At 73.3% G+C, this 56629-nt stretch carries 50 protein-coding genes, 1 pseudogene and 1 riboswitch (1 of these 52 cut by a window edge); of the genes and pseudogenes, 34 read left to right on the plus strand and 17 right to left on the minus strand.

All coding sequences use genetic code 11. The annotated features are described in order from the left end of the window. Positions 1-329: 329 nt before the first annotated feature. Together V5O46_RS24885 and V5O46_RS24890 are read right to left on the minus strand one after the other, a co-directional pair. Positions 330-1907 (minus strand): DUF5691 domain-containing protein, encoded by a 1578-nt coding sequence (locus V5O46_RS24885; RefSeq protein ID WP_332886918.1) that lies wholly within the window; start codon positions 1905-1907, stop codon positions 330-332. 17 nt (positions 1908-1924) lie between these two features. Beyond that, positions 1925-3271, minus strand: a complete 1347-nt coding sequence (locus V5O46_RS24890; RefSeq protein WP_332886919.1) for an SWIM zinc finger family protein — start codon at positions 3269-3271, stop codon at positions 1925-1927. Between the two features lie 132 nt (positions 3272-3403). Here V5O46_RS24890 and V5O46_RS24895 point away from each other — a divergent pair, with 132 nt between their 5' ends. The 7 genes from V5O46_RS24895 (at position 3404) to sucD (ending at position 13694) form a co-directional block, all read left to right on the plus strand. Beyond that, positions 3404-4546: an ATP-binding protein gene (locus V5O46_RS24895; protein WP_332886920.1), complete on the plus strand. Its 1143-nt coding sequence runs from the start codon at positions 3404-3406 to the stop codon at positions 4544-4546. Between the two features lie 105 nt (positions 4547-4651). Continuing rightward, positions 4652-7006, plus strand: a complete 2355-nt coding sequence (locus tag V5O46_RS24900; RefSeq protein WP_332886921.1) for a DUF5682 family protein — start codon at positions 4652-4654, stop codon at positions 7004-7006. Further along, complete coding sequence (locus V5O46_RS24905; RefSeq protein WP_332886922.1) at positions 7003-8166, plus strand: VWA domain-containing protein; 1164 nt, start codon at positions 7003-7005, stop codon at positions 8164-8166. Before V5O46_RS24900 ends, V5O46_RS24905 begins: the two co-directional genes overlap by 4 nt. Before the next feature lie 192 nt (positions 8167-8358). Beyond that, entirely contained in the window at positions 8359-9534 is a 1176-nt protein-coding gene (locus V5O46_RS24910; RefSeq protein WP_332886923.1) for a hypothetical protein, read from the plus strand. 156 nt (positions 9535-9690) lie between these two features. Beyond that, positions 9691-10896, plus strand: a complete 1206-nt coding sequence (locus tag V5O46_RS24915; RefSeq protein ID WP_332886924.1) for a hypothetical protein — start codon at positions 9691-9693, stop codon at positions 10894-10896. Positions 10897-11606: 710 nt separating this feature from the next. Beyond that, entirely contained in the window at positions 11607-12788 is a 1182-nt protein-coding gene (sucC, locus tag V5O46_RS24920; protein ID WP_332886925.1) for an ADP-forming succinate--CoA ligase subunit beta, read from the plus strand. 21 nt (positions 12789-12809) lie between these two features. Then, the gene (sucD, locus tag V5O46_RS24925; protein ID WP_332886926.1) at positions 12810-13694 is read left to right on the plus strand and encodes a succinate--CoA ligase subunit alpha; all 885 of its coding nucleotides are present in this window, start codon (positions 12810-12812) and stop codon (positions 13692-13694) included. Between the two features lie 259 nt (positions 13695-13953). On the opposite strand, the gene V5O46_RS24930 is transcribed toward sucD, so the two are convergent. Further along, a complete protein-coding gene (locus V5O46_RS24930) occupies positions 13954-15228 on the minus strand; it encodes a helix-turn-helix domain-containing protein (RefSeq protein ID WP_408649050.1) in 1275 nt (424 codons plus the stop codon). 141 nt (positions 15229-15369) lie between these two features. On the opposite strand from V5O46_RS24930, the gene V5O46_RS24935 reads away from it, so the two are divergent. Beyond that, on the plus strand, positions 15370-17211 hold the full coding sequence (locus V5O46_RS24935) for a cell division protein PerM (RefSeq protein WP_332886928.1): 1842 nt from the start codon (positions 15370-15372) through the stop codon (positions 17209-17211). A 491-nt stretch (positions 17212-17702) separates the two neighbouring features. Here the strand turns inward: V5O46_RS24935 and V5O46_RS24940 are convergent, their stop codons facing one another. Next, positions 17703-18518, minus strand: coding sequence for a hypothetical protein (locus V5O46_RS24940; protein WP_332886929.1), 816 nt, complete (start codon positions 18516-18518; stop codon positions 17703-17705). Between the two features lie 421 nt (positions 18519-18939). Here V5O46_RS24940 and purN point away from each other — a divergent pair, with 421 nt between their 5' ends. Both purN and purH read left to right on the plus strand, forming a co-directional pair. Continuing rightward, the gene (purN, locus tag V5O46_RS24945; RefSeq protein WP_332886930.1) at positions 18940-19578 is read left to right on the plus strand and encodes a phosphoribosylglycinamide formyltransferase; all 639 of its coding nucleotides are present in this window, start codon (positions 18940-18942) and stop codon (positions 19576-19578) included. Between the two features lie 2 nt (positions 19579-19580). Then, positions 19581-21140, plus strand: a complete 1560-nt coding sequence (gene purH / locus V5O46_RS24950) for a bifunctional phosphoribosylaminoimidazolecarboxamide formyltransferase/IMP cyclohydrolase (protein ID WP_332886931.1) — start codon at positions 19581-19583, stop codon at positions 21138-21140. Between the two features lie 87 nt (positions 21141-21227). Here the strand turns inward: purH and V5O46_RS24955 are convergent, their stop codons facing one another. From V5O46_RS24955 to V5O46_RS24970, 4 genes are all read right to left on the minus strand, one after another. Then, entirely contained in the window at positions 21228-21686 is a 459-nt protein-coding gene (locus V5O46_RS24955; RefSeq protein ID WP_332886932.1) for a hypothetical protein, read from the minus strand. A gap of 74 nt (positions 21687-21760) precedes the next feature. Continuing rightward, positions 21761-22693, minus strand: coding sequence for a hypothetical protein (locus tag V5O46_RS24960; RefSeq protein ID WP_332886933.1), 933 nt, complete (start codon positions 22691-22693; stop codon positions 21761-21763). Between the two features lie 93 nt (positions 22694-22786). After that, positions 22787-23179, minus strand: coding sequence for an ATP-binding protein (locus V5O46_RS24965; RefSeq protein ID WP_332886934.1), 393 nt, complete (start codon positions 23177-23179; stop codon positions 22787-22789). Further along, positions 23176-23394: a hypothetical protein gene (locus V5O46_RS24970; protein WP_332886935.1), complete on the minus strand. Its 219-nt coding sequence runs from the start codon at positions 23392-23394 to the stop codon at positions 23176-23178. The genes V5O46_RS24965 and V5O46_RS24970 overlap by 4 nt, the downstream gene beginning before the upstream one ends. A 115-nt stretch (positions 23395-23509) precedes the next feature. Here V5O46_RS24970 and V5O46_RS24975 point away from each other — a divergent pair, with 115 nt between their 5' ends. The 3 genes and pseudogenes from V5O46_RS24975 to V5O46_RS24985 all read left to right on the plus strand — a co-directional run. Further along, positions 23510-24364: a helix-turn-helix domain-containing protein gene (locus V5O46_RS24975; RefSeq protein WP_332886936.1), complete on the plus strand. Its 855-nt coding sequence runs from the start codon at positions 23510-23512 to the stop codon at positions 24362-24364. Beyond that, positions 24342-24545 carry a DUF397 domain-containing protein gene (locus V5O46_RS24980; RefSeq protein ID WP_332886937.1) on the plus strand — a complete coding sequence of 68 codons (204 nt, stop codon included), beginning with the start codon at positions 24342-24344 and terminating at the stop codon, positions 24543-24545. The genes V5O46_RS24975 and V5O46_RS24980 overlap by 23 nt, the downstream gene beginning before the upstream one ends. Before the next feature lie 49 nt (positions 24546-24594). After that, positions 24595-24724, plus strand: a pseudogene (locus tag V5O46_RS24985) (RNA-guided endonuclease TnpB family protein); the annotation flags it as partial. Positions 24725-25139: 415 nt separating this feature from the next. Here the strand turns inward: V5O46_RS24985 and V5O46_RS24990 are convergent. The 3 genes from V5O46_RS24990 to V5O46_RS25000 form a co-directional block, all read right to left on the minus strand. Continuing rightward, positions 25140-26609 (minus strand): serine/threonine-protein kinase, encoded by a 1470-nt coding sequence (locus V5O46_RS24990; RefSeq protein ID WP_332886938.1) that lies wholly within the window; start codon positions 26607-26609, stop codon positions 25140-25142. Continuing rightward, the gene (locus V5O46_RS24995; protein ID WP_332886939.1) at positions 26606-27391 is read right to left on the minus strand and encodes an FHA domain-containing protein; all 786 of its coding nucleotides are present in this window, start codon (positions 27389-27391) and stop codon (positions 26606-26608) included. Before V5O46_RS24995 ends, V5O46_RS24990 begins: the two co-directional genes overlap by 4 nt. 326 nt (positions 27392-27717) lie before the next feature. Further along, entirely contained in the window at positions 27718-28317 is a 600-nt protein-coding gene (locus V5O46_RS25000) for a hypothetical protein (protein WP_332886940.1), read from the minus strand. A 289-nt stretch (positions 28318-28606) separates the two neighbouring features. On the opposite strand from V5O46_RS25000, the gene V5O46_RS25005 reads away from it, so the two are divergent. The 4 genes from V5O46_RS25005 to V5O46_RS25020 all read left to right on the plus strand — a co-directional run bounded on the left by V5O46_RS25005 (position 28607) and on the right by V5O46_RS25020 (position 33046). Further along, complete coding sequence (locus V5O46_RS25005) at positions 28607-29461, plus strand: bifunctional methylenetetrahydrofolate dehydrogenase/methenyltetrahydrofolate cyclohydrolase (RefSeq protein WP_332886941.1); 855 nt, start codon at positions 28607-28609, stop codon at positions 29459-29461. A gap of 82 nt (positions 29462-29543) precedes the next feature. Then, positions 29544-30089, plus strand: coding sequence for a DUF3017 domain-containing protein (locus tag V5O46_RS25010; RefSeq protein ID WP_408649053.1), 546 nt, complete (start codon positions 29544-29546; stop codon positions 30087-30089). Positions 30090-30470: 381 nt separating this feature from the next. Further along, entirely contained in the window at positions 30471-31769 is a 1299-nt protein-coding gene (locus tag V5O46_RS25015) for a helix-turn-helix domain-containing protein (RefSeq protein WP_332886943.1), read from the plus strand. Positions 31770-32056: 287 nt separating this feature from the next. Then, positions 32057-33046: a malate dehydrogenase gene (locus V5O46_RS25020; RefSeq protein WP_332886944.1), complete on the plus strand. Its 990-nt coding sequence runs from the start codon at positions 32057-32059 to the stop codon at positions 33044-33046. A gap of 83 nt (positions 33047-33129) precedes the next feature. On the opposite strand, the gene V5O46_RS25025 is transcribed toward V5O46_RS25020, so the two are convergent. Continuing rightward, positions 33130-34053 carry a helix-turn-helix domain-containing GNAT family N-acetyltransferase gene (locus tag V5O46_RS25025; protein ID WP_332886945.1) on the minus strand — a complete coding sequence of 308 codons (924 nt, stop codon included), beginning with the start codon at positions 34051-34053 and terminating at the stop codon, positions 33130-33132. Between the two features lie 208 nt (positions 34054-34261). Between V5O46_RS25025 and V5O46_RS25030 the strand changes: the two genes are divergently transcribed. From V5O46_RS25030 to V5O46_RS25050, 5 genes are all read left to right on the plus strand, one after another. Next, a complete protein-coding gene (locus tag V5O46_RS25030) occupies positions 34262-35791 on the plus strand; it encodes an aldehyde dehydrogenase family protein (protein WP_332886946.1) in 1530 nt (509 codons plus the stop codon). A 93-nt stretch (positions 35792-35884) separates the two neighbouring features. Continuing rightward, complete coding sequence (locus tag V5O46_RS25035; RefSeq protein WP_332886947.1) at positions 35885-37417, plus strand: GMC family oxidoreductase; 1533 nt, start codon at positions 35885-35887, stop codon at positions 37415-37417. Between the two features lie 98 nt (positions 37418-37515). Beyond that, positions 37516-38571, plus strand: coding sequence for a quaternary amine ABC transporter ATP-binding protein (locus V5O46_RS25040; protein WP_332887005.1), 1056 nt, complete (start codon positions 37516-37518; stop codon positions 38569-38571). 64 nt (positions 38572-38635) lie between these two features. Then, on the plus strand, positions 38636-40654 hold the full coding sequence (locus tag V5O46_RS25045) for an ABC transporter permease (RefSeq protein WP_332886948.1): 2019 nt from the start codon (positions 38636-38638) through the stop codon (positions 40652-40654). 107 nt (positions 40655-40761) lie between these two features. After that, complete coding sequence (locus V5O46_RS25050) at positions 40762-41748, plus strand: ABC transporter substrate-binding protein (protein WP_332886949.1); 987 nt, start codon at positions 40762-40764, stop codon at positions 41746-41748. A gap of 13 nt (positions 41749-41761) precedes the next feature. Here V5O46_RS25050 and V5O46_RS25055 read toward each other — a convergent pair whose 3' ends face one another. Next, positions 41762-42478, minus strand: a complete 717-nt coding sequence (locus V5O46_RS25055; RefSeq protein WP_332886950.1) for an isocitrate lyase/PEP mutase family protein — start codon at positions 42476-42478, stop codon at positions 41762-41764. Continuing rightward, on the minus strand, positions 42475-42990 hold the full coding sequence (locus V5O46_RS25060; RefSeq protein WP_408649051.1) for a carboxymuconolactone decarboxylase family protein: 516 nt from the start codon (positions 42988-42990) through the stop codon (positions 42475-42477). Before V5O46_RS25060 ends, V5O46_RS25055 begins: the two co-directional genes overlap by 4 nt. 46 nt (positions 42991-43036) lie before the next feature. On the opposite strand from V5O46_RS25060, the gene pdxR reads away from it, so the two are divergent. The 6 genes from pdxR to V5O46_RS25090 all read left to right on the plus strand — a co-directional run bounded on the left by pdxR (position 43037) and on the right by V5O46_RS25090 (position 49510). Beyond that, positions 43037-44425 carry a MocR-like pyridoxine biosynthesis transcription factor PdxR gene (gene pdxR / locus V5O46_RS25065; RefSeq protein WP_332886951.1) on the plus strand — a complete coding sequence of 463 codons (1389 nt, stop codon included), beginning with the start codon at positions 43037-43039 and terminating at the stop codon, positions 44423-44425. Between the two features lie 53 nt (positions 44426-44478). Beyond that, positions 44479-44838 (plus strand): hypothetical protein, encoded by a 360-nt coding sequence (locus V5O46_RS25070; protein WP_332886952.1) that lies wholly within the window; start codon positions 44479-44481, stop codon positions 44836-44838. 2 nt (positions 44839-44840) lie between these two features. After that, the gene (locus V5O46_RS25075; RefSeq protein ID WP_332886953.1) at positions 44841-46025 is read left to right on the plus strand and encodes a glutathionylspermidine synthase family protein; all 1185 of its coding nucleotides are present in this window, start codon (positions 44841-44843) and stop codon (positions 46023-46025) included. A gap of 63 nt (positions 46026-46088) precedes the next feature. Continuing rightward, a riboswitch (ZMP/ZTP riboswitch) is annotated at positions 46089-46178 on the plus strand. A gap of 41 nt (positions 46179-46219) precedes the next feature. After that, the gene (locus tag V5O46_RS25080) at positions 46220-47671 is read left to right on the plus strand and encodes a glycine hydroxymethyltransferase (protein WP_332886954.1); all 1452 of its coding nucleotides are present in this window, start codon (positions 46220-46222) and stop codon (positions 47669-47671) included. Between the two features lie 97 nt (positions 47672-47768). Further along, the gene (gene trpS, locus V5O46_RS25085; RefSeq protein WP_332886955.1) at positions 47769-48782 is read left to right on the plus strand and encodes a tryptophan--tRNA ligase; all 1014 of its coding nucleotides are present in this window, start codon (positions 47769-47771) and stop codon (positions 48780-48782) included. Positions 48783-48931: 149 nt separating this feature from the next. After that, positions 48932-49510: a 2'-5' RNA ligase family protein gene (locus tag V5O46_RS25090; RefSeq protein ID WP_332886956.1), complete on the plus strand. Its 579-nt coding sequence runs from the start codon at positions 48932-48934 to the stop codon at positions 49508-49510. 18 nt (positions 49511-49528) lie between these two features. On the opposite strand, the gene V5O46_RS25095 is transcribed toward V5O46_RS25090, so the two are convergent. Then, positions 49529-50284, minus strand: a complete 756-nt coding sequence (locus V5O46_RS25095) for a decaprenylphospho-beta-D-erythro-pentofuranosid-2-ulose 2-reductase (protein WP_332886957.1) — start codon at positions 50282-50284, stop codon at positions 49529-49531. A gap of 102 nt (positions 50285-50386) precedes the next feature. Beyond that, positions 50387-51745 (minus strand): FAD-binding protein, encoded by a 1359-nt coding sequence (locus V5O46_RS25100; RefSeq protein WP_332886958.1) that lies wholly within the window; start codon positions 51743-51745, stop codon positions 50387-50389. Between the two features lie 154 nt (positions 51746-51899). Here V5O46_RS25100 and V5O46_RS25105 point away from each other — a divergent pair, with 154 nt between their 5' ends. Genes V5O46_RS25105 through V5O46_RS25120 form a run of 4 tightly spaced genes read left to right on the plus strand, consistent with a single transcriptional unit; the run spans position 51900 to position 54823 of the window. Beyond that, positions 51900-52424 carry a phosphatase PAP2 family protein gene (locus V5O46_RS25105; RefSeq protein WP_332886959.1) on the plus strand — a complete coding sequence of 175 codons (525 nt, stop codon included), beginning with the start codon at positions 51900-51902 and terminating at the stop codon, positions 52422-52424. Next, positions 52417-53364 carry a decaprenyl-phosphate phosphoribosyltransferase gene (locus tag V5O46_RS25110; RefSeq protein ID WP_332886960.1) on the plus strand — a complete coding sequence of 316 codons (948 nt, stop codon included), beginning with the start codon at positions 52417-52419 and terminating at the stop codon, positions 53362-53364. The genes V5O46_RS25105 and V5O46_RS25110 overlap by 8 nt, the downstream gene beginning before the upstream one ends. Next, entirely contained in the window at positions 53358-53828 is a 471-nt protein-coding gene (locus tag V5O46_RS25115; protein WP_332886961.1) for a GtrA family protein, read from the plus strand. The genes V5O46_RS25110 and V5O46_RS25115 overlap by 7 nt, the downstream gene beginning before the upstream one ends. Next, positions 53816-54823, plus strand: coding sequence for a YihY/virulence factor BrkB family protein (locus V5O46_RS25120; protein WP_332886962.1), 1008 nt, complete (start codon positions 53816-53818; stop codon positions 54821-54823). The genes V5O46_RS25115 and V5O46_RS25120 overlap by 13 nt, the downstream gene beginning before the upstream one ends. On the opposite strand, the gene V5O46_RS25125 is transcribed toward V5O46_RS25120, so the two are convergent. Next, positions 54771-56084 (minus strand): D-alanyl-D-alanine carboxypeptidase family protein, encoded by a 1314-nt coding sequence (locus V5O46_RS25125; protein ID WP_332886963.1) that lies wholly within the window; start codon positions 56082-56084, stop codon positions 54771-54773. The genes V5O46_RS25120 and V5O46_RS25125 overlap by 53 nt on opposite strands. A 172-nt stretch (positions 56085-56256) precedes the next feature. Between V5O46_RS25125 and V5O46_RS25130 the strand changes: the two genes are divergently transcribed. Then, positions 56257-56496, plus strand: coding sequence for an SCO4848 family membrane protein (locus V5O46_RS25130; protein WP_332886964.1), 240 nt, complete (start codon positions 56257-56259; stop codon positions 56494-56496). A gap of 60 nt (positions 56497-56556) precedes the next feature. Further along, a protein-coding gene (locus tag V5O46_RS25135) for a metallophosphoesterase (protein WP_332886965.1) crosses the window boundary here: on the plus strand, positions 56557-56629 show its beginning. It continues 1382 nt past the right edge of the window; only the first 73 of its 1455 coding nucleotides appear in the window; it begins with the start codon at positions 56557-56559; the stop codon falls past the right edge of the window.

Raw genomic sequence — 56629 nt, forward strand, 5'->3', positions numbered from 1 at the left:
TGCGGGCCCGCCCCTCGCCAGGCCCCGGGCGCCTGGCAACCGGCGCGCCGCCCACCCACCCGCGCGTGCGGCGGGCCCCGCCCAGCCGCGGGCAGTCGCGCCTCCCCCAGCCTGAACGGCCCGGGAGGTACCCCCAGGGGCGGCACGGGTAGGCGCGGGCGGCACCCCGACTACGCCGGGCCGCGCAACCCCACCCCCCACGGCCACCGCAGCGCCGGTTCCCGTCGCTCCGCGGGCTGGGGGTCGGTGTTCACCCCGAGCGGGCGGTGCTGGTGGGCCGGGAGCGTACGCCGGGAGGGGCACTCTCGTGCCGGGTGAACCGGCGATGGTCAGCGCAGCTCCTCCAGCATCGCCGCGCGCAGCCGCAGCGTCGTGACGAGGCGCTGGAACGCCTCCGCCCAGTAGCCGCCGGCGCCGGGTGACGCGTCGTCCCGTTCATCAGGTACCGCCAGCAGCGCGTCGAGGCGGCCCGCCTCGGAGGGGTCGAGGCAGCGCTCCGCCAGGCCCATCACCCCACTGAAACTCCAGGGATAACTACCCGCGTCACGCGCGATGTTGAGTGCGTCCACGACGGCTCGCCCGAGTGATGCCGTCCACGGCACCCTGCACACCCCGAGCAGTTGGAACGCCTCCGACAGGCCGTGTGTCTCGATGAATCCGGCTACCCATGCCGACCGTTCGTCCGGGTCGAGCGTGCCGAGCAGTCCGGCGCGTTCGGCCAGTGACACCGCTCCTGGACCGCCGGCCTCGGGCGCCCTCGGTGAGCCGAGCAGCGCCCTCGCCCACTCGGCGTTCCGCTGCCGCACGGCGGCCCGGCACCACGCCGCGTGCAGTTCGCCCTGCCAGTCGTCCGCCACCGGGAGGGCGACGATGCCGTCCGGTGTGTGCCCGCCGAGCCGCGCCGGCCAGGCGGAGAGCGGGGCGGCTTCCACCAACTGGCCCAGCCACCAGGACCGTTCGCCCCGGCCCGCGGGCGGCTTCGGCGCGACGCCGTCGCGTTCCATGGCGGCGTCACACTCGTGCGGCGCCTCCACGCTGATCGTCGGCGTGGCCCCGGTCCGGTCGACCGCGACGCAGGTGACGGCTCGCGCGGCCATCCGGGCGGCAAGGGACGAGCCGGGCAGGGCGGAGAGCAGCTCCGCGGCGGTCGTCCGTACGTTGCGGCTGCGGTCGGACAGGGCCTGTTCGAGGAAGGGCTCGTCCTGTGGGCCCAGGGCCGTGCGCAGGGAGTCGAGGAACATCAGGCGGTCCTCTGCCCGCTCCGACGTCCAGGTCGAGGAGAGCAGCTCACGGGCCGCCTCGGGGTCGTGGGAACGGAGGGAGGAGAGGAGGGCCACCCGCTCGGCGAACAGACCTTCCTGCCAGATGCGTCGCGTACGGGAGGGGTCCTCGGGGTCCGGGAGCCCGGAGCCGGGTGCGGTGCGCAGGGCGAAACGCCAGTCCGGGTTGAGGCGGGCCAGCCACAGCGCGCGCGGTCCGGCGAAGGCCAGCGCGGCCGGGCGCAGATCCGTCCGGCCCCGGGCCGCGTCCAGCAGGGCCGGCAGGGTCTCCGGAGGAGCCGCGTAGCCGCGGGTGTTCGCCGTCGCCAGCCACTGGGGGAGCAGTTCCCTCAGGTCCGGTGCCGTGCCTCGGCTGCCGGTGCCGGCGGATTGGTCGGCGAGCAGCATCGACAGTCTGCGGGCCGCGGCGGCGGGTAGGGGCGGGCGCGGGTCGGCGGGGGCAGGTGCCGGGCGGTCGGCCGGGTGGCCGGGACGCAGGCCGGACCGCCTGCGGACGGTCTCCACGGCCGCCGTGTCCAGCAGGGCCGCCGACACGGTTTCGCCGGCCGGCAGGCCAGGGGGAGTGCGCCGGTCCGTGCCCAGCAGGGCGGCGGTGACGAGGTCCTCCCAGGTGGCTGATGGGGGCATGCTGGTCCTTTCCGTGGTCAGCACAGCGGCACCGCGGGGCCGGGGCCGGTCGGCCAGGCCGTCAGCGGGGTGAAGCCGCGGTGTCCGCACTCGCCGAAGACCGTGACGGGCGCGCCTCCGGACAGGGCGACGAGACGCCACAGGCCGGGTCGGTTGCGGGCGGCTGGGGTCAGCGGCAGGGCTGTGTCCGCGTCGGCGTCCGCAAGTTGCCAGGAGTCGCCGTCCGGGGCAGGTATGACCCGGCCGAGGGTGACGGGCACCGAGTCCAACCACGGGTCGTCGCGGAGTGCCGTGCCGTAGCGGGTGACCGCCTGTGTGGTGGTCAGGCCCGGCGGGCGGACGTCTGCGGGCGTGGGCGCGGCGAAACGCCGTCCCAGCGAGGCCCGTTGTCCCGTGCCGGGGAGTATTTCGGAGTCCAGGGCCAGGCCCACCGGCAGGGCGAGCTCCGGGGCGCGGCCCGCGGCACCGTAAGAGAGGAGCAGCGCGGTGTGGTCCGCCTCGGGGCCGTACAGCCAGATGCGCCGGGTGGTCAGGCGCGCGTCCGCCGTGTCGTACTGGGCCAGGACCAACCAGTGGTCACGGACGGGCGGGCCGTCCGACGGGGCGGGCAGGCCGACCCGGGCGCGCACGGTGGCCGCCAGGCCGGCCGGCAGCCGCTCGTGGCGCAGCCAGCCCTGGTCGAGCAGGTGGAGCAGGGCGCACTCCTCCAGCAGCCGGGACGGCCAGCCGGGGCCGGACGACGGGATGGCACCCAGCTCCCGGACCCGCGCCGCCAGTCCGGAGGCCTGGGCGTCGACCATGCGGGCCGCCGTCTCCTCCCACAGCCCGTACCCGGACTGCTCCGCACCGGCCAGGCCGCTGCGGAGCAGATCCGCCAGGCGCTGCTCCAACTCGGTGGCGCCCGCCGTGATCCGCTCGGCGCGGCGCTCCGCCCGGCGCCGGGCCGCCTCCGGGTCGGCGGGGGCGGCGGAGCCGGAAGCGTCGGCCGACTGCTTCTGTTCCGTGCGCCTGCGGCGCGCCGTGATCCACTGGTCCGCCCAGTCCGGTGGCTGCTGTGCCACCGGGACCGCGGCGGGTCCTTCGGACCAGAGCAGCAGCAGCCCGAGCGCGTGTTTGCACGGGAACTTCCGGCTCGGGCAGGAGCACTTGTACGCGGGCCCCGCCACGTCCGCCACGTCGATGACCGTTTGATACGGCTTGCTGCCGCTGCCCCTGCACAGCCCCCACACCGTCCCTTCGTCGGAACTCCCCGTCTCGGACCACGGCCCGGCCGCGCCGAGTTTGCTTCCCGCTTTGCGTGACGCGGGGTCAGGTGCCAGTGCCAGCACCTGGTCCGCGGTCCAGCGCACCCCCTGCTGAGTCATGCCGTCGAAGGTAGGCCCACCCACTGACAATCGGCTTCGGGAAGGCATTTGTACAGGTCAGAGCGATTGTCAGTGGCGTGGTGCACGGTGGACACCAGATCCGAACCGGCCGAGCTGGAGGGGGACTCAGCCATGCCTGTGTCCGTTGAACCGACATCTGTCGACGCACACCAGAACGGGTCCGCGCCCGGGGCCGCGGAGGCGCTGCGGCCGCACGCCGAAGACGCCTTCGCCGCCGAACTCGCCGCGCTGGCCGCCCAGGACGACCGGCCGCGCCCGGCCCGCTGGAAGCTGTCGCCGTGGGCGGTCGCCCTGTACCTGCTCGGCGGCACCCTGTCCGACGGGACCGTGATCACACCGAAGTACGTGGGGCCGCGCCGCATCGTCGAGGTCGCCGTCACCACGCTGGCCACCGATCGCGCGCTGCTTCTGCTGGGCGTCCCCGGCACCGCGAAGACCTGGGTGTCCGAGCATCTGGCCGCGGCGGTCAGCGGCGACTCGACGCTGCTGGTGCAGGGCACTGCCGGTACGCCCGAGGAGGCCATCCGCTACGGCTGGAACTACGCGCAGCTGCTCGCGCACGGGCCGAGCCGGGACGCCCTCGTGCCCAGCCCGGTCATGCGGGCCATGGCGGAGGGGATGACCGCCCGGGTGGAGGAGCTGACCCGGATCCCGGCCGACGTACAGGACACGCTCATCACGATCCTGTCGGAGAAGACGCTGCCGATACCGGAGCTGGGCCAGGAGGTGCAGGCGGTCCGCGGGTTCAACGTGATCGCCACGGCCAACGACCGCGACCGGGGCGTCAACGACCTGTCCAGCGCGCTTCGCCGCCGCTTCAACACGGTGGTGCTGCCGCTGCCCGAGAGCCCCGACGCCGAGGTCGACATCGTCTCGCGCCGGGTCGACCAGCTCGGCCGCTCCCTCGACCTGCCGTCGGTGCCCGACGGGATCGACGAGATCCGCCGGGTCGTGACGGTCTTCCGCGAGCTGCGCGACGGGGTGACCACCGACGGGCGGACCAAGCTGAAGTCGCCCAGCGGCACGCTGTCCACGGCCGAGGCCATCTCCGTGGTGACCAACGGCCTGGCACTCGCCGCCCACTTCGGCGACGGCGTGCTGCGGCCCGGCGACGTCGCCGCCGGCATCCTCGGTGCCGTCGTCCGCGACCCGGCGGCCGACCGCGTGATCTGGCAGGAGTACCTGGAGACGGTCGTCCGCGAGCGCGACGGCTGGAAGGACTTCTACCGCGCCTGCCGGGAGGTGAGCGCATGACCGGCCGCGAGCGGCTTCCGGCCGTCGGCGCCGCGGGCGGACGGAGCGGGGACGACAAGGACGACTCGACGTGGACGCGCCGGGGAGCCAGGGGAAGGGGACGGTGTGACGGGCAGTGACCGCCGAGGCGGCGGAGGAGCCGCGGCGCCGCTGCTCCTCGGTGTGCGCCACCACGGGCCGGGGTCGGCGCGTGCGGTCCGGGCCGCCCTGGACGCGGCCCGGCCCCGGGTGGTGCTGATCGAGGGCCCGCCCGAGGCCGATGCCCTGGTGCCGCTGGCCGGCGACGCGGAGCTGCGCCCGCCGGTCGCCCTGCTCGCGCACGCCGTGGACGAGCCCGGCCGCTCGGCGTTCTGGCCGCTGGCCGAGTTCTCCCCGGAGTGGGTCGCCATCCGCTGGGCCCTGGAGCAGGGTGTGCCGGCCCGCTTCATCGACCTGCCGGCCGCACACACGCTGGCATGGGAGGCACCCTCCGTCCCGGACGAGCCGGAGACGGAGGGTGCGGCGGGGGAGCCGGGTCCGTCCGGAGTCCGGCTCGATCCGCTGGCAGCGCTCGCCGACGTCGCCGGGTACGACGACCCGGAGCGCTGGTGGGAGGACGTCGTCGAGCACCGCGGCGCGGGGAAGGGGGACCCGTTCGCGCCGTTCGCCGTGCTGGAGGAGGCGATGGCGGCGCTGCGCGAGACCTACGGCAGCGGGGGCCACGACCGGGATCTCGTCCGCGAGGCCCATATGCGGCTCCGGGTGCGGGCGGCGCAGCGGGAGTTCACCGACGGCGTCGCCGTGGTGTGCGGGGCGTGGCATGTGCCCGCGCTGCGCCGGAAGGCCGCCGTCGCCGCCGACCGGGCGCTGCTGAAGGGGCTGCCCAAGGTCAGGACCGACATGACCTGGGTGCCCTGGACGCACCGCAGGCTGTCCCGCGTCGGCGGCTACGGGGCGGGTATCGCCTCTCCGGGCTGGTACGGCCATCTGTTCGGCGCGCCGGACCGCCCCGTCGAGCGCTGGCTGACCAAGGTGGCGGGTCTGCTGCGGGAGGAGGACCGCGCCGTCTCCTCGGCGCATGTCATCGAGGCGGTGCGGCTGGCCGAGACGCTCGCCGCGATGCGCGGCCGGCCGCTCCCGGGCCTGAGCGAGACCACGGACGCCGTGCGGGCGGTGATGTGCGAGGGCTCGGACGTCCCGCTGGCGCTGGTGCACGACCGGCTGGTCGTCGGGGACGTGCTGGGCGAGGTGCCGTCGGCGGCGCCCGCGGTGCCGCTGCAGCGGGACCTGACCCGGCTCCAGCGGCGGCTGCGGCTCAAGCCGGAGGCGCTGGAGCGGGAGCTGGAGCTGGACCTGCGCAAGGAGACCGACGCGGGCCGCAGCAGACTGCTGCACCGACTGCGGCTGCTCGGCATCGACTGGGGCGAACCGTCCGCGTCCCGCGGCAGCACGGGCACCTTCCGGGAGACCTGGCGGCTGCGCTGGGAGCCGGAGCTGTCGGTCCGGGTCGCCGAGGCCGGGGTGTGGGGCACCACCGTGCTCGCCGCCGCGACCGCCAGGGCCGAGACGGACGCCGTCGCCACACCCGGCATCGTCGAGATCACCGCGCTCGCCGAGCACTGCCTGCTGGCCGAACTGACCGACGCACTGCCCACGGTGATGCGGATCCTCGCCGACCGGGCAGCGCTGGACAGCGACGTCGGCCACCTCGCCCAGGCCCTGCCGGCCCTCGTCCGCTCGCTGCGCTACGGCGACGTACGCGGCACGGACACGGCGGCGCTGACCGAGGTCGCCGCGGGCCTCGCCGAACGGGTCTTCGTCGGCCTACCCCCGGCCTGCGCCGCTCTGGACGCGGACGCGGCGGAGGAGATGCGGCGTCATGTGGACGCCGTGCACGGGGCGGTCGGGCTGCTGGGCGGCGCCCACCCACCCGACCGTGACGGCCTGCGCGGCCGCTGGCGTGCGGTGCTGCGGACGCTGTCCGCGCGGGACACCGTGCCCGGTGTCGTCCGGGGCCGCGCCGTGCGGCTGCTGCTGGACGACGGGGAGCTGGCGCCACCGGAAGCGGCGCGGCTGATGGGCCTGGTCCTCTCCCCGGGGACCCCTCCAGCGGACGCCGCCGCCTGGATCGAGGGTTTCGTCGGCGGCGGCTCCGGCGGCGGCCTGCTGCTCGTCCATGACGAGCGGCTGCTGGGCCTGGTCGACGCCTGGATGACGGGCGTCCCCGCGGAGGCGTTCACGGACGTCCTGCCGCTGCTGCGGCGCACCTTCTCGGCGTACGAGCCGGGGGTGCGCCGCAGCCTCGGCGAGCTGGTCCGTCGCGGACCGGGGGCGGTGGGCAGGGCGGCCGATGCCGGGACCGGTGTGCCCGGCTTCGCCGCGGAGCCCGACACGGAGCGGGCGGACGCCGTGCTGCCCGTGGTCCGGCTGCTGCTCGGACTGGACACCGACGACAACGAACTTGTGGGGGCGGGGACATGACGGTCGGGTCGATGGACGCAGCGCAGGAGCGGCTGCGGCGGTGGCGGCTCGTGCTCGGCGGCGAGCCCGCCGACGGCACCGGTTGCGCGCTGTCCGGGCAGGACGCCGCGATGGACGGGGCGCTCACCGCGCTCTACGGCAAGGGGGACAGACCGCGGACGTCGCGCGATCGTTCGGCAGGGCTGGGCGCCTCCGCGCCCTCCGTGGCGCGCTGGCTGGGGGACGTCCGCACCTACTTCCCGTCCTCGGTAGTCCGGATCATGCAGCGGGACGCCATCGACCGGCTCGGCCTCGCCGCCCTGCTGCTGGAACCGGAGATGCTCGAGGCGGTCGAGGCAGACGTGCATCTCGTCGGCACCCTGCTGTCGCTCAACAAGGCGATGCCGGAGACCACCAAGGAGACGGCACGGGCGGTCGTGCGCAAGGTCGTCGAGGACCTGGAGAAGCGGCTCGCCACCCGCACCCGGGCCACTCTCACCGGAGCCCTCGACCGCAGCGCCCGGGTCAGCCGGCCCCGGCACCACGACATCGACTGGAACCGCACCATCGCGGCCAACCTCAAGCACTATCTGCCGGAGTACCGGACGGTCGTGCCCGAGCGGCTCATCGGATACGGGCGGGCGTCGCAGTCGGTGAAGAAGGAGGTGATCCTCTGCATCGACCAGTCCGGGTCGATGGCGGCGTCGGTGGTGTACGCGTCGGTGTTCGGGGCGGTGCTGGCCTCCATGCGGTCGATCAGCACCCGGCTCGTCGTCTTCGACACGGCGGTGGTCGACCTCACCGACCAGCTCGACGACCCGGTGGACGTGCTGTTCGGCACCCAGCTGGGCGGCGGCACGGACATCAACCGGGCGCTGGCGTACTGCCAGTCGCAGATCACCCGGCCCACGGAGACCGTGGTGGTGCTGATCAGCGACCTCTACGAAGGGGGGATACGGAACGAGATGCTGAAGCGGGTCGCGGCGATGAAGGCGTCGGGAGTCCAGTTCGTGACGCTGCTGGCGCTGTCCGACGAAGGCGCACCTGCCTACGACCGGGAACACGCCGCCGCGCTCGCCGGTCTGGGCGCACCGGCCTTCGCCTGCACCCCCGATCACTTCCCCGAGGTGATGGCGGCGGCGATAGAGAAGCGCCCGCTTCCGGTACCGGACACGGCATGACGGCCGGGCGCGCGATGCGTGACGACATGTCGATGCCTCGTCGCCCGGCTCCTCCCGGAAAAACGGATATGACTACCCATCGGTAACCGGGGGCTTGCGCAACATCGGGCGTCCCGTGCAAGGATCGGCGACCGTCGGCGGTTTGCCGCCCCAATGCAGCCTCGCTCCACCACCCGGGAGGAACTCCCCCTCGTGACCTGGTCAGCCGCTCTGCCCGATGCCGCTGTGCGCGTGCTGCGCACAGCGGCCGGGCGGCGTGCGCTCCAGTTCGTGCTGCTGGTGGGTGCGGTTGTCGCGCTCGGCCTGTGCTGCGCAGAGCGGGCAGAGGCGGCCGACGGTCGGGCCACCGGGGCCACCGGGGCCACCGGGGTGGCCTCGGTGACGTCGTCGACGGGGGCGACCGTGGCCGAGCAGGCCGTTCGCATCCTGAGCGGCTCCCACTCCGTGAGCGGCTCCGATTCCGTCGGCCGCTCCTCCCGGGGCGGCGAGGAGCGCACCCGGGCACGTGAGCGCTGGGCGCGGCCGGTCGTTGACCCGGCGGAGCCGCTGCGCGAGGCGGCGGTCGCTCCGCTGGGGCAGCCGGTACCCGCTGCGGGGCTTGACCGTTCCGACGGGGCCGGCCGTTCCGACGGCGTCGGCCGTTCCGACCGGGTGACCAGGCCCGACGCGCCTTCCGCCGCGGCCCTTCCCGGGCTGCAGGACATCCTCGCGCTGTCCGAACCGGCCAAGCGGGTCGGCGAGTCCGGTGTCCTGCCCGGTTCGTCGGGCGGTGACGCGCTGCTGCCCGGGGCGGGCGAGCACCCGCACCCGCTGCTTCCGAGGCTCCCGGATCTCCCGACTCTCCCGGGTTTCCCGGACCTCCCGGCACTGCCCGACGCCGAGCGGATCCCCGCGGTGCCGCTGCCCGCGCCGGCCGGCCCGACAGCCCCGACACCGGAGCCGGTGACCTCGCCGGCCACAGGCGACGAGGGCTCCGACGTCGCCCGTATCGCCGCCGACGGCGACCGCGCCCCGGGCTCCACCCCCCAGACCGCCGGCAGACAGGCGGCCGGGGCGGGCGGTGCCGTATACGGGCCGCGGTTCGCCGGCCACGGGCGCCACGGCGACCAGCGCGGCGACGGCGGCCACAGCACCGACGGTCGCGGCCTCACCCACCCCGCTCCGGTCCGGCATGCGCCGTCCGGCGATCCGGACGGCGAGCTGGGCCACCGCTCCGCGGCCGACAACGGCACGCCGCGGCACGGCGACGCACACGCCGTCACGCTCCACCACCGGGTTCCGCTGCTCCTCGTGCCCGGCGCCGTCGTGCGTGCCGACGCGGCCGAGACCAAGGACCGGTACCGGGACATTCCCGTTTCCCCCGCCTAGGGCTCGGACCCCTACCCCCGCCGCAGACCTGCCGCGCGGGGGCGGAAGAGGTCTGCCCTCCCGTCCGGAGCCCTTCCCTTCTCCGGGCGGTGGCCGCCGGAGCCGTACCCGGCCCGGCGCGGAAATGTCCCCCATCTCGAGGATCCTGACGTACTCATGAACAAGAACATCCGCCGGTCCATCGTCATAGCCGCTGGTGTCACCGGGGCCTGGGCGCTGGGCTCCAGCGTGGCGAGCGCCGACGAGCAGCCCGCCGTCCCCGCCCCCGTCTCCGTCCCGGACGCGACGACGGACCAGGCACAGCAGACCCGGCAGCAGGCCGACGAGGCCACCCGGACCGCGATCGACACCACCACGGAGATCGACACCACCACAGAAGCCGAGTCGCGCGTCACCTCCGCCGTCGGAGACACCGCCGACGCCGCCGGGCAGGTGGCCGGCCAGGCCGCCGACGCCGCCTCCATGACGGCCGACGACGAGATCGACTACCTCTTCGGTCCCCTCTCCGCGTTCGCGCCGGAGGCGGAGCGTGCCTCGACGGCGGCGCAGGACACCGTCGGAGGTGTCCCCGGCCACGTCACCGGCACGACGGCCCCGGTCGTCGAGGAGACGGCAGAGGCGGTCACCCCGCCGGTGGCGGCGCACGCCGCCGCCGGTGCCGTTCCGGTCGCGTCCGACGCGGTCGCCGGCGTGCACGCGGTCGCCGCGCAGGCCGTGCACGGCGTGCAGCCGGTCGCCGCCGATGCGGTGGACCGGGCGACGGGCGCCCCCGCGGACGCCGTACTGCCGCCGGTCGCGCACACCGCCGTGGACGGTGTGGTGCCCGTCGCCGGGCAGGCGGTCCAGGACGCGAGCGGGCTGGCGTACGGCGTGGTGGGCGACGTGCGGCCGTTCGCGGGCGGCGTGGTGGCGGACGTACCGCCGTTCGCGCAGGGCGTCGCCGGGCAGGCCGGGCCGTTCGCCGGCGGAGTGGTCGGTGAGGTTCCGGCGTTCGCCGAGGGGGTCGACGGCGCGGTGCGGCCGGTGGTCGACACGGTCACCGAGACCGTGCGGCCCGTCGCCCGGGGGGTCGGCGGCAGCGCCACCGAGCTGGTGTACGGCGTCGCGGGGCACACGGCGCCCTTCGCGGGCGGCGTCGCCGGCGAGGCGGTGCCCTTCACCGAGGGGATCGCCGGACAGGCCGGCCCGTTCGCGCAGGAGCTGGGCGGGACGGTCCGGGGGGCCGGCGGCCCGTCGGCGGACCACGCGCTCACCGGCGCCGGGGGCGTGGCCTGGTCCGTCACCCCGGGCTACGCGCAGAACGCCGCGTTCGGCACCTCGGCCCCCGCCGAGTCCCACCTCTCCGGCCCGTACCTCGCCTGACGGCACGGCCGACCTCGCCCGGTAGGCGCACCTCGCGCCAACTCGGCGCACCTCTCGTCCGTCGGGCGCACCCGGCCCGCCGTGCGCACCCCGCCTGCTGGGCGCACCCCGCCAGGGCGCATCCCGGTTGCTGGGCGCACCCCGTCCGAAAGGCGCACCCCGCGCCCGGCAGGCGTGGTACCGCCCGGCGACCGTGAGCGTCGCCCGACGGGCGAGGGCGTCGTCCGACAGGGCGAGGGCGTCGTCCGCCGGGCGCACCGAGCTCGCGGAGCACCCGCGCGGGCGGGGGCCGAAATCCGTCGGCCCCCGCCCTGCCGGACCCCGCGAAACCGGGCCGGACGGTCCCCATTGGGGTGGGGATCGCCCGGCCCGCACCCCGGCGGGCCGCACTTGCGGCTCGCCCGGGGGTGTTCCACGGCCTCACCGGGTCAACCCCAGCCCGGTGAGGCCCCTCCCCTTCAGAGACCGGCTCCGCCTCACCGTCGGCACGGCGTGCCGGGGAGGTCGGCATCATGTGACAGGTATCACCGCTCAGGTGTGACCCTCGATTTAGGGAGCTCCCGCAAGCGGGGATAACCTGCGAGGCGGACATGCCGCGCGCTCGGACACCGTGTGCGCCTCCCTTGTGACACATGCGGACGTCACGTTGCCCTTCGCGGCACGCCCACGCATCCAACGAACCGCGAGATCACTGATAGGGACGGAAGCGCGTGGACCTGTTCGAGTACCAGGCGAGGGACCTCTTCGCCAAGCACGATGTACCGGTGCTGGCCGGTGAAGTCATCGACACGCCCGAGGCGGCGCGCGAGATCACCGAGCGTCTGGGCGGCAAGTCCGTCGTCAAGGCCCAGGTCAAGGTCGGTGGCCGCGGCAAGGCCGGTGGTGTGAAGCTGGCCGCCACTCCGGACGAGGCCGTCGCCCGCGCGACGGACATCCTCGGCATGGACATCAAGGGCCACACGGTCCACAAGGTGATGATCGCCGAGACCGCTCCGGAGATCGTCGAGGAGTACTACGTCTCCTTCCTCCTCGACCGCGCCAACCGGACCTTCCTCTCCATCGCCTCCGTCGAGGGCGGCGTGGACATCGAGGAGGTGGCCGCCACCCGTCCGGAGGCCGTCGCCAAGACCCCGGTCGACGCGATCGACGGCGTGACGCCGGAGAAGGCCCGCGAGATCGTCGCCGCCGCGAAGTTCCCGGCCGAGGTGGCCGACAAGATCGCCGACGTCCTGGTCAGCCTGTGGGACGTCTTCATCAAGGAGGACGCGCTCCTCGTCGAGGTCAACCCGCTGGCCAAGGTGGCCTCCGGGGACGTCCTCGCCCTCGACGGCAAGGTGTCGCTGGACGCGAACGCCGAGTTCCGTCACCCCGACTTCGAGGCGCTCCACGACAAGGCTGCGGCCAACCCGCTCGAGGCCGCGGCCAAGGAGAAGAACCTCAACTACGTCAAGCTCGACGGCGAGGTCGGCATCATCGGCAACGGCGCGGGTCTCGTCATGAGCACCCTGGACGTCGTCGCGTACGCCGGTGAGGCCCACAGCAACGTCAAGCCCGCCAACTTCCTGGACATCGGCGGCGGCGCCTCCGCCGAGGTCATGGCGAACGGCCTGGAGATCATCCTCGGCGACCCGGACGTCAAGTCCGTCTTCGTCAACGTCTTCGGCGGCATCACCGCCTGCGACGCCGTGGCCAACGGCATCGTGCAGGCCCTGGAGCTGCTCAAGAGCAAGGGCGAGGACGTCAACAAGCCGCTGGTCGTGCGTCTCGACGGCAACAACGCCGAGCTCGGCCGCAGGATCCTCACGGACGCCAACCACCCGCTCGTTCAGCAGGTGGACACCATGGACGGCGCGGCCGACAAGGCCGCCGAGCTGGCTGCTGCCGCGAAGTAAGGGACGAGGTCACAGAACACCATGGCTATCTTCCTCACCAAGGAATCCAAGGTCATCGTCCAGGGCATGACCGGCTCCGAGGGCCAGAAGCACACCAAGCGCATGCTGGCCTCCGGTACCAACATCGTCGGTGGCGTGAACCCGCGCAAGGCGGGCACCAGCGTCGACTTCGACGGCACCGAGGTACCGGTCTTCGGCACCGTCAAGGAGGCCATCGAGAAGACCGGCGCCGACGTGACGGTCATCTTCGTCCCGGAGAAGTTCACCAAGGACGCGGTCGTCGAGGCGATCGACGCCGAGATCCCGCTCGCGGTCGTCATCACCGAGGGCATCGCGGTGCACGACACGGCCGCGTTCTGGGCGTACGCCGGCAAGAAGGGCAACAAGACCCGCATCGTCGGTCCGAACTGCCCCGGCCTGATCACCCCCGGTCAGTCGAACGCCGGCATCATCCCGGCCGACATCACCAAGCCGGGCCGGATCGGCCTGGTCTCGAAGTCCGGCACGCTGACGTACCAGATGATGTACGAGCTGCGTGACATCGGCTTCTCGACCTGCGTCGGCATCGGCGGTGACCCGATCATCGGCACCACCCACATCGACGCCCTGAAGGCCTTCCAGGACGACCCCGACACCGACCTGATCGTCATGATCGGTGAGATCGGCGGCGACGCCGAGGAGCGGGCCGCGGCCTTCATCAAGGAGAACGTGACCAAGCCGGTCGTCGGCTACGTCGCGGGCTTCACCGCGCCCGAGGGCAAGACCATGGGCCACGCCGGCGCCATCGTCTCCGGTTCCTCCGGCACCGCCCAGGCCAAGAAGGAGGCCCTGGAGGCCGCCGGGGTCAAGGTCGGCAAGACCCCGACGGAGACGGCGAAGCTGGCCCGCGAGATCCTCGCCGGCTGAGCGGCACACGCCTCAAGGGCCCGCACCCCCGGCCGGACCGAGGGCGCGGGCCCTTCCGCGTGCCGGGCTGTCTGCGTACCGGCGTCTCTGCATGCCGGTCCTTTCGCCTTCCTGCCTCTCCGCGCGCCGGGCTTCTCGCATGCCGGCCTCTCCGCGTGCCGGGTTTTCCGCCGACCGGCCTCTCCGCGGGCCCGGATCTTTCGCGCACCAGGCCCTTCCGCCTGCCGACCCTTCCCCGTACTGGTCCAGCCCGGCCGCGTCACCGGGCCTGCGGGACCAGCCGCTGCGTTCCGCTCTGCAGGTCATCGCGGAGCTTGGCCCGCAGCTGAAGCTCCTCATCAGACAGCGGCCCCGGCGCCTGCCGCGGCGGCACTCCCCGTACGGTCTCGCCCGGGGCCACCGGCGGCTCGTACTGCGTGGGAGCCGTGCGCACCGTCAGCGCCGTCGCCCCGACCAGGGCGACCGTGAAGGCGATCGCCGCCCTGGTCCAGAACCGCGCCCGGCGCTCGCTGCCCGCTCGCACCGACGGCGGCCTACCGGTGCGCAGCCGCTCGGTGGACGCAAGCTCGGCCAGCCGGCGGTGCAGCTCCTGGGGGTCCTCCAGCTCGGGCAGCCGGGCCGAGACGGCCGCCCGGGCCCGCAGCAGACGGTTGGCGCTGGCCGGAGTGGTCGCCTCCGTCTCCGCCGCCGTCTCCGCCAGCCCCAGGCCGACCCCGTCGTACAGCACGAGCGTGCGGCGGTGCGACGGCGGGAGCTTGAGCAGCGCTCTCATCAGGAGGCGGTCGGAGATGCCGGCGGGCGGAGCCTCGGCATGCCGGTGGCGCAGCCGGAACCGGTGCCAGGGGGAGAGCGCGTACTCGTAGACCGCCGCCCGCACCCAGCCTGCCGGGTCCGGGTCGCGGGCCACCTCCGGCCAGCGTTCCCAGGCGAGTTGAAAGGCCCGCTCGACCGACTCGCGCGCCAGCTCACGGCGGCCGGACAGCAGGTAGGCCTGCCGGACGAGGGCGGGTGCGCAGAACGCGTAGAGCGCGTCGAAGGCCTGAGCGGGCGTCAGCGTGCCGGGCCGCTCGGCGGGCTCCGCGTTCTCGGCGTCGGGCCCGGAACCTGGGACGGACCCGGGCTCCGGCCCGTGCGGGCCCTCGGCGGAGACGGCGGCGTCGCCCGCGGGCACGGGGGCCGGAGGGCCGGCCGCGCCGGCCTCCCGACCGGCCTCCGTGCCGGCACCGGCCTCACCAGCGATTTCTCCGGCCGCCGGAGCGGAGTCCGCGCCCGCGGCCACGGCCGTCGGTGAGCCACCGCTCGCTCCGGCCGTCCGTTGCTCCTCCGCCGCCCCTGTGGTCTTCACCTGAGTCGCGGTCACGGCCGCCTCCACCTCCAGTGTGTTCAGCAGCCTCGCGTATGCCTCCCTCTTCCGGCCGCGCGGGGTCGAGCGGCCGGACTCCCATGCGCGTACCGTCTCTCGGCTGACGCCCATCCGCGCCGCGACCTGACCTCGCGTCAGCGAGGCGGTCTCACGCAGGTGTCGGCGCGCCATGGGGGGAGGCAGCGGGGGCGCAGTGCTCCGTGTCACCGGTCGCCCTTCCGTGCGCTGCGTTCAGAAAAGAACATAAACGTATATTGAGCGACACAGCGGCTCTTCGCCCGTTACGCCGGTAAAGCGCGTGTCGTTGGGAGCATGGCGGGCGTGACCCAGACGACCGCTCGCCGACCGCAGCCCCCCTCGCCGGTGTCCCGCCTGCGCGCCCGGTGGCGCGACCGCTCGCCCGGTCTGTCCGCCGGGCTGCTGAACGGTGCGGTCGCGGCCGGGCTGGGGATCGCCTCGCTCGCGGTGCTCGTGATGGTGCTGTGGATCAGCTCGCCGTACCCCGACAGCGGACCCGACGGCGCGCTGCATGTCGCTGCCGCGCTGTGGCTGCTGGCACACGGCGCGGAACTGATCCGCGCCGACACGCTCTCCGGCGTCCCCGCGCCCGTCGGCGTCACCCCGCTGCTGCTCGTCCTGCTGCCGGTGTGGCTCGTGCACCGGGCGGCCCGGGACGCCACGGACGCCGGGGCGGGCGTGGCCGTGGGCTCCGGGCCTGGAGTGGGGCTGGGCGCGGCGGCGGGTCGGGCCGACGGGCCGCCGCCGGTCTCCGCGCGCGTCGCCTGGGCGGGTGTCGTCCTCGGCTATCTCGCCGTCGCCGCGCCCGTCGTCCTCTACGCGGCCGGCGGGGCGCTGCGGCCTTCCTGGGGAGCGACGGCGTTGTGCCTGCCGCTGGTCGCCATGGGTGCCGCGGGCGCCGGGGTGTGGACGGCGTTCGGCCGTCCCGGCGGACCGGTGGGCCGGGCGCTGGCCCGGTTGCCGCGCAGCGTGCGGGAGCTGATCGTCGAGCCGGACGCGCGTCTGGGCGCCGCGACGCGCGCCGCGTGCGCCGGGACGGCCGTGCTCGTCGGCGGCGGGGCGCTGCTGCTGGCGGTGTCACTGCTGTGGCACCACGGGGCGGCTCGCACGTCCTTCCTGCGGCTGGCGGAGGGCTGGTCGGGGCAGTTCGCGGTACTGCTGCTCTGTCTGGCGCTGGTGCCGAACGCGGCGGTGTGGGCGGCGGCGTACTCCCTCGGCCCCGGCTTCGTGCTCGGCACCGGTCATCTGGTCGGGCCGCTCTCCTCCGCCCCCGCCCCGCTGCTGCCGCCGTTCCCGCTGCTCGCGGCCGTGCCGGAGCCGGGACCGGGCACATGGTTGCACTGGGCGGCCGGCGCGGTGCCGCTGGCGGCCGGGGTGACGGCGGGCTGGTTCACCGGCCGGTCGGCCGCGGGCGCAGGGCGGGAGCCGTACGACGGCGATGGCGACGGCGACGGCGTTGTCGGTGTCGGAGGCGGCGGCGACGGCGGCGTGGTGCCCTGGTCGAACCGGCGGACCACGGTCGCCGCCGTCCTGGCGGCCGTGCTGTGCGGGGCGCTGCTCGCGCTGCTCGCCGCGGTGTCGGGCGGTCCGCTGGGCGTCGCCGCCCTGGCCCGCTTCGGCCCGGTGTGGTGGCAGGCCGGGGGCGCGACCCTGGCCTGGACCCTGGTGGCGGCGGTCCCGGCGGCGCTCGCGGTACGGGCATGGCGGTGCCGGGACAGGCGGGGCGGGGGAGCGGCATCAGCGGAGGTCGCGGCTCCGGACCGGCCGACGTCGGGGCGGCCGGCCTCGGGGCGATCGACGTCAGGGCGATCGACGTCAGGGCGAGCTACGCCGGACGCACCCAGGTGGTGGCGCCGTCTCGTGCCGCTTCGGCCGATCGGCGCCCGGCTGCCGCGCCGCAAGCCGGCACAGGCGGCCGGGCTCCCGCGGCTGCGTGGGCAGAGCGCCGCGGCGAACGCGCCGGCGGGCGTGGAGACGGCCGACGACGAGCCGTACGACTTCCTGCCCCTGGACCCGCTGCCCCTCACCCGACCGCTGCCGCCGCCCACCGGCCCGCTGCCCCGCAACACCCCCACACCCCCGACCGGCCTCAGAAACCCCCGCGCCCCCGAGCCGCCCGATGCAGGGCACCCCTGAGCCGTCACCGGAAGCCGATCAGCGTGTCCCTTCCCGGCACCGCGCCCTCCACACGCGGATCCGCCCGAGACGCGCGGATCCGCCCGAGACCGCCACGCCGATCGACGCCGCACCCGGGACACGACCCGCCCCCGACCCAGCCGACCGGGCTCCGCCCGGTCCGATGTGGCTCACCCGACCCGACTCAGCTGGTCCGACCCGACTCAGCTGGTCCGACCCGACTCAGCCGGTCCGACTCGACCTCGCTCGGTTCGACGCGACTCGTCCGAGCGGACTCGACGCCGCAATCCGGGCACGACCCGATCCCGCCCGAGTCGGCTCGGCTGCGCCCGGTCCGCCCCGACCCCGCCCGAGCTGCGCCCGGTCCGCCCCGAGCTCACTCGTCCCGCCGGCTCCATGTGTCCGGCCCCGCCCCACCCGGGCCGGGGAGCGCCCCGCGGTCCGAGCGAGCGCCCGATGGCCGGCGCGAGCGCACGGGGGACGCCGCGTGCTCAGTCGTCCGCGCCCAGGATGTCGCGGAGCTCCTCGGGCAGGAGGTCGCTGCACGCCTGTCTCGACTCGCTGGTCAGCGCGTCGTTCCGGCATGTGTAGTAGTCGCGGTAGACCAGCTGCGCGGCGAAGGACGCGGCGACCAGGGTGATGGCCAGCGATGCCGTGACCAGGCCGCTGATCGCGGCGGTGGTCTGGGGCCGGCCGCCGCCGCCCTGGCCGGATGCCGCCCCCGTGTCCGGGTCGGCGCTCCGCGGCTTTGCGCGCAGGGCGCTGATGCCCCAGTACAGGGCGAGGGCGCCGAGCAGCAGCGCCACGTAGGGCCAGCTGAAGAGGGCGAAGAAGAGCGCCCACATGCCGCTCAGCAGGGCGTACCGGGCGCGCCGCTGGACGGGATCCGACGGGTCCCAGCGCGGGCCCGGGCCGCCGGACGGTCCGTCGGGGCCGGACCGGGGACGGTCACCGAAGCCACCGGAGGAGCGGCCGGGCTGCCGGTCGCTCCAGCCCCGCCCCCAGGGCGACCGGCCACCGCCGTCACCCCCGCCTTCGCGGGAGGAGTCGTCGCCCCCCTCCGGGTGCCGGGGCTGCCAGGGGCGGTCGGGCGTGCCCTCGGGCGGCGGCGCGAACGGGTTCTCGTCCTGCTGTGCACCACTCCCTCCGTCACCCCCGCCGTCACTCCGGCCGCCACCCCGGCCGCGGTCGGAGGAGGCGTCGGGCGGCGAGGACGGGCGCTCCCGCAGCAGCACGGCCGTGCTGAGCTCCCCTCCCTGCGCCGACTGCTGGGGGAGCGTGAGCAGTCGCAGGCTGCGGTCCGGCATCAAGTGAGCGTCTTCCCCTTGGCGATGACGAGTGAGTACGGCTGACGAGCGAGTCCGGCTTACGACTGGTGAACGCCCGACGCACGGGCGGCGTTCCCCAGCCCGTCCCCGGACCGCTCCCGGATCCGTCCCCGGCCCGTCCCGGTCCCGCCGCAGTGCTGCCGCGGTCCCGCTCCGGTCCGGCTCCGGTCCGGCTCCACGCAGACGCTACCGTCCGGCCACGCCCCCGTCCCGAGGGGGCCGTCCGGTGTGCCGGTATCGTTGCTGACGGTCGGCCGCTTCGTAGACTTCCCCGTATCCGGGGGCGCGAAGCATTCGTACGACCGCACAAATGCGCCGGTGCGAACCGGCTGCACCACCCGCCTCCCCGAGGACCTCCCCCGAGGACTCCCCGAGGACCTCCCCGAGAAAGGGCCCCACCGTGGCCGCCAAGCCCGTGGCCGAGCGCGTCGGACGACTGGTCGTACTGGTCTCCGGATCCGGCACCAATCTGCAGGCCCTCCTCGACGAGATCACCACCACCGGCGCCGAGGCCTACGGAGCCGAGATCGTCGCCGTCGGCGCCGACCGCGACGGCATCGAGGGGCTCGCGCGCGCCGAGCGCGCCGGGCTGCCCACCTTCGTGTGCCGGGTGAAGGACCACCCGACCCGTCAGGAGTGGGACGCGGCGCTCGCCGAGGCCGTCGCCGCCCACGAGCCGGACCTCGTCGTCTCGGCCGGGTTCATGAAAATCGTGGGCAAGGAGTTCCTGGCCCGTTTCGGGGGGCGGTTCGTCAACACCCACCCCGCCCTCCTCCCCAGCTTCCCGGGAGCTCACGGCGTACGGGACGCACTCGCGTACGGCGCCAAGGTCACCGGCTGCACCGTCCACTTCGTCGACGACGGCGTCGACACCGGGCCGATCATCGCGCAGGACGTGGTGGAGGTCCGGGACGAGGACGACGAGAGCGCTCTGCACGAGCGCATCAAGGAAGTCGAGCGCAGGCTGCTCGTCGATGTCGTGGGACGGCTCGCCCGCCACGGCTATCGCATCGAGGGACGAAAGGTAGTTATCCCGTGACCGTGACCGCCGAAACCATGAAGCGGCCCATCCGGCGCGCGCTGGTCAGCGTCTACGACAAGGCCGGCCTCGAGGAGCTGGCGCGCGGCCTGCACGAGGCGGGCGTGGAGCTGGTGTCGACCGGTTCGACCGCCGGGCGGATCGCCGCCGCCGGGGTCCCGGTCACCAAGGTCGAGGAGCTCACCGGCTTCCCGGAGTGCCTGGACGGCCGGGTCAAGACCCTGCACCCGCGCGTGCACGCCGGGATCCTCGCCGACCTGCGTCTGGAGGCCCACCGCGAGCAGCTCGCGGAGCTGGGCGTGGAGCCGTTCGACCTCGTGGTGGTCAACCTCTACCCGTTCCAGGAGACGGTCGCCTCCGGTGCCACCCCCGACGAGTGCGTCGAGCAGATCGATATCGGCGGCCCGTCCATGGTCCGCGCCGCCGCCAAGAACCACCCCTCCGTCGCGGTCGTCACCAGCCCCGGCCAGTACGGCGACGTCCTCGCCGCGGTCGGCTCCGGCGGCTTCGACCTGGCCGCCCGCAAGCGTCTGGCCGCCGAGGCGTTCCGGCACACCGCTGAGTACGACGTGGCGGTCGCCGCCTGGTTCGCCGCGGACTACGCCGGCGACGGCCAGGACTTCCCCGAGTTCCTCGGCGTGACGTACACCCGCAAGAACGTGCTGCGCTACGGCGAGAACCCGCACCAGGGCGCCGCCCTCTACACCGGCGGCTGCGGCGGCCTGGCCCAGGCCGAGCAGCTGCACGGCAAGGAGATGTCGTACAACAACTACACGGACACGGACGCCGCCCGCCGTGCCGCGTACGACCACGACGAGCCCTGTGTCGCGATCATCAAGCACGCCAACCCGTGCGGCATCGCGACCGGTGCCGACGTCGCCGAGGCGCACCGCAAGGCGCACGCCTGCGACCCGCTGTCCGCGTTCGGCGGCGTGATCGCGGTCAACCGCCCGGTCTCCGAGGAGATGGCCGAGCAGGTCGCCGAGATCTTCACCGAGGTCGTCGTCGCCCCCGACTACGAGCCCGGCGCCGTCGAGGCCCTGGCCCGGAAGAAGAACATCCGCGTGCTGCGCTGCCCCGAGGCGCCCGCTTCGCCCGCGGAGTTCAGGCCGATCGACGGCGGCGGGCTCGCCCAGATCACCGACGCGTTCCAGGCCGAGGGCGACGACCCGGCCAACTGGACCCTCGCCACCGGCGAGGCGCTGCCCCCGGCCGAGCTGGCCGAGCTGGCCTTCGCCTGGAGGGCGTGCCGGGCGGTGAAGTCCAACGCCATCCTGCTCGCCAAGGACGGCGCCTCCGTCGGCGTCGGCATGGGCCAGGTCAACCGGGTCGACTCCGCCAAGCTGGCGGTCGAGCGGGCCGGGGCCGAGCGCGCCCAGGGTGCCTACGCCGCCTCCGACGCCTTCTTCCCCTTCCCCGACGGCCTGGAGATCCTCGCCGGGGCCGGCGTCCGCGCCGTGGTCCAGCCCGGCGGCTCGGTCCGCGACGAGCAGGTGATCGAGGCGGCGAAGAAGGCCGGCGTGACGATGTACTTCACGGGGACGCGGCACTTCTTCCACTGATCCGCACGTTCGCCGATCCGCACGCCCGAGCCGTACGGCGACGGGGCCCGCCGGTACCACCCGGCGGGCCCGCGTCGACCGGGCGGGTCAGGAGTCCAGGAACTTGCCGCAGGACGAGTTCCACACCCACCGGTGCGAGCTGATGCCGTTGTTCACGTTGTAGCCGCTGGTGAACGTGTGCCCGGCGAGGCTGGACATGTAGTACTCGGACTTCTTGATGCAGGTGTGGCCACCGGCCCAGTCCTGTCCCGTCCCGTTGAAGACCTGGACGGCCATGCCGGACGTGCCCTTGTGCAGGATGGACGACGCCCTGTTGGTGTCACTGCCCTGGAAGGGGCCGACGCTGTTGCCCCAGTCCGAGTCCCAGCTCTCGGTGCTGCCCATGTAGCCGCTGCAGTTGTAGCCGCTGTACGCGTAGAAGTAGCCGGAGCGCGCGCTGTGCCACGCGTTGTCGCAGGCCGAGGCGGCCTGGGCGCCGGACGCCGGGACGATCACTCCGAGCCCGGCGAGGCCGGCGGTCGCGGCTGCGGCGAGGATCTTGCGCATGATGCATCACTCCTTGTGGACGGGTGCCGTGTGGGTGTCGTCCCGCGGCTGCGTGCCGCGGAAGTCCGGGTGGTTCAGGCCGTCGAGCCGGTGATCTCCTCGGCTCGGGCGAGGGCGGCGAGGCTCATCCGCTCGTAGGCGGCGACGTCCTCGCCGTACTGCTCGTCGATTTCCTTCTGCCGGTACTCGCGCTCGAGCTCGTGTGCCGTGCCGGCCAGGGGCGTCCTGGTAGCGCAGGTGGCTTCGGCCACCGCCACCTCGACCTCGGTCGCGTACGCCTGCTCCGGGCTGAGCCCCTCGGTGCGGACCGCGAGCCCGGCGCGGGCCTCCTGCGGATCGGCGTAGGCGTGGCCCGCCTTGCGCATGCACGCCGCCCATGCGTCCACGGCGCTCGTGAAACGCTCGTCCCCGAGCAGGGCCGGTACGTACAGGGAGTTGAGGTTCGTGGCCGTCTTCTCCGCCTGGAACCAGCTCCCGAAGTCGCCGTAGAGCTGCTCCTTGGCGTCGGCCTGACAGCTGTCGGCGGGAGTGCGGACGGTGCCGCCCCCGGGCAGCTCGGCCGTCAGCATGCCGCTCGACGGTCCTCCTTCGAGCGTCTTGTCGTAGCGGACGCGTTCCTCCCGCGGGAGCGAGTTGGCGTACGCGTGATTGGGGTCGCTGCGCTGGGTGTCCTGGAGCTTCTCCTGGAGCCGGCTGCCGTAGCCGTGCCGCTTCGCCCAGTCCGGGTCGGTCAGCACATAGCCCCCGCCCCTGAGCTCGTCGACGGTCGGCAGCGGCCCCACCCAGTACTCGAAGCCCGCCCCCTCCATGCACTCCTTGATCAGCTCCTGCTCGGCGCGCCGGACCAGGATCTGCTCGGCGTCGGAGAGCTCACGGCCGTTCCCGGCACTCGGGCTCGCGGTGCTCCCGGACGGTGGTCCGGCGGTGGCCGAGGCGGTGCAGCCGGTCGCCGCCGCGCCGATGATCAGCGCCGCCGCCGCGTACCTCGTGGCGAGAGTCCGCCGCATGGTCCTGCTCCCCCTCTCCGCGCACCGTCCCCCGTGGCGGCGCAGCGGAGACCACTGTGCTGGCGGTGGGCGAAGCGGGGAACCTGAAAAGTTCTAGGGTGCCGCTTCCGGGAGTTCGCACCACACCGTCTTGCCGGACGGGGTCAGCCACACGCCCCAGCGCAGCGCGAGCGCGTCCAGCAGCAGGAGGCCGCGGCCGGTCTCGTCGTCCTCGCCGGGCCGACGGCCGACGAGCCAGGCGTGCGGGTCGGGATCGGTGACCTCCACGCGGGTACGGCCGTCGTGCCCCTGCAGCAGCCGGAGGGTCACCGGCACGCCCTCGCCGACGTGGTCGATCACGTTGGTCAGCAACTCGCTGACACACAGCTCCACGTCGGTACACGGCGTGCGGAGGTGTTCGCGGACCACCCGGCGGGCCTCGGGGACGGCCTTGGGGAGCGCCGGCAGTCCGAGCGTGAGCGGTTCGAGCCCGACCGGTCGGGTCACCGGCCGGCCGCCTTGCGGAGGGCTGCCGCCAGGGCCTGGGCGGTGGCGGTGTTGCAGTTGCCGAGCGCGACCAGCGGCGGCGCGGTGTGCGGATGCGCGTTCGCGAAGCACAGCAGGTCCACACCGAGTGAGGGGAGCGTGATGCCGTTCGCCGCAAGCGCGGTACGGAGGTCTTCGACGCAGGCGTCGGACTCGTGGTGGGGGTGGTTGTGCATGGGGTACGCCTCCATGAGCGTTCTGTGATGAATCGCTCACAGAGTGGCGTCGAGCTGCGTACCGTGAAAGAGGTTTCGGCTGCGCATAGCAACTGAGAAACGGTGGTGGTGTGTTGTGCCCGCGAAGAAGGACCCGGATGCGTCCGTGAGTGTCCCCAGCTTTTACGGCGCTGAGTTGCGCTACAAGCGGGAGCAAGCGGGCCTGACGCTGGAGCAGATGGCGGAGGGGAGCTTCCGGGGAATCTCGTTCCTCAGCCAGATCGAGCGCGGGGAGCGCAGAATGCCGGTGGATCTGGCCCGGCATGTGGATCAGAAGCTGGGGACCGATGGGTTCTTCCAGCGGCGATGCGAAGACGCGGCCAAGGCGAGGCGCGCGGGGCACGCGATGAGCTTCCAGGACGTACCCGACCTGGAGAGGGCAGCGACAACCCTGGAGGAATGGGGGCCCAATCTCATTCCGGGTCTGCTCCAGACCGCTGACTACATGCGGGGACTCATTCGGTACGGAGCGCCGTTCACTCCACCAGAGACGGGCGAGGAGCGTGTCAGTGCCCGGATGACGCGTGCGGAACTGTGGAATCGCGCGGACCGGCCCACGTACTGGGGAATCCTCCGGGAGTCGGTCATCCGCAAGGCTCCTGTCCCACCAGCGGTGATGGCCGACCAGCTTGATCACATCCTCGATGTGATCCGGTCCACCGGCAGCGTTCTGCAGATCGTTCCGGAAACGACCTGCTGGCATCCGCTGCCTTCTGGCATGGCCAAGATCATGACCTTTGCCGACGCCCCACCAGTGGTGTGGACGGACGGCAACTTCGAGGGCCAACTCCTCGACTATCCACCCCTCGTGAGCAAGTACCGGGGGTCGTACGATCTGCTCAGGGCCATCGCGCTCCCGCCCGAGACGTCCCTTGACCTGATCGAAGAAGCAGTGAGGACCTACCGACATGAAGCCGAGCAAGAGGATTGACCTGAGCTCCGCCGCCTGGCGCAAGAGCAGCTACAGCGACCCTCACGGTTCCGACTGCGTCGAAGTGGCCCCCGATCTCCCCGGCGTCACCCCGGTCCGTGACTCCAAGCACCCCCAAGGCCCCGCTCTCCTCTTCCCGACCCCGGTCTGGGCCGCCTTCGTCACCGCGCTGAAGGCGTAGCCCCGGAGAGTCCGCCGGGTGGGCAACCCGGCGGACCACGCCTGCGGGCGCCTCGAAGACGAGCATCAAGTACGGGGACCAGTCCGCCCAGCTCAAGGATGTCCGCGCGTTCGACCCCGAGCGTCAGGGCCGCTGGTCGTTCTCCTCCCAGCAGGCCCACCCTGCGCCGCCTGGACCGACCGCCCGCGCGCTCATCACCGACCACGACGTCGTCGCGCACGAGCGGCTCAACACGGCGGGCATGACCAAGATCCCCGCCCCCAGGGCCGACCCGAGCAGCCCGGCAGCTTCCTGCCGAACGGTGCTGCCGCGAAGTCACGCACTGCTGGACGAGGCGCGTTGTTCGGCGTCCGACAGCCGGGCCTCCTCGGCGTACGTCAGGTCCCGGAGCTCCGCCGGCCGAGGCGCGGCCGTGGCTCGTGAACGGCTGTGATCGCACATGCTGCCGTGAGCCCGTGCCTCATCCGGTGCTGTCCCTCTCTGTCCCGGCCCGGTCCTGTCGTTGGCCGATCCAGGTACAGCTTCCGGGCAGAGTGACGACGGGGGGAACCTGAAACCTTCGAGGGTGGTGCTTCCGGACTCCCTGCGGCGGCGTCACCAGAGCGACACCAGCACCCCCCACATCGACGGCCGGTAGGAGCAGCTCGACACCAGCTCGTGCGACAGCGGTGCGTAGGTGCCCGCCAGGTTGCCCATGCTGTTCACACCGCTGCAGCCGGTCCGCTGGGACTTGCGCTGCCGGTCGAAGCCCGCGGGTGAGAAGTCGGTGCCGCGGTAGTACGCCACGCCGCTGAGCTGCCGGTCGTCGTCGATGTTGTTGAAGATCGACCGGACGGGGTGGTCGGCCGCCCAGGGGCACGTCCTGTTGCCCGACTGCCAGTCCCGGTCGCTCTCCTGCCAGCTGCACATCTCACCGTGGCCGTTGTGCTCGCTGAAGAAGCAGACGCTGTCGGCCGGGCAGCGGTGGTAGCCGTAGTCGGATGCCGGCGCGACGGGTACGGCCTCGTACACCGGCGTTCCGTCGTACCGGGCCGCCTGCCGGTTCGCGACGACCGCCGCGGTTCCGAGCCCGCTCGCGACGAGCAGCGCGGTCGCCAGCGCTCCCGCCAGGACCGGGTGGCGGCGCCGGAAGGGCGGCCGGGGCCTGCGCAGCCTCGGTGAGCGGGGCGAGCGGGCGACCCCGGCGGCCTCCTCGACCCGGCGCAGCAGCGCGTCGGTGCCGATCCGGTCGGCGTGGGTACGGGCCAGGCAGGCGCGGATGATCTCCGGCCAGCCGTCGGGAAGAGCGGGGGACAGCCGCAGCTCGTCCGCGCCCCGCGCGTACCGGGACGCCGCGTCGCACCGGGCCTCGGCCGTGCCGCCCGGCAGCGGGAAGGTGCCGGTGAGCACGACATGGGCGAGGACGCCGAAGGCCCACACGTCGGCGGACGGGCGGATCCGGGCGCCCCGCTCGTCGACCTCGGGCCACAGCAGTTCCGGCGGGGTGTAGTCCGGGGTGGAGAATGCGGGCGTGTAGGCGTGGGTGCCCTCCAGCTCGGCGGCCATGTTGAAGTCGGCCAGCCGTACCGAACCGTCCCGCATCAGCAGCACGTTGGCCGGTTTCAGGTCGCCGTGCACCCAGCCCGCGCGGTGCAGCTGGGCCAGCCCCTCGCCGATCTGCGCGAGCACGGCGCCGGGGTCGGGCACCGGCGCCGGTACGGCGTCCAGTGAGCCGTCGGCCCGTTCCAGGACGAGGACGGTGGCGCCGTCCAGTTCCGGGTGGTCCGGATCATCGACGGTGAGCGTCTCGTACATCCGGATCAGCCGTGCGGAGCGCAGCCGGCCGAGCAGCTCCACCTCCCGCTCGGCCAGTTCGCGCAGATGGCGCAGCTGGCGCGGGGTGCGGGTGCCGGTGGGCAGGAACTTCAGCGCCGCCCGGTGGGGGAGGCCGGGCGCTCCGTCCCCGGTGCGCCGGGCGGCGTACACCGTCGCGAACGCGCCGGAGGCGAGGGGTTCGCGGACCTCCCAGGGGCCGACCCGGTAGCCCTTCGGGACGGTGACGGCGTACGGCTGCTGCCCGCTCACCGGTACACCTCGCCCCCGGCCGGGCTGAGCACGACGAGGTCGTCCTCGCGGACCAGGTCGAAGCGGAGGGCCAGCGAGACCAGCGACTCCTTCTTGCCGTTGACGCGCCTGCCGGGCTCCGCCGTGTCCGGGCCGGGGCGCAGCCGCAGCTTCAGGGCGAGGTAGTCGATGTTCCAGTAGACCGTGGAGCGGCTGACGGCGGGCCACAGTGGGCGCAGCCGTTCCACCAGCTGCTCGACCGCGGGCAGCGGGGCGTGCGGTTCGCCGCGCAGGCGGGGCTCGCACAGCGCGGCCAGCACCGCGAAGTACCGCTTGGTGCGGTCGAGCGTGAACGCCGGTGCGGTCAGGGATCCCGGGAGCCCGTGCCGGGCCACGCTGCGGAAGGTGTGGCGCGGCGCCCAGACGTCGAAGGTGAGCAGATCGCCGGCGGCGGGCAGGACGACCCGGGAGAACTCGAACGGCACCGGTGCGTCCTCCCGGCCGGGCGCGACCTTGATGTGCTCGCCCGCGCCCTCCGGGTTCTCCACCACGTAGGTCTGGTCCTCGCTGTGGTTGCTCAGCAGCCAGAAGGTACGGTGCGCGGTGATCTCCCCGGCGACCCGGGGCACCCCCTCGTGCCCGATGGTCAGGCCCCCGTTGCCCCCGTTGCCTCCGCCGCCCGCGTTGCCCCCACCGCTCCCGTTGGTCCCGTCCCGTCCGAACGTGAGCCGCTCACCCGTGGCGATCCTGATCTGGCCGCCCGGTCGAGAGCCTGCCGGAGGCACGACGATGACGCTGTACATGGACTCGTCCCCTCGCCCGATCCCATGAGGGCTACATTCCCCCAGCTCGGTAGCCCACGGGGGGAGGCTACGGGAGCGCCCAGCGGATTCGCGAAGGGTGCCGACGACACGGCGCGTTGTGAAGGGTCAGGGGCCGGAAATCACCCGAAACCATCGCGTTCTCGCCCGTCGCTGAGAGGGGCGGGGGCGACGTGCGCACGGGCTCGGGCGCTGCGGCGGTGACGGAGGAACGGTCCGACGTGATGACGCGTCAGGGCCGTGTCCTCCCGGTACGGGGGCACGGCCCTGACGCGTCTCGCGAGAAGCGTGCAGAAAAGAGACGTGGCTCAGTACTGCGGGCGGTTGAACCAGTAGCTGCCGTTCTTGTTGGCGCAGAACACGATGATCAGGATGCCGAGGACCAGGCTGATCAGCGCGAAGAGGTTGGCGCCCAGCAGGTTGAGCACGCTGAGCAGCGTGACGATCGAGGCGTAGACGATCGCGGAGACACGCACGCCGCCGCGGCCGGTGGCGAACTTGACGGCCGTGAAGACGGCCCAGCACGCGAAGGCCAGTGCGAGCACGCCGAGCACGACCATGACGCCCGCGCCGATGCTGGCGGCGGTCTCCGCGTCCTCCGCGGAGATGCTGGGGTCGGAGTTGACCGCTTCGTCGATCTTTTCGGCGAACCAGGCGCTGGCCACGATCATCAGCAGGCCGCCGATGGCCTGGAAGGCGCCCAGCACGTAGAGCATCACACGCGCGGCCTTCACGCTGCCGGGCATCACCGCGGGCCCGAGCGGCTGGCCGTAGCCCTGGACGGGCGGGGCCGCCGGGTAGCCGGCGGCGGGCTGGCCGGGCTGCTGGGGGTAGCCGTAGCCGGGCTGGCCGGGCTGCTGGCCGCCCTGGGGGGCGCCGTAGGGGTTGTTCGGGTCGCCGATGCTCATGGTGGTGCTTCCTCCGTTGCTTTCCTGTGCGGGGACGGCGCGCGGCACGATGGCGGAGGAAGTCGTTTACGGTTGCGGTTCGTCCCCCCGGTACGGCCCCGCGGCACTATATCGGTCAATCGTTCTTGACCGGACTCTTACTTGTCCAGCCTGGATCGGTGCTATTCGCGATGTGTTGTGCAAGTGCAACATCAGTGATCATGCAGAGAAGCGGAGTGAACGCATCCGGTGATGGCCGGAGGACGGCCGGATTGGAACCGGGGGCCGGTCATCCGGGAGGATGGGGGGTATGACCGCCCAGATTCTCGATGGCAAGGCCACCGCAGCAGCGATCAAGTCCGAACTGACCGCCCGCGTGGCGGCGCTGAAGGAGAGGGGCGTCACGCCGGGGCTCGGCACCGTCCTGGTCGGCGACGACCCCGGCAGCCAGAAGTACGTCGCCGGCAAGCACCGCGACTGCGCCCAGGTCGGCATCGCCTCCATCCAGCGCGAACTGCCGGCCACGGCGACGCAGGAGGAGATCGAGGCGGTCGTCCGCGAGCTGAACGAGGACCCGGCCTGCACCGGCTACATCGTCCAGCTGCCGCTGCCCCGGGGTATCGACGAGAACCGCATCCTCGAGCTGATGGACCCGGACAAGGACGCCGACGGTCTGCACCCGATGAACCTCGGGCGCCTCGTGCTGAACGAGCCGGCCCCGCTGCCGTGCACCCCGAACGGCATCCTCACCTTGCTGCGCCGCCACGGCGTGGAGATCAAGGGCGCGGAGGTCGTGGTGGTCGGCCGCGGCGTCACCATCGGCCGGCCGATGCCGCTGCTGCTCACCCGGCGCAGCGAGAACGCCACGGTGACCCAGTGCCACACCGGCACCCGCGATCTGTCCGCCCACCTCAAGCGCGCGGACATCGTGGTCGCCGCCGCGGGCTCGCCGCACCTGGTCCGCCCGGAGGACGTCAAGCCGGGCGCGGCCGTCCTGGACGTCGGGGTGTCCCGCAACGCCGAGGGCAAGATCGTCGGCGATGTCCATCCGGACGTGGCCGAGGTGGCCGGCTGGATCTCCCCGAACCCCGGCGGTGTCGGTCCCATGACCCGGGCCCTGCTGCTCGTCAACGTGGTCGAGGCGGCGGAGCGCAGTGCCGGCTGAGGAGAGGGCGGCGGACCGGGCCGCCGAGAACGCGACGGAGGAAGCCGCCGACCCCGCGGTGGACCAGGCCGCCGACCCCGAAATGGACCAGGCCGCCGAGAACGCGACGGAGAATGCCGCCGACCGCGCGACGGACCGGGCCGCCGAGAACCGGGCCGCCGAGAACGGGACGGGCGAGGCCGACGGGCGCAGCGGGCCCGAGGAGCGGGGCGGAGCGCCGGCCGGGGGTGCACCGCGTCGGACCTCGCGCCGCTTTCCGCTGTTCACCCGGGACACCGCGCGCCCCGAGGGTGGCGGCCGGGCCGCCCCGGGCGACGCCCCGGCTCCCGCCCGCCAGTGGCCGATCCTCGTGGTGATCGCCCTGGTCGGCACCGGCCTGCTGCTGACCGCGCTGGACGAGTTCCGGGCCGGGACACTGATCATCGGCCTCGCGCTGGTCGGCGGCGCACTGCTGCGCTGGCTGCTGCCGGGGGTCGGCATGCTCGCCGTGCGCTCCCGCTTCACGGACATCGTCACCTACGGGGTCCTGGGCCTGGTGATCACCCTGCTCGCGCTGATGGTCCAGCCCAAGCCGCTGCTGGAGATCCCGTTTCTGAAGGACACCCTGCACTTCACCGTCAGCGGCTGAACCCCGCACCCGGTGCCGGACATGGAACGGCGGCCCGTCCTCTCCCCCGTTGTCGAGGGCGGGCCGCCGCCGTGAACCACCCTCCTGCAGCCCGAACGGCCTGTTCAACGCCTGTCGGGGCGCTGTGGCACGGAAGTGACCGTTCCGCTAACGAGTCCGGGAACGGTGACCGCGAGCGGATGGGACACTGGACGCCAACCCGCGCGCATGCAACGGTGCTCGCTCGCGACCTCTGTGCTCCCGTGCGCCCCCACCCCGGGAACTGAGATCCTGACCGGGCGCATCCCTGTGGGTAGCCACAACACCCAGAGGGCGGCTCGGCAGAGGGCACCGACGCGGGGAACGAACAGCACGTCACCCGGGGGAATGAGGGGGGTAGCAATGCCTCGTTGGAAGGCCTTGCCGGACGGACTCGATCCGCAGATCAAGGAGTTCGCCGGCCAGTTGCGTCGCCTGGTGGACCGCAGCGACCTGAGCATCGCCGCGCTGGCCGACGCCACCGGCTACAGCAAGACGTCCTGGGAGCGGTATCTCAACGGCCGGCTCCTCGCGCCGAAGGGCGCGATCGTGGCCCTGGCCGAGGTGACCGGGACCAACCCGGTCCATCTCACCACTCTGTGGGAGCTCGCCGAGCGGGCCTGGAGCCGCTCGGAGATGCGGCACGACATGACCATGGAGGCGATCCGCATCTCCCAGGCGCGCGCGGCGCTCGGGGACCCGGGCGGCAGCACGCCTCCGGGCGGTCACCGCCAGAGCAGGTCGGGCGGCCGGACCGGTGGCCGCCGGGGCGGCAGCGTCACGGCCACCCCCGGGATCGCCGGGCCGGCCGGGGTGGCGCCCACGATGCCGCCGGCGGTGCCGGTCCAGCCGACCGCCGCGGACAGCGCCGACGCGACGCGTACGGCAGGCCCGGCCTCGCCGGCGGCCGGGGGGCCCAGCGACGGCAACTCGTGGGGGCTGGCCGGGTACCGGGGACCCTCGCCGGCCGGCGGCCGGCCGGGGGGCGGCACGAGGCCGGCCGCCGGACCTGCCGGACCTGCCGGACCTGCCGGACCTGCCGGACCTGCCGGACCTGCCGGACCTGCCGGCGCCGCCGGTCCGGTGGGCGCCTACGGTGAGCCGCCCCGGGTCGGCGGTGCGTACGGCGAGCCGCCCAGCGGCGGCAGCGGGCACGGCACGCGCGGTGGCGGTGGCGGCAAGCGGGTGACGACCTTCCTCGCGGGTGTCGTCGGCGTGCTGGTCGTGATCGCGGGCGCCTTCTACCTCCTCGACGACGGCGGCGGCCGGAAGGACGACGCCAAGCCGTCCCCCTCGCCCACCGCGAGCACCGAAACCGAACTGCCGCCCGGCGTGCAGTGCAGCGGCGACAGCTGCACCGGCAAGGACGCCGAGGTGATGGGCTGCGGCGGCGACCTGGTGGTCACCGCGCGGACGGCCGCCGTCGGCACCGCCGTCGTCGAGGTCCGCTACAGCAAGACCTGTGGTGCCGCGTGGGGGCGGGTCACTCAGGCCGGTCAGGGCGACGAGGTGCGCGTGAGCGCGGGCGAGGCCCGGCAGACCGGGGCGATCACCGTGGCCGGCGACACCGTGGCGTACACGCCGATGGTCGCGGTCGACAGCGCCGCCGAAGCGACCGCCTGCGCCGTCCTCGCCTCCGGCCAGGAGGGCTGCACGGAGTAGGCATGTCCCCCTGCATCGCGGGCACGTGAGTAGTACCCCCCACGGGAGTCCGGCAACGGTGTTCCCGAAGCGGCGGTCGCCCTCGTCCCTCCTCTCCCGGACGGGCGGCCGCCTCTTGGTTGCGGCCCGTTGCCGAGACGGGTGAGCCGGGCCACACCGACCCGGAGACGTCCGGGGCCGCGGATGCGCGATAGCCTGACCGCCGGGTCGGTCTCTTGACGCCAAGAGATCGATCAAACGTAGCGGGGCAGGGACGCCCCACCGCCAGCTGTCATACGGAGAACGCCATGACCCGCACTCCCGTGAACGTCACCGTCACCGGCGCGGCCGGCCAGATCGGTTACGCCCTGCTCTTCCGCATCGCCTCCGGCCAGCTGCTCGGCGCGGACGTGCCGGTCAAGCTGCGCCTCCTCGAGATCACCCCGGCGCTGAAGGCCGCCGAGGGCACCGCCATGGAGCTGGACGACTGCGCGTTCCCGCTGCTCCAGGGCATCGAGATCACCGACGACCCGAACGTCGCCTTCGACGGCGCCAACGTCGGCCTGCTGGTCGGCGCCCGCCCGCGCACCAAGGGCATGGAGCGCGGCGACCTGCTGGAGGCCAACGGCGGCATCTTCAAGCCGCAGGGCCAGGCCATCAACGCACACGCCGCGGACGACATCAGGGTCCTGGTCGTCGGCAACCCGGCCAACACCAACGCGCTGATCGCGCAGGCCGCCGCCCCGGACGTACCGGCCGAGCGGTTCACCGCGATGACCCGCCTGGACCACAACCGCGCGCTGACCCAGCTGTCGAAGAAGACGGGCACCCCGGTCTCGGAGATCCGGAAGCTCACGATCTGGGGCAACCACTCCGCCACCCAGTACCCGGACATCTTCCACGCCACGGTCGCCGGCAAGAACGCCGCCGAGGTCGTCAACGACGAGCAGTGGCTCGCCGACGACTTCATCCCGACCGTCGCCAAGCGCGGCGCCGCCATCATCGAGGCCCGCGGCGCCTCCTCGGCCGCCTCCGCCGCCAACGCCGCCATCGACCACGTCTACTCCTGGGTCAACGGCACCCCGGAGGGCGACTGGGTCTCCATGGGTATTCCGTCGGACGGCTCCTACGGCGTCCCGGAGGGCCTGATCTCCTCCTTCCCGGTCACCGTCAGCGACGGGAAGTACGAGATCGTCCAGGGCCTGGAGATCAACGACTTCTCCCGCGCCCGGATCGACGCCTCCGTCAAGGAGCTCGCGGAGGAGCGCGAGGCGGTCCGCGCCCTCGGCCTCATCTGAGTCCCGCTGCCTGTCCGACGGGCCCCGCTCCGGTGCGCACCGGAGCGGGGCCCGTCGGTGTACGCGCACCAGGGCGGGCCCGGTCAGCCGGATCCCTGTGCCCCCGCCTCCTCCAGCCGCTTCTCGAACCGGTGGGCCCCGTACACGTGCTCGGCGTAGGCCGGGATCTCCCGGTAGCCGCACGCCCGGTACATCGCCTGCGCCTCGGCGAGCACGGCGTGCGCGTCCAGCCGCACCACCCGGCAGCCCCGGGCGGCGGCCTCGCGCTCCAGCGCGTCCAGCAGCCGCCGGGCGAGCCCCAGCCGCCGGGCGTCCGGGTGCACCCACACGTGCTTGATCTCGCCGGTGGCCGGGCCGAGCGAGCGCAGTGCGCCGCACCCCACCGGGCGGCCCTCCTCGTACGCCACGAAGAACGCCCCGGCCTCCCCGGAGACCTCCTCCGGGCGCACCAGGTCCGCCGGATCGAAGCCCGTCGGGAAGCGGGCGTCGAGGTCGGCGGCGCAGGCGTCGAGACAGGTGCGCGCGTCCGGGGCGCGGCCGTCGACCGGCTCGACCGCGATGGCCGCCAGCCGCAGCAGCCGCCCCGCGGTGGCCAGGGCCTCGGTCAGCTCCCGGCGCCGGGGCGGATCCAGACCGCGGAGCAGTGCGGCGGCGAGTGCGTCGGCCCGTCGGTTCTGCTCGGCCACCTCGGCGCGTCCGGCCGCCGTCAGCTCGGCCAGCCGCAGCCGGCTGTCGTGCGGGTGCACGCCCAGCCGGACCATGCCCTGCGCCTGGAGCGCCTTGACCATGCGGCTCAGATAACCGGCGTCCAGGCCGAGCCGGCCGCGCAGCTCCCGCAGCGGGACCCCGCCCCCGCCGTCGCTCTCCGCGATCTCGAACAGCAGCCGGGCCTCGCCCAGCGGGCGGTCCTGGCCGAGGCTGTGGTCGTCCAGGACGCCGATACGGCGGGTGAAAGAGCGGTTGAACCCGCGCAGACCGGTCACCTGCTCCGCTGAGACTGGCTCCATGACGTTTGACTTTAGTCAAGGATTTTGTGCTGGACCAGAGCCTCGGAGTGGTGTTTTGTCTTAACTGTCCGTATTACTCGTGACGCAGCACACTTTCGGCCATGGATCCCGCATGCATCCACCGGCTCTGGGCAGGGGCTAACGGTCCCGAGAGTGGCACGCGTGTGACACAGGGGCGCTGAACAGGAACGGAAGGCAGTACCGGATCATGGCGGACAGCACCGAACTTCAGGAATACCGGACGCGGCAGACCATTCATGCGGGAGGCGAATGGCTGGAAGCGTCCTCGGGCGCGACCCGCGAGATCATCGATCCCGCGGACGGTCGCCCGTTCGCCGTGGTCGCGGAGGGCGACGCGAAGGACGCCGACCTCGCCATCGCCGCCGCCCGGCGCGCCTTCGACGAGGGTGAATGGCCGCGCACGCCGGTCGCCGAGCGCGCCGCCCTGCTGCGCCGTGTCGCGGACCTGCTGGTGCGCGACCGGGAGCGGATCGGCCTGCTGGAGGCCCGCGACGCGGGCAAGACCGTCGAGGAGGGCCGGGTCGACGTCGACTGCGTCGCCGACGCCTTCCGCTACTTCGCCGACCTGGTCGCCGGCGAGGCCCCCGGCCGGGTCGTCGACGCCGGCTCGGCCGACATCCACAGCGTCGTCGTGCACGAGCCGATCGGCGTCTGCGCGATGATCACGCCCTGGAACTACCCGCTGCTCCAGGCCAGCTGGAAGGTCGCCCCCGCGCTCGCGGCCGGCAACACCTTCGTCATCAAGCCCAGCGAGATCACCCCGCTGACCACCGTCGCCCTGGTCGACCTGCTGGTCGAGGCGGGGCTGCCGGCCGGTGTCGCCAACATCGTGACCGGCCCCGGCCACTCCGTCGGCGCCCGGTTCGCCGAGCACCCCGACGTCGACCTGGTCTCCTTCACCGGCGGCCTGGTCAGCGGCACCAAGGTGGCCGAGGCCGCCGCGCCCACCGTGAAGAAGGTCGCCCTGGAACTCGGCGGCAAGAACCCCAACGTCGTCTTCGCCGACGCCTGCGCCACCGACGAGGCCTTCGACACCGCCGTCGACCAGGCGCTCAACGCCGCCTTCATCCACAGCGGGCAGGTCTGCTCGGCGGGCTCCCGGCTGATCATCGAGGAGTCCCTCAGGGACCGCTTCGTCGCCGAGATCGCCCGCCGCGCCGAGAGGATCCGGCTGGGCGTCGGCACCGGAGACGGCGTCGAGTGCGGCCCGATGGTGTCCGAGCAGCAGCGCGCCAAGACCGAGGACTACGTCGCCTCCGCGCTGGCCGAGGGCGCCGTGCTGCGCTGCGGCGGCAAGCGCCCCGAGCCCTCCGGGACCCGGCCCGCGGACGGCTACTTCTACGAGCCGACCGTCCTGGACCAGTGCCACCGCGAGATGCGAGTGGTCCGTGAGGAGGTCTTCGGACCGGTCCTCACCGTCGAGACCTTCCGCACCGAGGACGAGGCCGTCGCCCTGGCCAACGACACCGAGTACGGTCTCGCGGGCGCCGTGTGGACCGCCGACGCCGGCCGCGCCCGGCGCGTCGCCGGCCGGCTGCGCCACGGCACCATCTGGATCAACGACTTCCACCCCTACCTGCCGCAGGCGGAGTGGGGCGGCTTCGGCAAGAGCGGCACCGGCCGCGAACTCGGCCCGGCCGGGCTCGCCGAGTACCGCGAGACCAAGCACATCTACCAGAACCTCGCGCCCCGGCCGGTGCGCTGGTTCGCCGGCTGACCTCCCCGCAGCCCCGACGGGGGCCGAACCGACCGCGGCCCCCGTCCCCCTGAACGTCCCCTCCCGCAGCACCCCGATGGAGTGAGTACCCTCATGCCCGAGACCACCCGCGAGTACGACTACGTCGTGATCGGCGGCGGCACAGCAGGATCCGTCATCGCCTCCCGGCTCACCGAGAACCCCGACGTCACCGTCGCCGTCATCGAGGGCGGCCCCAGCGACGTCGGCCGCGACGACGTGCTGACCCTCCGCCGCTGGATGGGCCTGCTCGGCGGCGAGCTCGACTACGACTACCCGACCACCGAGCAGCCGCGCGGCAACTCCCACATCCGGCACAGCCGCGCCCGGGTGCTCGGCGGGTGCTCCTCCCACAACACCCTCATCGCCTTCAAGCCGCTGCCCTCCGACTGGGACGAGTGGGAGGAGGCCGGCGCCGCCGGATGGGGCGCGGTGCAGATGGAGGCGTACTACGCCCGGCTGCTGAACAACGTCGTCGCCGTCGACGAGAAGGACCGCAACGCCATCGCCCGGGACTTCGTCGAGTCCGCGCAGACCGCGCTGGACGTCCCCCGCGTCGAGGGCTTCAACAGGAAGCCGTTCAACGAGGGCGTCGGCTTCTTCGACCTGGCCTACCACCCGGAGAACAACAAGCGCTCCTCGGCGTCGGTCGCCTATCTGCACCCGGTGATGGACGACCGCCCCAACCTCACCCTCATGCTGGAGACCTGGGCGTACCGGCTGGAGCTGGACGGCACCAGGGCCGAGGGCGTGCATGTGCGCACCAAGGACGGCGAGGAGATCCTGGTCAAGGCCCGCCACGAGGTGGTGCTGTGCGCCGGCGCCGTCGACTCCCCGCGCCTGCTGATGCACTCCGGCGTCGGCCCCCGCGCCGACCTGGAAGCGCTCGGCATCCCGGTCGTCCACGACCTGCCGGGCGTCGGCGAGAACCTGCTCGACCACCCCGAGTCGGTGATCGTGTGGGAGACCCACGGCCCCATCCCGGAGAACTCCGCGATGGACTCCGACGCCGGCCTGTTCGTGCGCCGCGACCCGCAGCACGCGGGCCCGGACCTGATGTTCCACTTCTACCAGATCCCGTTCACGGACAACCCGGAGCGACTCGGCTACCAGCGGCCGGAGTTCGGCGTCTCCATGACCCCGAACATCCCCAAGCCCAAGAGCCGCGGCCGGCTCTACCTGACCAGCGCCGACCCCGAGGTCAAGCCCGCGCTGGACTTCCGCTACTTCACCGACGAGGACGACTACGACGGCCGTACCCTCGTCGACGGCATCAAGATCGCCCGTGAGGTCGCCAAGACCCAGCCGCTGGCCGGCTGGCTCAAGCGCGAGGTGGCCCCCGGCCCGGACGTCACCGGCGACGAGGAGCTCAGCGAGTACGCCCGCAAGGTCGCCCACACCGTCTACCACCCGGCCGGCACCTGCAAGATGGGCGCCGCCGACGACAGCACCGCCGTCGTCGACCCCGAGCTGCGCATCCGCGGACTGCAGGGCATCCGCATCGCCGACGCCTCCGTCTTCCCCACCATGACCGCCGTCAACCCCATGATCGGCGTCCTCATGGTCGGGGAGCGTGCCGTCGAGCTGATCGGTGGTGACGCCCGATGAGCACCGTCCCCAACCCCGCTGCCGCAGCCGACGACGCGATATCCAAGGACATGACCAAAGACATAGCCAAGGACGAGTCCACGGACATCGCCAAGGACATGGCCGAGGACGCGCCCGTCTTCTCCGTCGAGGGCCTGTGGAAGGTCTTCGGCCCGAGGGCGGACCGCGTCCCCGCCGACCCCGAGCTGGCCGCCCTCGGCCCCGCGGAGCTGCGCGCCCGCACCGGCTGCACCGCCGCCGTACGGGACGTCTCCTTCGACGTGCGCAAGGGCGAGGTCTTCGTCGTCATGGGCCTGTCCGGCTCCGGCAAGTCCACCCTGGTGCGCTGCCTGACCCGGCTGATCGAGCCCACCGCCGGCCACCTCGCCATCGACGGCGAGGACGTCCGCGCCATGGACAAGAACCGGCTGCGCGAACTGCGCAGGCACCGCGCCGCGATGGTCTTCCAGCACTTCGGACTGCTCCCGCACCGCACCGTCCTGGACAACGTGGCCTACGGCCTGGAGATCCAGGGCGTCGGCAAGGCCGAACGCCGCGAGCGGGCCGCCGCCGTGGTCGAGAAGGTCGGCCTGGCCGGCATGGAGCTGCGCCGGCCCTCCCAGCTCTCCGGCGGCCAGCAGCAGCGCGTCGGCCTGGCCCGCGCGCTCGCCGTCGACCCCGAGGTGCTGCTGTTCGACGAGCCGTTCAGTGCGCTCGACCCGCTGATCCGGCGGGACATGCAGGAAGAGGTCGTCCGGCTGCACCGGGACGAAGGCCGCACCATGGTCTTCATCACCCACGACCTCAGCGAGGCGCTGAAGCTGGGCGACCGCATCGCGCTGATGCGCGACGGCGCCGTGGTCCAGCTCGGCACCCCCGAGGAGATCGTCGGCTCGCCCGCCGACGACTACGTCCGCGAGTTCGTCCGCGACGTGCCGCGCGAGCAGGTCATGACCGTCCGTACGGCCATGCGTCCCGGCGACTGCGGCGCCGCCGACCACCCGGACGCCCTCGCCCCCGGGACCGTGGTCTCCGGCGCCATCGAGGTCGTCGCCCGCACCGGCCGGGCCGCCTGCGTCGTGGACGACGGCCGCTGCCTGGGCCAGGTCGACCACGCCGACCTGCTGCGGGTGGTCGCCGGGATCGACGGCAGCCCGGCGAAGGAGGCCGCCTGATGAGCGCCGCCGACAGAACCCCCGCCGCGGACGGGATCTCCGCGACCGGCCGGGGGTGGGGCATATGAGCGCCGTCGTCACCCCCGCCCCGCCGTCCACACCCACGGAACCGGCCAAGGAGCCCGCGCCGTCCGCGGCCCGCTCGGTCCTGGCCCACCCCCTCGTGCGCCGCCTTCTGCCGCTGGCCGTCGCCGCCGCCGTGCTGGTGCCGCTCGCCGCCGCCCTCTGGGGCAGCGGGGTCTGGCCGTCCGCGCTGACCGTCGACGTCAAGACCCCGCTGGACGACGCCTACGCCTGGGTCGTGCGGAACCGGGACACCAACCCGGTCTTCCTCTACTTCCTGCTGCACCTGAGCAACTGGGCCGACGGCTCCGTCGGCTGGATGACCGACCTGCTGGTCAACCTCGGCTGGTTCCCGGTGACGCTGGGCGCCGTCCTGCTCTCCTGGCGCATCGGCGGCCTGCGCAGCCGCCGCGGGCTGAAGCTCGCCGGCATCACGCTGGGCGCCTTCGCGGTGTGCGGTGTGCTCGGCATGTGGGAAGCCACCATGGAGACCCTCGCCCTCATGGCGGTCGCGGTCGCCGTGTCCGCGGTCATCGGCGGCCTGCTCGGCCTCGGCGGCGGTCTGTCCGACCGGTTCCAGAAGATCCTGCGCCCGGTGCTGGACACCATGCAGATCATGCCGGCGTTCGCCTATCTGCTGCCGCTGGTGCTGCTCTTCGGCATCGGCGTGCCCTCCGCGCTGATCGCCACCATCATCTACGCCGCCCCGCCGATGGCCCGGCTCACCGCACTCGGCCTGCGCGGGGCCGACGCCGGCGTGATGGAGGCCGCCCAGTCGCTCGGCGCGAGCCCCTGGCAGCGGCTGCTGACCGCACGGCTGCCGCTGGCCCGCAAGGAGATCCTGCTCGGCCTCAACCAGACGATCATGATGGCGCTGTCGATGGTCACCATCGCGTCCGTCATCGGCGCCGGCGGCCTCGGCGAGGAGGTCTTCCAGGCGCTGTCCACCGTCGACGTCGGCAAGGCGCTCGCCGCGGGCATCCCGATCGTGCTGCTCGCCGTCTGGCTGGACCGCACCACCGCGGCCGCCGGTGACCGGCTCGGCGAGGGCTCCGACCCGTCCGCCCTCCGGCTGCTGCACGGCTGGCGCGGCTGGAGCCTGACGGCCGGGGTGTTCGCCGTGGTCGCCACGGTGGGCGCCGCGCTGCTCATCGAGGAGTGGCCCGAGCCGTGGACCGTGGACATCTCCCCGCCGGTCAACGACGCCGTGAACTGGTTCACCGGCCACCTCGCCGAGGGCGTGCCCGTCCTGGGCGGCACCCGCACCTGGGCCGACGGCTTCACCATGTGGGTGCTCGACCCGCTCCGCGACGGTCTGACCGCCACCCCGTGGTGGCTGCTCGTGCTGATCGCCGCCGTGTTCGGACTGCTCGCGGGCGGCTGGGGCGCGATGGCCACCGCCGGCCTGGCGATGGCCGGCGTCGGCGTCATCGACGTGTGGGACAACTCCCTCGACACCCTGTCGCAGGCCGTCGCGGGCGTCGTCGTCACCCTGGTGCTGGGCTTCCTGATCGGCGTGGTCGCGGCCCGGGTGCCACTGCTGGAACGCATGCTGCGGCCGCTGCTCGACACCATGCAGACCCTGCCGCAGTTCATCTACCTGATCCCGGTGGTGGCCCTGTTCAACGTGGGCCGCTCCGCCGCCGTCGCCGCGGCCGTGCTCTACGCACTGCCCGCCGTCGTCCGGATCACCGTGCAGGGCCTGCGCCAGGTCGACCCCGCCGCGCTGGAGGCCTCCCGCTCGCTGGGCGCGAGCACCTTCCAGCAGATCCGCCAGGTCCAGGTGCCGCTGGCCCGTCCGGCGCTGATGCTCGCCCTCAACCAGGGCGTCGTCCTGGTCCTGGCCATGGTCATCGTCGGCGGCTTCGTCGGCTCCGGCGCGCTCGGCTACGACGTCGTCTACGGCCTGCAGAAGAGCGAACTGGGCACCGGCCTGACCGCCGGCGTCGCGATCGTGCTGCTCGGCCTCGTCCTCGACCGCACCACCCAGCGCACCCGGCGCGGCACCGCCGCGCGCTGACCCCGAACCCGGCACCGGCACCCCGCCCGGAGCCCGCAGGGCCGCCGCCCCGACGCGGTGACTCCTGCCCGCAGTAACAACCGCCCAGAGAAACGGAAGACCCCGCAATGCAGAAGAAGAACCTGCCCTCCCGCAAGAACAGAAAGCAGCTCACCCGCGCCGCGACGGCCGCCGCCGTCGTCCTCGGCATCACCGGCCTGAGCGCCTGCGGCGCCGCCGACACCGGCTCCTCCTCGTCGAAGGGCGCCACCGACTCGGTCACCATCGTGGTGCCGTCCTGGGTCGGCGCGGAGGCCAACGCGGCCGTCGCGAAGTACATCCTCGAGAACGAGCTGGACACCGAGGCCAAGCTCACCCAGCTCGACGAGTCCGTCGGCTTCGACGCCCTCAACAGCGGCAAGGCCGACGCCATCCTGGAGGACTGGGGCGGTGCCCCGAAGAAGGTCCAGCTGTACGTCGAGGACAAGAAGTCCATCGTCGAGGGCGGCGACCTCGGCGTCGTCGGCCACATCGGCTGGTTCGTGCCGAAGTACCTGGTCGACGAGCACCCGGACATCACGGACTGGAAGAACCTCAACAAGTACAAGGACCTCTTCAAGACCGCCGAGAGCGGCGACAAGGGCCAGCTCCTGGAGGGCTCGCCGTCGTACACCACCAACGACGACGCGATCATCAAGAACCTCGAGCTGGACTACAAGACGGTCTACGCCGGCTCCGAGGCCGCCCAGATCACCCAGATGAAGGAGGACTACAAGGCCAAGAAGCCCTTCATCACCTACTGGTGGACCCCGCAGTGGCTGAACGCCCAGATCGACCTGGTCGAGGTGAAGCTGCCCGAGTACAAGGAGGGCTGCGACGCCGACCCCGAGAAGGTCGACTGCGGATACGCCCAGACCCCGCTGCAGAAGTACTTCAACGCCGACTTCGCCAAGGACGGCGGTGACGCGGCCGAGTTCCTGAAGAACTTCAACTGGACCGCCGAGCAGCAGAACGAGGTCGCCGCGATGATCGCCGACCAGAAGATGAGCTCGGAGGCGGCGGCCGAGAAGTGGGTCAAGGCCAACGAGGACGTCTGGAAGAAGTGGCTGCCCTAACTCCCACCGGACGTCACAGGCGCGCCGCGCTCTCCCGCAGTGCGTCGGACGCTTCACGCTGCAGCCATGGCCCGAACGTGACCCGGGTGGCCCCGAGTCCGCCGAGAACGGCGGGCGAGGGGTCCCTCCCGGGCCTGGCCAGCGCGTTCAACGGCCCCTCGGCACCGGCCCGCAGCAGCGGCAGCAGGTCCGCCGGGGCGCCGATCGGATAGACGCAGTCGGCGCCCGCGGCGACGTACAGCGCGGCCCGCTCGACCGCCCGGTCCGGGTCGGCGACACCCCGCAGGAACGTGTCGACACGCGCGTTGAGGAACAGCCGGTCCCCGGACGCCGCCCGCACCTCGGCCAGCCACTCGGCGTGCTCGTGCGGGTCCCGGAGCACCCCGGCCGCGGAGTCCTCCAGGTTGCAGCCCACGGCCCCCGCCCCGAGCAGCCGTTCCACCAGCTCCTTCGGCGCCAGCCCGTACCCGCCCTCCAGGTCCGCCGACACCGGCACGTCCACGGCGCGCACGATCCGCTCGACCGCCGCGAACATCTCGTCGGCCGGTGTCCGCCCGTCCGCGTACCCGAGCGATGCGGCGACCCCCGCGCTGGGGATCGCGAGCGCCGGGAACCCGGCCTCCTCGAAGACCCGGGCGCTCATCGCGTCCCACGGCCCCGGCAGCACCAGCGGATCCCCGGGCGCCCGGCCGAGATGCAGCCCGCGGAACACCTCGGCCCCCGCCGTCACGCGTGCTGTCCCGGCCGGTAGTGGCCCGGGGCCATGCGGCAGGTCACGCCGAACCGGTTCCAGGCGTTGATCACCGCGATCGCGGAGACCAGCTGCGCCAGCTCCGCCTCCCCGAAGTGCCCGGCCGCCCTCTCGTACACCGCGTCGGGCACGAAGCCGTCGGTCAGCACGGTCACGGCCTCCGTCAGCTCCAGCGCGGCCAGCTCCTTCTCCGTGTAGAAGTGCCGCGACTCCTCCCAGGCGCTGAGCTGTACGATCCGCTCCACGCTCTCGCCCGCGGCGAGCGCGTCCCTGCTGTGCATGTCGACACAGAGGGCGCAGTGGTTGATCTGCGAGGCCCGGATCTTCACCAGCTCGTACAGCGTGGGGTCGAGGCCCCGCCGGGCGGCGCCGTCCAGCCGGACCATCGCCTTGTAGACCTCGGGGGCGTGCTTGGCCCACTCCAGCCGTACGGGGAGCTCGGCGGCGTACCGGGTGTTCTCGCTGTGCGTCATGGTCCCGTCGTTCGTCATGACTCGACCCTAGGAACGAAGCAGCCCAGGAGTATGGTCCATTTCCATGCCGGAATCCTGGGCCACTCTGGGTATCGACCTGCATCTGGAACCGACCGGACCGGGCCTGCGCCGCGGCCTCACCGACGCGCTGCGCGACGCCGTCCGCACCGCACGCCTGGCCCCGGGCACCCGGCTGCCGTCCTCCCGCGCCCTCGCCGCCGACCTCGGCATCGCCCGCAACACCGTCGCCGAGGCCTACGCCGACCTCGTCGCCGAGGGCTGGCTCACCGCCCGCCAGGGCTCCGGCACCCACGTCGCCGACCGCGCGGTCGCCACCCCGGCGGCAAAGGCCGCTCGCCCCCGCATCCCCGCCCGCCCCGCCTACGACCTCCGCCCCGGCAGCCCCGACCTGGCCGCCTTCCCCCGCGCCGAGTGGCTCCGGGCCACCCGCCGCGCGCTGGCCGCCGCCCCGCACGACGCCCTCGGCTACGGCGACCCGCGCGGTCGCCCCGAACTGCGCGCCGCCCTCGCCGGCTACCTCTCCCGCGCCCGGGGCGTGCACGCCGACCCCGAACGCGTCCTGGTCTGCGCCGGGTTCGCACACGCCCTGGGCCTGCTCGCCCGGGTGCTGAGGGCCCGTGGCGTACAGACGGTCGCCGTCGAGTCGTACGGCCTCGCCCAGCACCGCGAGCTGCTGACCACGGCCGGACTGCGCACCGTCCCGCTGCCCTTCGACGACCGGGGCACCGACCCGCGCACACCCCCCGAGGACGCCGGAGCCGTACTGCTCACCCCCGCCCACCAGTTCCCCATGGGCATGGCGCTCCGCCCCGACCGGCGGGCGGCCGTCGTCGACTGGGCGCGGCGCACCGGCGCCGTGGTCCTGGAGGACGACTACGACGGCGAGTTCCGCTACGACCGGCAGCCCGTCGGCGCCCTGCAGGGCCTGGACCCCGGCCGCACCGTCTACCTCGGCACCGCCAGCAAGTCCCTCGCCCCCGGCCTGCGGCTGGCCTGGGCGGTGCTGCCGCCGGGCCTCGCCGAGGAGGCCGCCGAGGCCAAGGGCGGCACCGACACCTGCGGGGCGCCGGAGCAGCTGACCCTCGCCGAGTTCCTCACCTCCGGCGCCCACGACCGGCACGTCCGTGCCGCCCGGCTGCGCTACCGGCGCCGCCGCGACGCCCTGGTCGCCGCGCTCGCCGCCCGCGCCCCCGAGGTCCGGGCCACCGGCATCGCCGCCGGACTCCACGCCGTGCTGCGGCTGCCGCCCGGCACCGAACCGGAGGTGCTGCGGGCGGCGGCCTGGCAGCGCCTCGCCCTGTTCGGGCTGGCCGGATTCCGCCACCCGCAGGCGGTCACCGACCCCGTCGACGCCGTGGTCGTCGGCTACGGCACCCCGCCCGACCACGCCTGGACGGGGGCTCTCGACGCCCTGTGCCGGGTACTGCCGTAGAGTCCCCTCCCGGCAACGCCCGTACGACGGTCGGACATGAGGGGGAGTCAAGGATGGCGGAAACTCGACGGCGGTTGCGCTCCAGCACCGTGGCGCTCGGCAGCATGGGGGTCATCGCGGCAGCGCTGACCTCCTGCAGCTCCGAACCCGACCGCCGCTGCGTGGACCGCGACAGCTACGACTTCCTCCACGGCTACAAGGTCATCGCCGACGGGAACTGCACCTCCGGCGGCGCGTCCGGCGCGTCCGGCTCCTCCTACGGCGGCTCCTACGGGGCACGCTCCCAGGACCCCGACTGGTACTACGACCCCGACGTCAGCGGCGGCTTCGCCGACGACGGCACCTTCAGCCGCGCCGCCGCCGTCGACCGGGGCGGCATCGGCTGCTCCGCCTCCGGCAGCAGGGGAGGCTGAACGTGGAGCGCCGCACCACCCGGCCCCGCCCCGGCTGGCAGCAGACCGTCGAGGACCAGGGGCTGATATACCCCCTCACCCGCTACCCCGACGACTCGCTGCGCCCCTACTGGGACGAGAGCGCCTACTACGTCTTCTCCCTCGACGAGGTCGAGGCCCTGGAGGAGACCGTCGAGGAACTGCACCGCATGTGCCTGGCCGCCGCCGAGCACATCGTCGCCGAGAACCGCTTCGCCGACCTCGGCATCACCGACCCGCGCATCGCCCGCGCGGTCGCCGAGGCCTGGCGCCGGCGCGCCGAACTGCCCTCCGTCTACGGCCGCTTCGACCTGCGCTACGACGGCACCGGCCCCGCCACCCTGCTGGAGTACAACGCCGACACCCCCACGTCGCTGGTGGAGGCCGCCTCCCCGCAGTGGTTCTGGATGGAGGAGTGCTTCCCCGGCGCCGACCAGTGGAACTCCCTGCACGAGCGGCTGATCGACGCCTGGAAGAAGCAGGCCGCGCTGCTGCCGCCGGGCAGCCCGCTGTACTTCGCGCACTCCGAGGCCGACGAACTCGGCGAGGACCTGATGACGGTCGCCTACCTCAAGGAGACCGCCGAGCAGGCGGGGCTGGCCACCGACTGGATCACCGTGGAGGAGATCGGCTGGGACCGCCTCTCCCGCCGCTTCGTCGACACCAGGCTCCGGTTCATCCGCAGCGTCTTCAAGCTCTACCCCTGGGAGTGGCTCACCACCGACCGCTTCGCCGGCCACGTCCTGGACACCCTCGACAACGGCAGCGGCACCGGCTCCACCCTGTGGATCGAACCCGCCTGGAAGATGCTGCTGAGCAACAAGGCACTGCTGGCGATCCTCTGGGAGCTGTACCCCGGCCACCCCAACCTCCTGCCCGCCTACGTGGACGGCCCGCGCGGGCTGGCCCGCACCACCGGCTGGGTCGCCAAGCCGCTGCTGGGCCGCGAGGGCGCGGGCGTGACGATCCACGCCCCCGGCACCGAGCCCACCCCGCGCGAGGAACCCTGCTGCTACCAGGCCCTGGCCCCGCTCCCGGACTTCGACGGCAACCGCGTCGTCCTGGGCGCCTGGGTCGTGGAGAACGAGTCCGCGGGCCTGGGCATCCGCGAGTCCTCGGGCCTGGTGACCGACGAGTACGCCCGCTTCCTGCCCCACGTGATCCTCTGAGCGGACGCCGCCGCTCGTATGGTGGACGCCGGGCCACCCCACCGAGGACCGCCCGGTACGCTGACCACGGGCCGTGACTGGCGCGCTGGGATGGGATCGACCATCGGGAAGCGGCCCGTGGCAGGACATGTGCCGTGCGCCTGGGCCGAACCGTGAACCGTGACCGCTTCAAGCCACGCCGCCCGGAGGCCGAGATGTCAGAGCAGCAGCCGCTCACCCCCGCTTCCACCGCCTACCGCGCCGCCCTCGACGTGATCCGCACCGTCGAGCCGCGCGTCGCCGACGCCATCGGCCAGGAGGTCGCCGACCAGCGCGAGATGCTCAAGCTGATCGCCTCCGAGAACTACGCCTCCCCGGCCACCCTGCTGGCGATGGGCAACTGGTTCAGCGACAAGTACGCCGAGGGCACCGTCGGCCGCCGCTTCTACGCCGGCTGCCGCAACGTCGACACCGTCGAGTCCCTCGCCGCCGAGCACGCCCGCGAGCTGTTCGGCGCCCGCCACGCCTACGTCCAGCCGCACTCCGGCATCGACGCCAACCTGGTGGCCTTCTGGGCCGTCCTCGCCGACCGCGTGGAGGCGCCCTTCCTGCAGAAGACCGGCGTCCGCCAGATCAACGACCTCTCCGACGCCGACTGGGCCGAGCTGCGGCAGGCCTTCGGCAACCAGCGCATGCTCGGCATGTCCCTGGACGCCGGCGGCCACCTCACCCACGGCTTCCGGCCGAACATCTCCGGCAAGATGTTCGACCAGCGTTCCTACGGCACCGACCCGGCCACCGGCCTGATCGACTACGACGCGCTGCGCGCCCAGGCCCGCGAGTTCAAGCCGCTGATCATCGTCGCCGGCTACTCCGCCTACCCCCGGCTGGTGAACTTCCGGATCATGCGGGAGATCGCCGACGAGGTCGGCGCGACCCTCATGGTCGACATGGCGCACTTCGCGGGCCTGGTCGCCGGCAAGGTCCTCACCGGGGACTTCGACCCGGTCCCGCACGCCCAGATCGTGACGACCACCACACACAAGTCGCTGCGCGGCCCGCGCGGCGGCATGGTGTTGTGCGACGACTCCCTCAGGGACCAGGTCGACCGCGGCTGCCCGATGGTGCTCGGCGGCCCGCTGCCGCACGTCATGGCCGCCAAGGCGGTCGCCCTGGCCGAGGCCCGGCAGCCCGCGTTCCAGGACTACGCCCGGCGCATCGTCGACAACTCCCGCGCGCTGGCCGAGGGCCTGCTGCGGCGCGGCGCCACCCTGGTCACCGGCGGCAGCGACAACCACCTCAACCTGATCGACGTCGCCGCCTCCCACGGCCTCACCGGCCGCCAGGCCGAGGCCGCCCTGCTGGACTCCGGCATCGTCACCAACCGCAACGCCATCCCCGCCGACCCCAACGGCGCCTGGTACACCTCGGGCATCCGCATCGGCACGCCCGCGCTCACCACCCGAGGCCTGGGCACGGCGGAGATGGACGAGGTGGCCGGCCTGATCGACCGCGTCCTGACCAGCACGGAGCCGGGCACCACCAAGTCCGGCGCCCTCTCCAAGGCCGCGCACGTCCTCGATCCCAAGATCGCCGACGAGATCTCCCACCGGGCGACCGACCTGGTGGCGGGCTTCCCGCTGTACCCGGAGATCGACCTGGGCTGACGGGCACCCCGTGGGGTTCGCGGGGAACTGCGCGGCCACGACGGTCCGCAGTTCCCCACGCACGGAGCCCTCCACCCGCTCTGAGACAATGGTGGGCATGGCGAATGACCGACCCCGCGTGCTCTCCGGCATCCAGCCCACCGCCGGCTCGTTCCACCTCGGCAACTACCTCGGCGCCGTCCGCCAGTGGGTGGCCCTGCAGGAGACCCACGACGCGTTCTACATGGTCGTCGACCTGCACGCGATCACGGTCCCGCAGGACCCGAAGGAACTGCGCGCCAACACCCGGCTGGCCGCGGCCCAGCTGCTGGCCGCCGGTCTGGACCCGGAGCGCTGCACACTGTTCGTCCAGAGTCATGTCCCCGAGCACGCCCAGCTCGCCTGGGTCATGAACTGCCTCACCGGTTTCGGCGAGGCGAGCCGCATGACCCAGTTCAAGGACAAGTCCGCCAGGCAGGGTGCCGACCGCGCCTCCGTCGGCCTGTTCACCTACCCGATCCTGCAGGTGGCCGACATCCTGCTGTACCAGGCGAACGAGGTGCCGGTCGGCGAGGACCAGCGCCAGCACATCGAGCTCACCCGCGACCTCGCCGAGCGCTTCAACGGCCGGTTCGGGCCGACCTTCACCCTCCCGAAGCCCTACATCCTCAAGGAGACGGCGAAGATCTACGACCTCCAGGACCCGTCGATCAAGATGAGCAAGTCGGCGTCCACGCCGAAGGGCCTGATCAACCTCCTGGACGAGCCGAAGGCCACCGCCAAGAAGGTCAGGAGCGCGGTCACCGACACGGACACCGTGATCCGCTTCGACCCCGAGACCAAGCCGGGCGTCAGCAACCTCCTCTCCGTCTACTCGACGCTCACCGGCACGGCCGTCGCCGAGCTGGAGCAGAAGTACGAGGGCAAGGGCTACGGCGCGCTGAAGACCGACCTCGCCGAGGTCATGGTCGACTTCGCGACGCCGTTCCGGGAGCGCACCCGCAGCTACCTCGACGACCCCGAGACGCTCGACGCGATCCTGGCCAAGGGGGCGGAGAAGGCCCGCGCCGTCGCCGCCGAGACCCTCGCGCAGACGTACGCGCGGGTGGGCTTCCTGCCCGCCAAGCACTGACCCGAGCATCTGAAGCGCCGCACATCACTCCGGTTGCGCCTGCCGGTGGCGGGGTCGTGGCCGTACAGTCGATATCCGAGTGGCCGCGACCGCGGCCACTCCTGCTCGCCGGCGGGGCGGGCGGCACCGACAGAACGACAGGAGACGACGTGGGGACCGTAACGATCGGTGTGTCGATCGCGGTCCCGGAGCCTCACGGCAGCGAGCTCCAGCAGCTGCGCGCGGGCTTCGGCGACGCCGCGGCGCACTGCATCCCCACGCATGTCACCCTGCTGCCGCCGACGGAGGTCGCGGCGGCGTCGCTGCCCGCGATCGAGACGCACCTGGCGGACGTCGCGGGCGCCGGGCGGCCCTTCCCGATGCGGCTGTCCGGCACCGGGACCTTCCGGCCGCTGTCGCCGGTGGTCTTCGTCCGGGTGGTGGAGGGCGGCGAGGCCTGCGCCTGGCTGCAACAGCAGGTCCGGGACGCCTCCGGCCCCCTGGCACGCGAGCTGCAGTTCCCTTACCACCCGCATGTGACGGTGGCGCACGGCATCGAGGAGGCGGCGATGGACCGCGCCTTCGAGGAGCTCGCCGACTACGAGGCCCAGTGGCCCTGCAGCGGCTTCGCGCTGTACGCGCAGGGCGCCGACGGCGTCTGGGGCAAGCTCCGCGAGTTCCCCTTCGGCAGCGCGGTCGTCCCGCCGCAGGCCGGTCACGCGGTGCGCGGCTCCCTGCCCACCCGATAGCCGTCCGGAGGGGCCTCCCTACAGCGGCAGCCGCCGGAACACCCCGCGCGGCAGATGCCGCACCGCCGCCATCACCAGCCGCAGCGCTCCCGGCACCCACACCGTCTCCGAGCGCCGCCGCAGCCCCAGCTCCACGGCGGTCGCCACCGCCTCCGGCGTCGTCGCCAGCGGTGCCTCCGCCGTCCCTGCCGTCATCCGGGTGCGCACGAACCCGGGCCGTACGACCATCACGTGCACGCCCGTGCCGTGCAGCGCGTCGCCCAGGCCCTGGGCGAAGGCGTCCAGGCCGGCCTTGCTGGAGCCGTAGATGAAGTTGGCGCGGCGGGCCCGCTCTCCGGCCACCGAGGACAGCACGACCAGCGAGCCGTGGCCCTGCGCCTGGAGCGCGCGGGCGCAGACCAGCCCGGAGGAGACGGCGCCGGTGTAGTTGGTCTGGGCGACCCGTACCGCGCCGGCCGGCTCCCGCTCGTCGTGGGCCTGGTCGCCGAGCACCCCGAAGGCCAGCAGCACCAGGTCGATGTCGCCCTCGGCGAAGACCTTGCCGAGCGCCGCCTCGTGCGACTCGGGGTCCAGGGCGTCGAAGCCGACGGTGCGGACCGTGGCGCCGAGACCGCTCAGCTCGCCGGCGGCCCGGTCCAGCGCGGGTGAGGGACGGCCGGCCAGCCACACGGTGCGGGTGCGGCGGGCGATCAGACGGCGCGCGGTGGCCAGCGCGATCTCGGACGTACCGCCGAGGACGAGGAGGGACTGGGGGAGGCCGAAGGCATCCTTCACGGCGGCTCCAAGGACGATCGGAGGGGCGAACAGACGGGTGGACAGAGGGGCTGATCAGGGGGTGATCACGGGGCGGTCAGGGGGGTGACCGGGGAGAGGCGATCAGAGGGCGAGCCGGCGGGAGAGGTCGGAGACGAAGACCCCGCGCGGATCCAGCTCCGCGCGCAGCGCACGGAAGTCGTCCAGGCGCGGGTACATCGCCGCGAGCAGCTCGGGCCGCAGCCGGGCGTCCTTGGCGAGGTAGACCCGGCCGCCCGCCGCGGCGACCTCCTCGTCCAGCTCGTCGAGGAAGGCGCCGAGACCCGGCAGGTTCGCCGGGATGTCCAGGGCCAGCGTCCACCCGGGCACGGGGAAGGAGAGCCAGCCGGGGTCGGCGTCCCCGAAGCGCTTGAGGACGGCCAGGAAGGACGGGCAGCGGCGCTCGGAGATGCGGTGCACGATGCGGCGCAGGGCCTCCTCCCGGCCGTAGCCGACGGCGAACTGGTACTGCACGAAGCCGCCGCGGCCGTAGATCCGGTTCCAGTGCGGGACGCCGTCCAGCGGGTGGAAGAAGCCGGGGAGCCGCTGCAGTCCGCCGGTCCTGGCCCGGGGTGCCGCGCGGTACCACAGCGCGTTGAACAGGCCGACGGTGGTGCGGCTGAGCAGGCCCTCGGGGACGAAGGCGGGGGCGGCCGGGAGCCGGGGGGTGCGGAAGGCGAGCGGGCGGCGCCGGGCGCGGCAGCGGTCCGGCAGGGCGGCCAGCGGGGCGTGGTCGCCCCGGGTGAGCACGGCGCGGCCGGTCGCGGCGCCGCGGGCCAGCAGGTCGATCCAGGCGACGGAGTAGCGGTAGCGGTGGTCTGTCGCGGCGAGACGGGCCATCAGATCGTCGAGGTCGTGGGCCCGCTCGGTGTCCACCGACATCAGTGCGGTCTCGACCGGCTGCAGCCGGACCGTCGCGGTGAGGATGACCCCGGTCAGGCCCATGCCGCCCGCAGTGGCGTCGAACAGCGTGGTGCCGGGGCGCACCGAGCGGACCTGGCCGTCGGCGGTGAGCAGCTCCAGGGCCAGCACATGCCGGGAGAAGGAGCCGGACACATGGTGGTTCTTGCCGTGGACGTCGGCGCCGATCGCCCCGCCGACGGTCACCTGGCGGGTGCCGGGGGTCACCGGCACGAACCAGCCGAGCGGCAGCAGCACCTCCATCAGCCGGTGCAGGGAGACGCCCGCGTCGCACAGCACGGTGCCGCCCTCGGCGTCGATCGCGTGGATGCGATCCAGGCCGGTCATGTCCAGCACGGCACCGCCCGCGTTCTGCGCCGCGTCCCCGTACGCCCGCCCCAGCCCCCGGGGGATGCCGCCGCGGGCGCCGCAGTCCCGGACGGCCGCCGCGACCTCCTCGTACGTCCGGGGCCGGATCAGCCGGGCGACGGTGGGCGCGGTGCGGCCCCACCCGGTGACGGAGACGGTGGTGTCGGCAGCCATGGCGGTGACCGTATCGCCGATATCTGAGCGATCACTTGTGAAACATCCCGGAACAACTCGTTCGTCCCCGAAACGGGTGATTAATGGGATGTCACTCAATCATCCCGGAGTTTTTCCGGAGCTCCGGCCCGCCGGGCAGGGACAGTCGGTCCTCATGAACCTGGACCTGGACCACCGGCTCGTCGCCGCGCTCAGGGCCTACGGCACGGACCCGCGGGTGGCCGGCCCGGCGCGCGCCCTGTCCCGGGCGGGCGAGCACGGGGCGCTGTGGCTCGCGGCCGGGCTCACCGCAGCCGCCGTGGACGGCGCCCGGCGCGGCGCCTGGCTACGCGGCACCGCGCTCGTGGCGGGCGCACACGTCGCCGGCACAGGGGTGAAGCAGATCGTGCGCCGCCCCCGTCCGGCACACGTGGAGCCGCTCGTCCGCACCGCGGGCCGGCACTCCTTCCCCAGCTCGCACGCGGCCTCGTCGGCCGCCGCGGCCGTCGCCGTCGGCACCCTCGGCGCGCTGGGCGTACGCGGGCGCCGCGTGGTCCGGCCGCTGGCCGCGGCCGTGTGCCTGTCCCGGCTGGTGGCCGGCGTCCACTACCCCTCGGACGTGGCGGCGGGCGTGGCCCTGGGCGCCCTCACCGCCCGGCTCGGCGCCGACTGGATGAGGGGAGCCGCCGCCCGTGACTGACACCGCGGTACTGCACCGGCGCGGCGTCCACGGGGGACCGCCCGCCCCGCCCCGCCGCGGCGGAATCCTGACCGGCCTGCTCAGGACCGCACGCCCCCGGCAGTGGGTCAAGAACGTCCTGGTCGTCGCAGCCCCGGCCGCCGCCGGCCAGCTCTTCACCCGGCACGCGCTGACCCAGACCGCCCTGGTCCTCGTGCTGTTCACCGCCTGCGCCGCCGCCGTCTACCTGGTCAACGACGCCCGCGACGCCGCCGCCGACCGCGCCCATCCGGTCAAGCGGCACCGCCCCGTGGCCGCCGGCCAGGTCCCGGTACCCGTCGCCTACGCCGCCGGTGCCGTCCTGGGCATGCTCGCGCCCGCCGCCGCGGCCCTGCTGTGCACGCCCTCCGTCGCCGCCCTGCTGGCTGCCTACCTGGTCATGCAACTGGCCTACTGCGTCAGCCTCAAGCACGTCCTCGTCGTCGACCTGGCCGTGGTCACCACCGGCTTCCTGATGCGGGCGGCGGCCGGCGGACTGGCCCTCGGCATCCCGCTGTCGCGCTGGTTCCTCATCACCACCGGCTTCGGGGCGCTGTTCATGGTGGCGGCCAAGCGGTACTCCGAGGCCGTCCAGCTGGCCGGGACCGCGGGCGCCACCCGGGCGCTGCTCACCGAGTACACCACCGGCTATCTGCGCTTCGTGTGGCAGCTCGCGGCCGGTGCCGCGGTCCTCGGCTACTGCCTGTGGGCCCTGGAGGCGGGCGGCGTCCCGCACACCGGCCTGCTGCCCTGGCGCCAGCTGTCCATGGTGGCGTTCATCCTCGCCGTCCTGCGCTACGCCGTCTTCGCCGACCGCGGCACCGCCGGCGAACCCGAGGACGTCGTGCTGCGCGACCCGGCGCTCGCCGTGATCGGCGCCGTCTGGGCGGCCATGTACGCGCTGGCGGTGGCCAATTGGTAGCCGACCGGCGGCGCGAGCTGCTCGGGTTCGCCGCCGCCGGCCTCCTCGCCTACGCCGTCGACCTCGCCCTGTTCAGCTGGCTGCGCGGACCGGCCGGCGTCGACCCGCTCACCGCCAAGGCGGTGTCCTTCGCCGCCGGCTGCTCGGTGGCGTACGCCGGCAACGCGCTCGGCCCCTACCGGCACGCCCGCCCCCGTGGACTGCGGCCGTACGCCGCCTTCTGCGCGGTCAACGCCGCCGGGGCCGCCGTCCAGCTGCTCTGCCTGGCCGTCAGCCACTACGGCCTCGGCCTCACCTCGCAGCGTGCCGACACCGTCTCCGGTGCCGGGGTGGGCATGGCGCTGGCCACCCTGCTGCGCTTCTGGGGCACCCGCACCCTGGTGTTCCGTACCGCCGGAGCCGACCGGCGCGGCACGCCATGGACCGGGCGGACAGCGGGCAGGGTCGGTACATGGACTGGCTGAAGAAGCTTCCCGTCGTGGGGCCGTGGGCGGCTCGGCTGATGGAGACGCACGCATGGCGGTCGTACGAGCGCCTGGACCGGGTGAAGTGGACACGGCTGGCCGCCGCGATGACCTTCACCAGTTTCGTGGCGCTCTTCCCGTTGCTCACGCTGGCCGCCGCGGTCGCCGCCGCCACGCTCAGCACGGAGCAGCAGAACGAGATCCAGGACAAGATCGCCCAGCAGGTGCCCGGCATCTCCGACCAGCTGAACATCCAGGACCTGGTGCAGAACGCGGGCACCGTCGGTCTGATCGCCGGCGTGCTGCTGCTGTTCACCGGCATGGGCTGGATCGAGGCGACCCGGGGCTGTCTGCGGGCCGTCTGGGAGCTGCCCGACCCGGAGGAGAGCCCGCTGCTGACCCGGGCCAAGGACGTCGGCGTCCTGGTCGGCCTCGGCGGCGCGCTGCTGATCACCATCGGCATCTCCACCGTGGCCTCCGCCCTGGTCGGCTGGATCATCCGGCAACTCGGCATGGACAGCGGCGGTGTCGGCGGAGTCCTGCTCTACATCGGCGCGTTCGCCGTCGCCGTACTGGCCGACTTCCTGGTCCTGCTGTACGTCCTCGGTGTGCTGCCAGGCGCCGAGCCGCCCCGCCGCCGGCTGGTGGTCGGCGCGCTCATCGGCGCCGTCGGCTTCGAACTGCTCAAGCTGCTGCTCAGCGGCTATATGCAGGGCGTCGCCACCAGGAGCATGTACGGCGCCTTCGGGGTGCCCATCGCCCTGCTGCTGTGGATCAACTTCACCAGCAAACTCGTGCTGTACTGCGCCGCCTGGACGGCCACCGACGGGGCGGGCACGGCCGACCGGGCCGACGGCGCCGGACCCGACCCCGGCCCGGGCCCCGAGCCGGAGCCGGAGGAGAACCCGGGGCAGGAGCCGGAGGAGAAGCCGGAGCCGGAGGTCAGGAACGATCGCGGCGACGGACCAGATCGGGCAGCGGCCAGCGGCGGTTGACCAGGAACGCGCCCCCCGCCAGCAGCACCAGCACCCCTCCGGTGATCGCCAGCGCGATTCCCAGGCCGCCGGAGCCGTCCCCGGCCCGGGCACCCGCGACCGGCTCGGTCCCGGCCGCTCCCTCGGCGGGCCCGCCGCCCGCCTCACCGGAGCCGCCGGTACCCGCCGAGCCGCTCGCACCCGGCGACGCGCCGGGCTGCGCGGCGCTCCTCGGCGCCACCAGCTCGCCCACCGGCTCGACCTTGCCCGCCGCCTGGAAACCCCAGTCGAACAGGCGGGCGGTCTCCTTGTAGACCTCGTTGTGCTCGTCCTTCTCCGGGTTCATCACGGTGACGAGCAGCACCTTGCCGCCCCGCTCGGCGACACCGGTGAAGGTGGCGCCCGCGTTGGTGGTGCTGCCGTTCTTCACCCCGGCGATGCCCTGGTAGACGTCCACGTCCGAGTCGCCGGTGAGCAGCCGGTTGGTGTTCTGTATCTCGAAGGAACCGCGGGTCGGCTTGCCCTTCTTGTCCTTCGTCGTCCTGCCGGGGAACTTGGCGCGGACCGTCGAGCAGTAGTCGCGGAAGTCCTTCTTCTGCAGCCCCGAGCGGGCGAACAGGGTCAGGTCGTACGCGGAGGAGACCTGGCCGGGCGCGTCGTAGCCGTCCGGGCTCTTCACCACGGTGTCCAGCGCCTGCAGTTCCTCGGCGTGCTCGTTCATGTCCTCGACGGTGCCCTCCAGACCGCCCTCGTTCATCGCGGACAGCACGTGCACGGCGTCGTTGCCGGAGCGCAGGAACACGCCGAGCCACAGGTCGCGGACGGTGTAGGTCTCGTTCTCCTTGATGCCGACCATGCTGGAGCCGGAGCCGACGCCCGCCAGATCGGACGGGGCGACCTGGTGGGTCTGCGTGGCGGGGAACTTCGGCAGCAGCGTGTCGGCGAACAGCATCTTCAGCGTGCTCGCCGGTGCCAGCCGCCAGTGCGCGTTGTGCGCGGCCAGCACCTCGCCGGACTCGGCGTCGGCGACTATCCAGGAACGGGCGGTCACGTCCTTCGGCAGCACCGGCACGCCGGCCGCCAGATCGACCTGGGTGCCCGGCTGCCCGAGCCGCGCACCGCCGACCGTGGACATCTTCGCCGGGGGAGTGGCGGACGGCGTCGCGGAGGGGCTCGGAGCCGCGTGCGCGAGCGGCGCGGTCAGCGCGAGCGACGAGACGGTGGTCAGGGCGGCGGTGGTCACCAGCAGGGTTCGTCTGATGGTCTTCTTGGCAGCGGGCACGACGCAGAACGTACCTCCCGGCCGCCGACCCGTCCGCACCCCCTCCCCACCCCGCACACGGATCCGGACACCCGGCGGCGATACTGGCTCCGTACCGTGCCGACCCGGGGGACGGCCCCCGGACCCCCGGCCGGCCTCGGGCCCCCGGCGCTGCAACGAAAGGTTGGTACTTGTGAGGCTGAGCCGACCCGTCTCCTGGTTCCTGCTCGCCTTCGGGGTGTGGAGCTGGGTCATCTGGATCACTTTCGTCAGGAACCTGGCCGAGGACAACAGCGGGCTCGCCTTCGAGGACGGCGACCCCACGGCGTACTTCTGGGTGCATCTGACGCTGGCCGTCGTCTCCTTCGTATTGGGGACGGTCATCGGGGTCATCGGGTTGCGCGGTCTGCGCGCACTGCGCCGGAAGTCATAGCCGGACCGACCGCGGACGCCACGGGCGCCGCGGACGTCACAACTGAGGGGATACGACGGCATGGTGGTCGTCTTCGGGCTCGTCGCGCTGGCGGTGCTGGGCGTCCTGGTGGCGGGGAACTGGTACCTGTGGC

This window comes from Streptomyces poriticola, from assembly GCF_036689765.1.
GTDB classification, from domain to species: domain Bacteria; phylum Actinomycetota; class Actinomycetes; order Streptomycetales; family Streptomycetaceae; genus Streptomyces; species Streptomyces poriticola.

What these genes read in the sequence shown, in the direction of transcription:
- V5O46_RS24885 (WP_332886918.1), bottom strand. Translation starts at nt 1,907, where the DNA reads ATGCCCCCATCAGCCACCTGGGAGGACCTCGTCACCGCCGCCCTGCTG.
- V5O46_RS24890 (WP_332886919.1), bottom strand. Translation starts at nt 3,271, where the DNA reads ATGACTCAGCAGGGGGTGCGCTGGACCGCGGACCAGGTGCTGGCACTG.
- V5O46_RS24895 (WP_332886920.1), top strand. Translation starts at nt 3,404, where the DNA reads ATGCCTGTGTCCGTTGAACCGACATCTGTCGACGCACACCAGAACGGG.
- V5O46_RS24905 (WP_332886922.1), top strand. Translation starts at nt 7,003, where the DNA reads ATGACGGTCGGGTCGATGGACGCAGCGCAGGAGCGGCTGCGGCGGTGG.
- V5O46_RS24915 (WP_332886924.1), top strand. Translation starts at nt 9,691, where the DNA reads ATGAACAAGAACATCCGCCGGTCCATCGTCATAGCCGCTGGTGTCACC.
- sucD (WP_332886926.1), top strand. Translation starts at nt 12,810, where the DNA reads ATGGCTATCTTCCTCACCAAGGAATCCAAGGTCATCGTCCAGGGCATG.
- V5O46_RS24930 (WP_408649050.1), bottom strand. Translation starts at nt 15,228, where the DNA reads ATGGCGCGCCGACACCTGCGTGAGACCGCCTCGCTGACGCGAGGTCAG.
- V5O46_RS24935 (WP_332886928.1), top strand. Translation starts at nt 15,370, where the DNA reads ATGGCGGGCGTGACCCAGACGACCGCTCGCCGACCGCAGCCCCCCTCG.
- V5O46_RS24940 (WP_332886929.1), bottom strand. Translation starts at nt 18,518, where the DNA reads ATGCCGGACCGCAGCCTGCGACTGCTCACGCTCCCCCAGCAGTCGGCG.
- V5O46_RS24955 (WP_332886932.1), bottom strand. Translation starts at nt 21,686, where the DNA reads ATGCGCAAGATCCTCGCCGCAGCCGCGACCGCCGGCCTCGCCGGGCTC.
- V5O46_RS24960 (WP_332886933.1), bottom strand. Translation starts at nt 22,693, where the DNA reads ATGCGGCGGACTCTCGCCACGAGGTACGCGGCGGCGGCGCTGATCATC.
- V5O46_RS24970 (WP_332886935.1), bottom strand. Translation starts at nt 23,394, where the DNA reads ATGCACAACCACCCCCACCACGAGTCCGACGCCTGCGTCGAAGACCTC.
- V5O46_RS24980 (WP_332886937.1), top strand. Translation starts at nt 24,342, where the DNA reads ATGAAGCCGAGCAAGAGGATTGACCTGAGCTCCGCCGCCTGGCGCAAG.
- V5O46_RS24995 (WP_332886939.1), bottom strand. Translation starts at nt 27,391, where the DNA reads ATGTACAGCGTCATCGTCGTGCCTCCGGCAGGCTCTCGACCGGGCGGC.
- V5O46_RS25000 (WP_332886940.1), bottom strand. Translation starts at nt 28,317, where the DNA reads ATGAGCATCGGCGACCCGAACAACCCCTACGGCGCCCCCCAGGGCGGC.
- V5O46_RS25005 (WP_332886941.1), top strand. Translation starts at nt 28,607, where the DNA reads ATGACCGCCCAGATTCTCGATGGCAAGGCCACCGCAGCAGCGATCAAG.
- V5O46_RS25010 (WP_408649053.1), top strand. Translation starts at nt 29,544, where the DNA reads ATGGACCAGGCCGCCGAGAACGCGACGGAGAATGCCGCCGACCGCGCG.
- V5O46_RS25015 (WP_332886943.1), top strand. Translation starts at nt 30,471, where the DNA reads ATGCCTCGTTGGAAGGCCTTGCCGGACGGACTCGATCCGCAGATCAAG.
- V5O46_RS25020 (WP_332886944.1), top strand. Translation starts at nt 32,057, where the DNA reads ATGACCCGCACTCCCGTGAACGTCACCGTCACCGGCGCGGCCGGCCAG.
- V5O46_RS25025 (WP_332886945.1), bottom strand. Translation starts at nt 34,053, where the DNA reads ATGGAGCCAGTCTCAGCGGAGCAGGTGACCGGTCTGCGCGGGTTCAAC.
- V5O46_RS25030 (WP_332886946.1), top strand. Translation starts at nt 34,262, where the DNA reads ATGGCGGACAGCACCGAACTTCAGGAATACCGGACGCGGCAGACCATT.
- V5O46_RS25035 (WP_332886947.1), top strand. Translation starts at nt 35,885, where the DNA reads ATGCCCGAGACCACCCGCGAGTACGACTACGTCGTGATCGGCGGCGGC.
- V5O46_RS25040 (WP_332887005.1), top strand. Translation starts at nt 37,516, where the DNA reads ATGGCCGAGGACGCGCCCGTCTTCTCCGTCGAGGGCCTGTGGAAGGTC.
- V5O46_RS25045 (WP_332886948.1), top strand. Translation starts at nt 38,636, where the DNA reads ATGAGCGCCGTCGTCACCCCCGCCCCGCCGTCCACACCCACGGAACCG.
- V5O46_RS25050 (WP_332886949.1), top strand. Translation starts at nt 40,762, where the DNA reads ATGCAGAAGAAGAACCTGCCCTCCCGCAAGAACAGAAAGCAGCTCACC.
- V5O46_RS25060 (WP_408649051.1), bottom strand. Translation starts at nt 42,990, where the DNA reads ATGACGAACGACGGGACCATGACGCACAGCGAGAACACCCGGTACGCC.
- pdxR (WP_332886951.1), top strand. Translation starts at nt 43,037, where the DNA reads ATGCCGGAATCCTGGGCCACTCTGGGTATCGACCTGCATCTGGAACCG.
- V5O46_RS25070 (WP_332886952.1), top strand. Translation starts at nt 44,479, where the DNA reads ATGGCGGAAACTCGACGGCGGTTGCGCTCCAGCACCGTGGCGCTCGGC.
- V5O46_RS25080 (WP_332886954.1), top strand. Translation starts at nt 46,220, where the DNA reads ATGTCAGAGCAGCAGCCGCTCACCCCCGCTTCCACCGCCTACCGCGCC.
- trpS (WP_332886955.1), top strand. Translation starts at nt 47,769, where the DNA reads ATGGCGAATGACCGACCCCGCGTGCTCTCCGGCATCCAGCCCACCGCC.
- V5O46_RS25100 (WP_332886958.1), bottom strand. Translation starts at nt 51,745, where the DNA reads ATGGCTGCCGACACCACCGTCTCCGTCACCGGGTGGGGCCGCACCGCG.
- V5O46_RS25105 (WP_332886959.1), top strand. Translation starts at nt 51,900, where the DNA reads ATGAACCTGGACCTGGACCACCGGCTCGTCGCCGCGCTCAGGGCCTAC.
- V5O46_RS25120 (WP_332886962.1), top strand. Translation starts at nt 53,816, where the DNA reads ATGGACTGGCTGAAGAAGCTTCCCGTCGTGGGGCCGTGGGCGGCTCGG.